This window comes from Kribbella jejuensis (genome assembly GCF_006715085.1).
Classification (GTDB): domain Bacteria; phylum Actinomycetota; class Actinomycetes; order Propionibacteriales; family Kribbellaceae; genus Kribbella; species Kribbella jejuensis.
Genome location: NZ_VFMM01000002.1, coordinates 55,109 through 112,779 on the forward strand (window position 1 = coordinate 55,109; position 57,671 = coordinate 112,779).

Below are 57,671 nucleotides of genomic sequence, written 5' to 3' on the forward strand. Positions count from 1 at the left end.
GGGGTGCTACCGCGGGCAGGAGACGGTCGCGCGGGTGCACAACCTCGGTCGTCCGCCGCGGCGGCTGGTGCGGTTGCACCTGGACGGTTCGGTGGATCGGCTGCCGGCGCACGGGGATGCCGTGCAGGCAGGGGAGAAGCAGGTCGGGTTCATCGGGTCGGCGGCGCGGCACCACGAGTTCGGGCCGATTGCCCTGGCCGTGGTGAAGCGCAGTGTGGACCCGGAGACGGCGCTGGAGATCGTCGCCGAGGACCAGCCGACCGTGACGGCGACGCAGGAAGTTCTGGTCGACCCCGAGGTCGGCCTGCACGTCCGCTCGCGTTTGTAAGGCTCAGACCGGCGAGCGGAGCCGGCGGCCGGTGGCGGGCAGCGATGCCTTGCTGGCCAGGCCGAGGGTGCCGAGGAACTGTTCGAGGCTGAAGGCGGCCATGCCGAGCGCGACCGGGTTGCCGGGGACCTTCGAGGCCTCCACGGTGAGGTCGGGCAGCGAGCCCGGCAGCACGTGATCCGGTAGTTCGGACCGGACGGCCGGGATCAGCCACTCGCTCAGGGCCGCCGTGGTCCAGCCGGTGAGCGTGATGTGCGAGATGTTCAGCAGATTGACCAGGTCCCCGAGCGCCGCGGCCAGGTAGTGCGAGGTACGACGAGCCAGCTCGGCCAGTGCGCTGTCGCCGCGGGTCAGCCCGTCGGCGACCGCGGCGACGAACCCGGGCTGCTGCGCTTCGCGCAGCGCCGGATGATCCGGATCGATCTCGGCCAGCGTGGTCTGCAGGCCGCAAACACCCAGGTACGCCTCGACGCAGCCGCGCCGACCGCACCGGCAGAGCCGGCCGTCGAGCTGGAGCAGGGTGTGTCCCCACTCGCCCGCGTTGTTCGTCTCGCCGCGCAGCAGCGCGCGGTCGATGACGATGCCGGCGCCGACCCCGGTGCCGAGGTTGACCACGGCCATGCTCTTCGTGGTCCGGCCGACGCCGAACCAGAGTTCCGAGAGTGCGATCGCCTTCAACGGGTTGTCCACGTACACCGGCAGGCCGAGACGCTCGGCGAGCAGGGCCTCGATGGTCACGTCGTGCCAGTCCCAGTTCGGGGCGAACACCGAGACGCCGGCGTCCGGCCGGACCTGTCCGGGCATGCTCACGCCGACGCCGGTGATCTGGGCCCGGGTGGTGCCGCCGTCTGCGATGGCCGCGTCGATCGCGCGGACGATGCCGTCGACGACGTACGTCTGGCCGTTCTGGTGCTCATCGAGCATCACCTGGCTCTGGCCGAGCGGCTGCAGCAACACGTCGTACACTGTCGCGTCGACATACGTCTCGGCGACGTCGATGCCGAGGATCCGGCCGCGGCCGGGGTCGATGGTGAGCCGCTCGTACGGACGGCCGACAGTGTTCTGTTCGATCGTCGCGATCCGCAGCACACCCTCGGACAGGAACTGGGTCACGAGGGTGGCGACGGTCGCCGGGCTGAGCCCGGTGTGCTTGGCGATCTCCTGCCGGGTCGAGGGCCCCAGGGTGAACAGTGCGTGCAGCACCTCGAACCGGCTCTCGTTGCGCAGGTCGCGAGATGTCTGCCGCGGCACGCTTCCCCCTTACACGCTCTCGATCCCGACTGCCCGAAGTTCCGGTGTGCCCGGTCCGTCGACGCCCTGGACGAGCAGCGTCAGCCCGGACCAGCCCGGCGGGATCCACAGTACGTCCGGATCGCCGCCGGAGAACGCCGGCCGGTCACCGAGCCAGACCCTGCCGAGGCACTCCCCGGACGCCCAGCCGGTGACCCGGACCTGGGCACCGTCCGGCCGGACCAGCACTCCATTCTCCAACGATGGAAGCTCCAGGTCGAGCCACGCCTCCTCGCCCGGGCGGAGCGTCAGCGGCAGTTGGAGCTCGGTGCCTTGCTCCCGGCGCAGTGCGAACGCGCCGAGTAGCTCGTCGTCCTGGACCGAACACGTCCACCCGAGTACCGGGCTCAGGGTGAGCAGCTCGGCGCGGAGGCCGCCGGCGCTCGGGTCGTGCGGAAGCGTCACCGAGAGCTGCTTGGTCCCCGCCGGCAGCAGCACCCAAGGATCCTCGACGTGAACCGTCCGAGGCTCTCCGTCGTCGATGCCGACCGCGACCGGACCGTGCAGGTCCTGAAGGTGCAGGGCGGCCGCCGACTCGGCTTGGACCCGACGCTTGTAGGTGATCGGAGTACCGACGCGGGTGCTGCTCCACCCGGTCAGGCCTCGCACTGGAGCCGGGGTGCCGGCCCAGTGGCCGTCGACTGTCCAGAGCGCCGAGATGTCGTGCGTCTCGACCACGTTCCACACCGAGCCGAGGCCGCGCAGGGCGCCGAGCCGCAGCGACGGCAGTCGTACGTCGTCGAAGTTCGCGTGACCCCAGATCTCGACCGTCGCCGCGAGCGCACCCTCCAGCCCGCGGACGTCGATCCGCTCCGTGGCGCCGAAGCCGGACAGCGTGTGGACGCGGCCGCCGATCGACAGGTTCACGATGTCGGACGCGCCCGCGACGAGCAGTTCGCCGGTGAGGTCGGTGGTGGTCGTGTATGTACCTCGTCCGCGGTACACGCCGAGCGACTCCAGCGTCGGCGGTTGCTCGTGTGTACCGGCCGGGATCGACGGCGCCACCGACGTACGCCGCCGTACCGTCACGTCAATTGTGCCGGCGGCCGCCGGGTCGTCGACCTCCGGCGGTGGCTCGACCGTGACCACGACGCCTTCGACGATCCGCGACGACCCGACCGGCACCTCTTCCGTACTGTTGCCGACGACAACGGTCACCGGAACCGACGAGCAGAACAACAGACCCTGCCGCGAATCCATCAGATCGGCCGACGCCAGCCGGAGCGTGGTCTCGCCGAGCGGCAGGTCGAGCAGCATCAGCGGACAGGAGTCCGCCGGCACCGCGACCGGCACGCCCTCGACGATCGCTCGCCCGTCCTCACTGCCGAGATTCGGTACGGCGACCAACCGTCCACCGCCGTCCAGGTTCAGCACCGAATGCGACGAGCTCGTCGGGAAGTCCGTGGCGATCTCGAGCGGTTCACCCGGTGTGGCGGACGCCAGCCGCGGGCCGAGCGCCTTCAACACCCAGGACAGCACCTGCGCCTCGGCGTACTCCGGTCGTTCGACACCGGTCGACGACACGTACCCGCCGAAGTCGTATCCGTGGCTCATGAAGTTGCCGGGCCGTCCCCAGTTCCCGCAGGACGGGGTGTATCCGAAGTTCCAGCCCGAGGACTGCAGGTACGGCGCGATCAGCGACGCGCCGCTCGCGAGCAGCCGGCGGAGTGTGCGGTGCCGTCGGTTCGTCTCGGTGACGAGCAACGGCAGCCCGCGTTCGGCGAGCAGTTCGGAGTACCGCCGTACCTCCTCCTCGACGAACGGTGAGTCGTCGTTCGGGTAGAAGTTGCACGCCGGTACGACGCCCTGCACATCTCCGGTGGCGCCGAAGAGATCCCCTTGCCCGGAGCAAGCGATCAGCGGTACGTCGATGCCGTGGGCAACTGCTTGGTCCCGCAACGCCTCGAGATAGCCGGGCCGGTCCGCGCAGTCGAAGAAGTCGAGCTCGTTCTCGAGCTGGACCATGATCACTGCGCCGCCCGCACCGTGCTGACGGTCGGCGAAGATCGGCAGCACCTGGTCGAACCAGTCCGTGACGGCCCCGAGGAAGCGGGGTTCGTTCTGTCGGACCCGCAGCGAGGGGTCGAGCCCGAGCCACGCGGGCAGTGCACCGCCGTCCCATTCCGAGCAGATGTACGGACCCGGCCGGGCGATCACGTACAACCCGACTTCGTACGCGAGATCCAGGAACGCGGCGACGTCCCGCCGGCCCTCGAAGGACCAGCGGCCGGGGGAGAGTTCGTGGAAGTTCCACGGCAGGTACACGTCGACACACGTGTAGCCCGATCGCCGTACCTGCTCGAGGCGCTCCCGCCACTGCTCCCGCGGCAGCCGGAAGTAGAACAGCGACGCGCACAGCACCACCTGCGGCTTGCCGTCGATCGTGATGCCGCGAGCATCCAGAGAAACTGTCACTTGACCCCTGCGCTTCCGCCGCTGATGTCCATCTCGTACAAGTACCGCTGTCCCAGGTAGTACACCAGGATCATCGGCAGCGTGAGCAGGATCGACCCCACCATCACCAGGTTCCAGGGTGGCGCCTGCAGCGCTTGCGACGTACTGGTGATGTACTGCACGCCCAGCGCCAGCGGCATCTTCGACTCGTCGTTCAGGTAGATCAACGGGCCCATGAAGTCACCCCAGGTCGCGGTCAGCGTGAAGATCCCGATCGCGATCAGTACCGGGGCCAGCATCGGCAGCATGATCCGCCGGTAGATGCCGAAGAAGCCCAGGCCGTCGACCATCGCGGCCTCGTCGATCTCGCTCGGCAGCCGGGAGACGAACTGCCGGACCAGGAACACGTTGAACGCGTTCGAGAAGAAGTTCGGCACGATCAGCGGCAGGTACGTGTTCACCCAGCCGAGGTCCTTGAACAGGATGAACTGCGGGATCATCGTGATCTGCGAGGGGATCATCATGGTCGCGATCACCACGATGAAAAGGGCGTTCTTGCCCGGCGCCCGCAAACGCGCGAACGCGTACCCGACCAGCCCGCTGGACAGCACCTGGCCGAGGACCGCCCCGGCCGAGATGATCATCGAGTTCAGCAGGAACCGCTGCATCGGCAGTTCGGTGCCGAACACGCGGGTGAAGTTCTCCCAGTGGAATTCGCGCGGGAGGATCGTGAACGTGTTCGCGTTCACCGTCTGGTCGCTGGACAACGCGATCGAGACCACGAACACCAGCGGTACGCACAGTACGGCGGACACCAGGATCAGTGTCGCGTAGGAGAACGGTGTCGCGCGGAACACGCCGACGACCCGCTCCCGGCTGCGTGTGCGTTCCTGCTGCCCCGGTGCGGCAGCGGAGATGACGGTGGCCATTCACTTCACCTCGGTCTCGTAGAACACCCAGCGGCGGGCGGTACGGAAGGCGAGCAGCGTGAACCCCAGGATGACCAGGAACAGCATCCACGAGATCGCCGAGGCGTACCCCATCTTGTAGAACGAGAACGCCTGGTCGAACAACAGCGGGACCATCGTCTGGCTGGCGTTGTTCGGGCCGCCCTTGGTCAGGATGTAGACCTGGGAGAACACCTGGAACGCACCGATCAACCCCATGATCAGGTTGAAGAAGATGATCGGGGTCAACTGCGGGATCGTGATGCTCCAGAACTGCCGGATCCGGGAGGCGCCGTCCACCTCGGCGGCCTCGTACAGCTCGCGGGGAATGCCTTTCATTGCCGCAAGCAGCAGTACGGTCGCGCCGCCGGCGCCCCAGACGGACAGCAGGATCAGCGCCGGCTTCACCCACACCGCCTCCAGCAACCAGGACGGGCCGGGGATCCCGAAGATGTTGAGTACGTCGTTCAGCGGGCCGGAGGGCGCGAGCACCATCTTGAAGATCATCGCGGTGGCGACCAGCGGTACCAGGGTCGGCAGATAGATCAGCGTCCGGAACACCTTGCGGGCACGAACCTGCTTGTTCAGCAGGTTCGCCAGCCACAGCCCGATCACCAGTCCGAGCGGGACCGAGATCGCGGCGTAGTAGAACGTGTTCCACAACGCCTTCCAGAACACCGGATCGTCGGTGAGCAACCGGGTGTAGTTCTGCAGCCCGACCCACTTCGGCGGCGTGAACGAGTCCCAGTCGGTCAGCGAGATGTAGATCGACGCGATCATCGGCCCGAGCAGGAAGACCAGGAACCCGATGATCCACGGCGAGGCGAACAGGTAGAACCAGAGCGCCTCGCGGCGGCGCAGCCTCGACATCAGGCCGGCTTGACGATGGACTCGAGCTGCTTCTGGATCGCGGTCAGCGCGGTCCGCGCGTCCTGCTTGCCGAGCCAGAAGTCGGCCAGCCCGTCGTCGAACGCCTTCTGCATCTCGTTCCACTGCGGGATGAACGGCGCCCGGTAGACGAACCCGCTCGACTCGCCGAACACGTTCATGTTCACCGGCTTGGTCATCCACGACGGCTTCAGGAACGCGTCGCTCTTCTGTACGTCGAGGTTGGCCGGCACGTCCTGACCGGTCGCGATGATCTGCTGCTGCGCATCCGGCGAGGTGAGGAAGTCGATCGCCTTGAACGCCGCGGCCGGGTTCTTCGCGGTACGGGAGATGGCCAGTCCGCTGCCGAACGCGGTCACCGCCTGCTGCTTGCCCTTCCACAGCGGCGCGATGTCCCAGTCGATCTTCGACTTGGTCAGGCCGCCGATGCCCCAGAAGCCGGTGGTGTTCACCGCGACCTTGCCGTTCGCGAACGCCTGGTCGCCGCCGACGTCGGCGCCCATGTTCGCGTAGTCCTTCTGGGTCGGTACGACGTTGTGCTTGAAGATCAGGTCGCCGGCCCACTGCAGCGCCTCGACCACCTCGTCGCTGGCAACCGCGGGCTTGCCGCTGTCGTCGATGATCTTCCCGCCGTTCTGGTACACGAAGCTCCACCACTGCGCCCACCAGCCGGAGCCTGCGTAGCCCCACTGCTTGCCGGGGATCGTGAGCTCCTTGAACGCACTCAGCGCGTCGTCCCAGGTCCAGTCGGCGCTCGGCGCCTTGAGACCCTTCGCGCTGAACAGCGCCTTGTTGTAGAAGACGATCATCGCGCCGGAGCGGTCCGGGATCGCGTAGACCTTGTCCTGGTACGAGTACAGCTTGCCGATCGAGCCGAACCGCTTCTCCAGGTCGAGGCCGGCCTTGCTCGCCAGGTCGTCCAGCGGCTGGATCTGGTTCTTGCTCGAGTACACGTTGACGCTCTCGGCGACCTGCATGATGTCCGGGCCCTTGCCGCCGGCGATCATCGTCTGCACCTTCTGCGCGTACCCGTCGTTCGGGATCAGCTGCAGGGTGATCTTGAGCTTCGGGTACTTCTGCGTCAGCAGGTCGATCCGCTTCTGGTACGTCGTCTTGTCGTTCTCGCCGCCCCACACCGTCATCACCAGGCCGGCGGCCTCGGCATCGCCCGAGGCGGTGGCGGTCTTGTTGTCGGATCCGCAGGCCGTCAGCGTGATGACGCCGGCCGCCAGTCCCAGTCCGAGAAATCCACGCCGCCCGAGCCGGGTGCTGTCCATCGTCATCGCTGACCCTCCTGCATGTTGAACCCTGAGGGTTTCTGTTCAACCCTGGGGGATTTGGGTGGCGGTTAAACTAACCATTGGGATAACCCCTGACAAGACCTCACGCCCCGAAAACCCAAACCGTGATTCTTTGGCGCGCGGCAAGTGGACAAGATCATTGGCAACTGGATGTTTTGCGCCTGTACAGTTCAGCCGTGACCGAACCTGTGATCGTGGCCGACGTCGTCCGCAGCAACTTCGTCGAAGGACACCACCGCGGCTCCGTGGTCGTGACCGACCCGGACGGCACCGTCGCCTGGTCGGTCGGCGTCGTCGACGAGCCGATGTTCCCGCGCTCGTCCAACAAGCCGATGCAGGCGCTCGGCATGCTCCGTAACGGGCTCCCGCTCGAAGGCAACCTGCTCGCGCTCGCCGGCGCATCCCATTCCGGCGAGCAGTTCCACCTGGACGGCGTACAGGAGATCCTCGCCAAGGCCGGGCTGGACGCGTCGGCGCTGCGTACGCCGCCGGCGTACCCGGTGGACGAGACCGCCCGGGATGCCTGGGTCCGCGCCGGTCGTACGCCGGAACGCATCGCGATGAACTGCTCCGGCAAACACGCCGCGATGATCCTCACCAGCACGCTCAAGGGCTGGCCGATCCACGACCCGGCCACCGAGAACGACCCGCATGCGCAGTGGGGCGCCGACGACTACCGCTCGCCGAACCACCCGCTGCAGCGGGAGATCCGCACCGCGATCGAGGACTCGGCCGGCGAGAAGGTGTCCCACGTCGCGGTCGACGGCTGCGGCGCCCCGATCTTCGCGATCAGCCTCGCCGGGCTGGCCCGCTCCTTCGGGCTGTTCGCAGCGGCGGCACCGGACACGTACGAGGGCCGGGTGGCGCAGGCGTTCCGCGACTTCCCGCAGTACGCCAGCGGAAGCACCCGCGACGAGACCGAACTGATCCGCGGCGTCCCCGGCCTGTTCTGCAAGATCGGCGCGGAAGGCGTCTACGCCGCAGGCCTCGCGGACGGCCGCGGCATCGCCATCAAGATCGAAGACGGCGACAACGCCAAACGAGCCCGCCAGGTAGTCATGGCCGCCACCCTCCGCCACCTAGGCATCGGCGAGCCCGTGATCGACAAGCACATCGAGCTGCCCGTCATCGGCGGCGGTGTCCAGGTCGGCTCCACGCGCCCGAGCGCACTCTTCGCCTGACCTTTCCGGAACCTTTTCGTCGCAGGACGCCGATTGGTTACCGGAGAACGTTCATTTTGCCCGCAGTCGATCGACCACGGGTGAGGGGAACGGGAGCGGCGTGGTGGGGGTCGGGAGGGCGTAGCCGGCGTACAGCCGGCGGCGGATTGCTTCCAGGGGGAAGGTTTGCTGGTAGATCGCCAGTTTGACCGTGATGCCCTCGAGTGTTGCTCTTAGCAACATTTCTTCGAGGGCGGGGTCGGGGGCGCCGCGGGCGGTGAAGATGTCGCGGATGGCGTCTTCTACCTGGGAGAGGCGGTCTGACTTGGCGGTTTCGACGCGGGCGAAGACGTCGTGGGTGCTGGGCTGCATCATCAGGGTGATGGCCAGGCGCTGGATGGGGAGCGAGCCGGCCGCGGCCATCAGGGCGCCGTCGATGATGGCGGCCAGGCGTTCGTCGGGGGTGCCGTCGATGGTCAGGATGGCGGCGATGCCGTCCAGCCAGCGGTCCAGGAGTTCGGCGGCGAGTTCTTCCTTGGTAGCGAAGTAGTACGAGACCAGGCCGCGGGATACGCCGGCCGCGGTGGTGATGTCGGAGATCGACGCGGCCTCATAGCCCTTCGCGGCGAACACCTCGAGCGCCGCGGTCAGGATGCGTTCGCGGGACCGCTCCCGCAGTTCCTGGTTCACGCTTGCCGATCGCGGCACTGACTCCTCGCAAATGGTCAGGCCCGAAGCGCCGGACAACCCCCATACCCCTGTGTGTCCGGCGCCTCCGGGCTGACCCCCCGTGTTACGGCCCCTCCCCAGGCGCCATCTATAGACTGGACGTCCAGTCAACCAAAGTCAAAGGCCGTCCCGTTTTCCGGACACGCGCTGTGAACAGGTAAGATGAGGTCGCTGCGCCCTGTGTCGAGTGGCACGTGAAACCAGCCGTAGCCACCGCCTAACACTTCCGATGACTTTGGAGCGCTCCTTCATGCCTGTCCGTAACGACCTGCGCAACGTCGCGATCGTGGCCCACGTCGACCACGGGAAGACCACCCTCGTGGACGCGATGCTGTGGCAGTCCGGCGCCTTCGGTGCGCACCAGCACGTGGACGAGCGGGCGATGGACTCCGGCGACCTGGAACGTGAGAAGGGCATCACGATCCTCGCCAAGAACACCGCCGTCCGGCACAAGATGGCCAACGGCGAGCAGGTGACGATCAACATCATCGACACCCCCGGTCACGCGGACTTCGGTGGCGAGGTCGAGCGCGGTCTGTCGATGGTGGATGCGATCGTGCTGCTGGTGGACGCCTCCGAGGGCCCGCTGCCGCAGACCCGGTTCGTGCTCCGCAAGGCGCTGGCCCGCAAGATGCCGGTGATCCTCGTGGTGAACAAGGTGGACCGCCCGGACGCCCGGATCTCCGAGGTCGTCGACGAGACGTACGAACTGTTCCTCGATCTGCTCGACCACGACGCCGACCAGAGCGCGCTGGACTTCCCGGTCGTGTACGCGTCGGCCCGGGCCGGCCGCGCCTCGCTGAACCAGCCGGCGGACGGCGGCCTGCCGGACTCCGAGGACCTCGAGCCGTTGTTCGAGACGATCCTCGCCAACGTTCCGGCCCCGGAGTACGTCGAGGACGCGCCGCTGCAGGCCCACGTGACAAACCTGGACGCCTCGCCGTTCCTCGGCCGCCTCGCCCTGGTCCGGGTGCACGAAGGCACGCTGAAGAAGGGCTCGCAGGTCGCGTGGTGCAAGCACGACGGCTCGATCGAGCGGGTGAAGATCACCGAACTGCTCGTCACCGAGGCGCTCGAGCGGGTGCCCGGCGACTCGGCCGGCCCGGGCGACATCGTCGCGATCGCGGGCATCCCGGACATCATGATCGGCGACACCCTCGCCGACCCGGAGAACCCGAAGCCGCTGCCGCTGATCACCGTCGACGAGCCGGCCATCTCGATGACGATCGGTACCAACACCTCCCCGCTGGCCGGCCGCCAGAAGGGCACCAAGGTGACCGCCCGACTGGTCAAGGACCGGCTCGACAAGGAGCTGGTCGGCAACGTGTCGATCCGGGTCCTGCCGACCGAGCGTCCCGACGCCTGGGAGGTGCAGGGCCGGGGTGAGCTCGCGCTGGCGATCCTGGTCGAACAGATGCGCCGTGAGGGCTACGAGCTGACCGTCGGCAAGCCGCAGGTGGTCACCCGGGAGATCGACGGCAAGCGGCACGAGCCGGTCGAGCGGCTGACCATCGACTGCCCCGAGGAGTACCTCGGCACCGTCACGCAGCTGCTCGCGGTCCGCAAGGGCCGGATGGAGCAGATGACCAACCACGGCACCGGCTGGGTGCGGATGGAGTTCCTGGTACCGGCGCGTGGCCTGATCGGGTTCCGTACCGAGTTCCTCACCGACACCCGCGGTACCGGTATCGCGCACCACGTGTTCGAGGGGTACGAGCCCTGGTTCGGCGAGCTGCGCACGCGGCCGAGCGGTTCGCTGGTCGCGGACCGGGCCGGCGCCGCCACGTCGTACGCGATGATCAACCTGCAGGAGCGCGGCACGCTGTTCGTCGAGCCGACCACCGAGGTGTACGAGGGCATGATCGTCGGCGAGAACTCGCGCTCCGACGACATGGACGTCAACATCACCAAGGAAAAGAAGATGACCAACGTCCGGTCGTCGACGGCGGACGAGTTCGAGAAGCTGGTCCCGGCCCGGAAGCTGTCGCTCGAGCAGTCGCTGGAGTTCTGCCGCGAGGACGAGTGCGTCGAGGTCACGCCGGACGCGATCCGGATGCGCAAGGTCGCGCTGACCCAGATCGAGCGCGCCAAACTCGGCCGCAAATCCAAGAGCTGAGACCACCAGGACACGAACCGGAAACGGTCGGTCACGGGATGCGGCGAAGGTACATCAGGGTGTGATACACCATTCCTCGGCCGCCGGTGGGGGCCGCCCGGGGGAAAGAAAGTTTTGATTCGTTACCAACCAGACGTGAGGTAGCGACGTCTGTCTTGTGGAAGCACTCTTTGGGGGAAGGACAAGGGAATCATGAGCATTCTGCGTAAGCTCGGCGCGACGCTGACGGCCGCCGCGTTCGTGGGTGTCGGGGCACTGGCGGGGACCACGGCCGAGGCCGCGCCCCAGGTGGTGAAGTCGGCGCAGAACTCCGTCACCACGCTGCCGCCGTCGGGCAAGGTGCCGACCGCGACCGCGGCGAAGACCACCGCGGCGTCGACCCGGGCGACGATGGCGAAGTACCGGCTGGACAGCCGTTGTATGACGAAGGGCCGGGTGCTGTGCATCAACAAGCACACCCGGAAGTTGGTGTACCTGGTCAACGGCAAGCCGATCCAGGTGATGGACGTCCGCTTCGGTGCGTCGAAGACCCCGACCCGCAACGGCGTCTTCAAGGTCTACCGCAAGTCGAAGAACCACGTCTCGACGCTGTACCACTCGAAGATGCCGTACGCGATGTTCTTCAGCGGCGGCCAGGCGGTGCACTACTCGTCCGACTTCCGCGCGCGCGGCTACAACGGCGCGTCGCACGGCTGCGTGAACGTCCGCGACAAGAAGAAGATCGCCTGGATGTTCGCCCGCGTGCACATCGGCGACAAGGTCGTCGTCTACAACAAGTGAACTGATGCACCAGCACAGCGGCCAGGGAGCTACTCCCCGGCCGCTGTCGCGTTCCGGAACGCCTTGTACAGCCTGGGTTCCACCAAGCAGAACGTCGCCTTGGACACCTTCGCCGCCGTACGACGCAACGTCTGTACGGCGATGTCCGCGGCCGACTGCGCCGGCCATCCGTAGATCCCGGCCGACACCGCGGGGAACGTCATCGTCGCGCAACCGAGCTCGTCCGCGATCCGCAAGGCGTTGCGGTAGCAGGACTCGAGCAGGGCCGGATCCCGTTGGCCCGCGGTGTAGTTCGGCCCGACGACATGGATCACGTACGACGCGGGGAGTGCGCCCGCGGTGGTCCACACCGCCGTACCGGTCGGAGTGCCGTCCGGGTACCGCTCGATCAGTTCCGCGAGGATTTCCGGGCCTCCGGCACGGTGGATCGCTCCGTCCACGCCACCGCCGCCGCGAAGGGCGTGATGGGCGGCGTTCACGATCGCGTCGGTGGGTACCGTCGTGATGTCGGCGGTGCTCAGAACAATTTCCATCAGCGGTTCCTCCGGTACCCTGAGGGGCCAACCGAATCGGTGGTGGGGACGTCCTACGAGTGTAGGAAGGGGATCCGATGCGCGGGCTGATGGTTCGGAAGTTCGTCTCGACGCTGGCGGTGGGTGCTGCGTTCGCGGCGCTGCTGACCGCGGGAACGAGCGCGACCGCGACGACCTCCGATGTTCGCGCGACCCCGTTCGAGGTCAGCGGTGAGCTGCCGATCTACCCGAAGGCCCTGTACAAGAACGGGTCCAGCGGAGGCGGAGTCCGCAAGGTCGAGGCCCGGCTCGTGCAGCTCAAGCTGCTCGAGAAGCGCTACCAGGACGACGACTTCGGGACCATGACCCGGTCCGCGGTGAAGAAGTTCCAGAAGTCGAAGGGCATTCCCCCGCTCGGGTACGTCGACCAGAACACCCTGAACCAGCTGGTCAAGGTGACCCACGAGCCGACCCAGACCGAGCTGTACCCGCCGGCGCCCGTGGTCGACGGCAAGAAGCTCGACCCGCGCTGCGCGACCGGTGTGGCGCTGTGCATCGACAAGACCACCCGCAAGCTGCGGTACGTCGTCGACGGCGTCGTGAAGATGCAGATGGACGTCCGGTTCGGCGCGGTGAAGACCGCGACCCGCGAGGGCAGCTTCACCGTCGGCTGGAAGAGCCGTAACCACGTCTCGACGCTGTACGACTCGAAGATGCCGTACGCGATGTTCTTCAGCGGCGGCCAGGCGGTGCACTACTCGTCCGACTTCGCGGCCCGTGGCTACAACGGCGCATCCCACGGCTGCGTCAACGTCCGCGACCTGACCAAGATCAAGACCCTCTTCAACGAGGTCCACGTAGGCGACAAGGTAATCGTCTACCGCTCGTAAGCCCCGCCCAGAACAGCTGTCAGGTGCTGTGCTGTTCGGGGGAGAGCTGTCAGGTGCTGCGCTACTCGATGAGAGAGCAGTCAGGCACTACTTTGCCCGCCGTACCGCACGAGCAGCTGGCACGGGGTGCTGCGCGTACTTGTCCCATGTCCGGCTGGGCGTCTGACAGTCGACCTTCGCCCAACATCGCGTCGGCGTTCCGGACGCGCGCTGGTGATCACGCACCAGGCTGTTCTTCCGGCCGGGCGGTGCAGCATTTGTTAGCGCTCTGTGCCGGAAGGCGCAGTCAGCTCGTCTCGGTTGGGTGCGGCACTTGTCAGCTCGTCCTCGGGAGGGTGCAGCACCTGTCAGCTCGTTCCTCGGCAGGTGCAGTACCTGGCAGCTTTTGACGTGCTCAGAGGGGGCGGGGGCCCCGGCGGCGGCGGATTGCGCCCCAGCCGCCGCGGCCTCGGCCGGTGGCGGCACGGAGGGCCGGGCGGGCGTCGACCAGGTAGACGGCCGACGCGACGATGCCGATCAGGCCGAAGAAGCTCAGCCAGCCCTGGAACACCTGGCTGAGCGCGAACACGGCCAGGATCAGTACCCAGCCGGGCTTGGTCAGCTTGTCGGCCGCGATGAACACCGCGCGTGGCCGGACCAGTGCATCGGCGAGCGCGATCAGCTTGATGGCCATCAGGACCCACCAGATCACCGACAGCGGATCTGTGAATCCGGGGATCAGGCTTTGCCAGATGCTCATGTTACGAGCCTAACCGACAGCCGGGCGGCCCACCTCTACTCGAGCGCAGCGGGGGACCGCCCGGCGTCAGGATTCACCGCGAAGTGGGTGAATCGTCACACTCAGTCGCCGATCTTGTCGGCGGCGGACTCGGCGGCCTTGGTCGCGGCCTTCGCGGTCTTGCGGGCGCTGGTCGCGGTCGCCTTCACGTTGCGCGATGCGGCCTGCGCGGTCTTCTTGGCGCTGGTGCGCGTGGCCTTCGCCTTGCTCACCGTGGTCTTCGCGGTGGCCACCAGGTCCTCGGTGGCCTGCTGGTGGCGGATCCGCTCGACCAGCTCCTTGCCGCGGCCGGCCAGGTCCTCGTAGGTCTCCTCGGCCTGGCCGAGTACGACGGTCAGACCGGCCTGTGCGGTCTTCGGCAGCTCGCGGAGCTTCGCCGGGGCGGTACGGGCGTCGGCGACGATCGCCTCGAAGCGCTTGGTCAGCTCGGACTGCGCCTTGGTGAGCTCCTTGGTGAGCTCGGCCTGCAGCGTCTTCTGGTCGAGCTTCGCGAACCGGGCGGTCACGTCCACGCCGACGGCGCGGACCTTCTCGACCGCGAGGTCGCCGGCGCCGGCGATCGCGTAGAAGGGGGTAACGGGCGTACGGGTAGCCATCAGGCTGCTCCTCGGGGTGTTGTCAGTCGTCAGCAGGTGGGGTGTTCTCGCGGACGAACGACGCGTACACGTCCAGCAGCACACGCTTCTGCCGCTCGTTCAACGCCGGGTCGAGCAGGACGGCGTCGACCACACCGGAGGGCTGCTTGCCCTCCTGGTTCTCGTCCGGATCGAGAATGCCGGCCCGTACGTACAGGGTCTCCGCGGAGATCCGCAACGCCTTCGCGAGCTGCTGCAGCACATCGGCCGACGGTTTCCGCAGGCCGCGCTCGATCTGGCTGAGGTACGGGTTCGACACTCCGGCCAGGTCGGACAACTGCCGCAGCGACAACTGTGCGTGCCGCCGCTGCTCGGCGAGGTACTCCCCAAGGGAGCCCACCGCCCCAGCTGCCCGATCACTCAACCTGGCCACGCCCCCAGTCTGCTAGCAACTGCTTGCAATTGCAAGCACGCGCCTGGTGACTCGGCTCACGCCTACGGAAATAGTGAGATGATCACCCGACGGAGAACCGCCTGGGGAGGGCTTTGTGAGCGACGGGATCCATCAACTTGCCGGTCTGATCTGGTCCGTCTCGGATATCTTGCGAGGCCACTTCAAGGTCCACCAGATCGGCAGAATCGTGCTGCCATTCACCCTCATCCGCCGGTTGGAGTGTTCCCCGCCGAGTCCAGACGAGGGATTCCACAACAGCAGCGGGCTCAGCCTGAAGACAATCGCGGACGCACCTGAAGACGCGCGGTCGCTGCTGCATTCGTACGTCGGTGCGTTCTTTCCGGAAGCCACCGAGGTGTTCGGACGGTTCGCCTTCGCCCGAACAATCGTGGCTCTTGACGCGGCTGATCTGCTATCACGTGTCGTTCAGAGGTTCGCCGCGTTGGACCTCGGGCCGGGCGTGAGCAACCGCGAGATGCGCCTCCTCTCCGAGGAGCTGTTCCGACGCATCGCCGAGGCCTCGAACGAGACAGCCGGTGAGCACTTCACGCCCCGCGACGTTGTCGGACTGATAGCGACGATGCTCGTCTTCCCCGATGGACAGCGAATCCGCTCGTCGAGCAATCTGTCCGTCTTCGACCCAGTCTGCGGGACCGGCGGCTTGCTCACGGAGACTGAGGAGCAGATCAGGAGCCTCAGGCCGAGTGTCGAGGTCGCTCTGTACGGGCAGGACATTAACCCGGAAACATGGGCCATGTGCAAAGCCGACCTGATGCTGGGCGGCCGGGATGCAACTGGCGTCGCGCTCGGCAATTCACTCATCGCGGACGCGCATCCAGGCGCTCAGTTCGACTACCTGGTAGGAAATCCGCCCATGGGTCTGGAGTGGCGCACTGTGGCGGAGGCTGTCCGGGAAGAGCACGATTCGCTCGGGTTCAACGGCCGCTTCGGCGCTGGACTGCCACGAGTCAACGACGGCTCGTTTCTGTTCCTACAGCACCTGCTGGCAAAGATGAAGCCGACTACAGAATCCGGCTTCGGCGGCAGCAGGATTGCGATGCTGTCGAACAGCTCGCCATTGTTCACGGGTGGGCCCGGATCGGGCGAGTCGAACATCCGACAATGGATCGTTGAGAACGACTGGCTGGAATCGGTTGTGGCGCTTCCCGATCAGCTGTTCTACAACACGGGAATTGGGTCTTATCTCTGGATCCTGACCAATCGCAAGTCTGCAGCACTGAAAAACAGGGTCGCGCTGCTTGACGGGCGTGAACTCTCCGAGCGCATGCGGCGTCCCCTTGGCAGCAAGCGGAAGTACATCGGGGCCAGCCAGCTGAGCGAACTCATGACCTTGTATGCGGAGGCGCTGGGTGCGGGTGAAGGCCCGGAACAATCGACGAGCAAGCGAGTCCGTATCGTTCGCAATGCCGACCTGGCCTATCGGCAGATCACTGTAGAGCTTCCCCGACGGGTGCGGTACGTCGTCTCCGGCGAGAGCCTGCAGCAGCTTGAGAAGGTACATGGCGCGGACGGTCTGCTGGCGGCCCTGCGGCCCCTGGTGGGGTCGTCCTGGGACACCGCCGAGACGGCGGTCGCAGCTCTACGACGCGCGATGAAATCTGTCGGTCAGCGTTGGCCGGCGGGTACCGCCTTCCAAGAGTCCGTTCTGGACGCGATCGAGGTTCGCGACCCCCAAGGCGAGGTTCGCCGGCGTGCCGGGTTGCCGTTGCCGGATCCGGAGTTGCGGTTCGCCCTGAAGATACCGGTCGACGAGGAGCCGGTGCAGTACTTCGACCGTGAAGTTCTGCCGGTCACTCCAGGTGCATGGATTGACCAGGAGAAGTCAAAGCTTGGATACGAGATCCTGCCATCGAGGTTCTACCTCCAGCATCAGCTGAACGGTCAGTTCAAACAGCTCCAGCTGTTCGCGCGCGACGAGGCGCCGCGCGTCGTCGTTCGAGAAGGTGACGATCTCGGTGACCTACCGCGGATGCTGCGGGCTGCTGACCTGCACCGGGCCGACATGGCCGCGGAACTTCCCGAGTCGGAGCCGTCACGGAGCCCGCTACGCATGTGCGTTGGTGGCGACCTGGTCGGACAGCCGGGGAACTGGCGCCTGCTTCCATCAGGATTCGGCGAGGCACTGACCAGCCTCATCGTGCTGCGTCCTACGCGGGGGAGTGGACGTGTTCTGTGCGAGTGGCTTAACTCCCGCGAACAGCAGCTACGCTTGCCGTTGACCTCGGCTCGTGACCTGCGCGATCTCCTTGTTCCTGCGGACCTGATCGAAGATCCTGAGGTCGACGCTCTGCTCGAGCAGATCGAGAACGGTCGCCGCGCTCTCGCCGCTGCGACGGCCGGCGTCTTGCCGAATCCCTTTGTGAACTCAGATGCGGATCTACAGGGCTTGCGGCCTCATATCCGAGCAACGGCGCATGAGGCTGGGCTCTTGGGGGAACTCGTCCGTCCGCTCGAAGACCCCGTGTGGCGCGCCGAGTGGAGCTATCCCTATCACATCGCAGCACTCGCCCGCCGCTACCGCGTCAGTACGCATCCTGCTGAGCGGAAGGATGGTCTGCTCAAGCTCGGCGAAGGAGTCGCCCGAATCCTCGGCATCCTGGCGTTGAGCGAGCTGATTGCTGCGGAGGGCTTCACCGGTCGTCTCCGCAGGCAGTTTGATCGCGGCGCCAGCTTCGGGACCTGGCTGACCTTCCTCAGGTGGTTTGGCGAGGAAATCGGAGCCCCCCGCATCCCTGAGCTCGCGAGCCTGAGTGCCGATGACGGTGCCGGGTCGCTTCTCGCGGATATCAAGGAGTTCAGGAACAACTCACATCACGCGCATGGGATCCGGACGAGCTACGAGCTCGACGATGATGTGGAACTGCTTGAGCCGCGCGTGGTTTCAGCAGTCAGTTCGGTCAGCTGGCTGGCAGGGGCCCCGTGGGAGTGGGTTGACAGATGCGAGTACGTCGACGATGCGTCGTACCTAGTGGTTGGTCAGCGGCTCCGAGGGAGCCATCCGGACTGGGAGCCGTTTGCCCGGGCGAGTTCCACTCCCGTGCGACCGAATCGTATTTACGTCACAGGTCGACCCGCTGAGCCTCCCGTCGACCTCTGGCCATTGGCGACCGTGCAGCTTTGCCCTGAGTGCCGGACGCGAGAGCTGTTCCTGATCAACGAGATCCGCAACGGTGGGCTCATCCTTCGCAGTTTGGACGAGCACTCGCTGGAAATCGCGGATCCTGATGTAACTTGACTTGCGCTGCCTACCGCTCGCGGAAGACCTTGTGTTGGGCGGCTTGGGCTCGGGGGCGGACGGTGATGCGGTCGAGGTTGACGTGTGCGGGGCGGGTGGCGACGTACGCGACGATGTCGGCGATGTCGTCGGCGGTGAGTGGCTCGCGGACGCCGGCGTATACGGCGTCGGCCTTGGACTGGTCGCCGTTGAAGCGGGTCAGTGCGAAGCCCTCGCTCTGGACCATGCCAGGCGCGATCTCGGTGACGCGGACCGGCTGGTCGTACAGCTCCAGGCGGAGCGTGTCGACGACGGCTTTCGCGCCGTGCTTCGCGGCGACGTACCCGCCGCCGCCCTCGTACGCGACCTGGCCGGCGGTCGAGCCCATCACGATGATCGTGCCGCGTCCGGCGATGAGGGCCGGGAGCAACGACTTGGTGACCGCCGCGACCGCGATCACGTTCACCTCGAACATCCGCCGCCAGGCGTCCAGGTCCGCCTCCGCGACCGGCTCGAGGCCGAAGGCGCCGCCGGCGTTGTTCACCAGTACCTGCAACTCCGGACCCACCGCCGCGGTCAGCGCCGCCACATCCGACGCCGACGTCACGTCGCACTGCACCGCGCGGCCGTCGATCTCCTTGGCCAGTGCCTCGATCCGGTCCAGCCGCCGCGCGGCGCAGATCACCTCGAAGCCCTCACGGGCGAGGTACCGCGCCGACGCGGCCCCGATCCCACTGCTAGCACCGGTCACTACCGCAAGAGGACGAGTCATACCCCAAGCTTCTCAAACGCCTTCACGGGCTCGACGGGCTGTCTCATCGGCCGTCGGGCGGCCGCGACGACACCGGCGAGCGCGAGCAGGCTCACGGCCATGAATCCACCGAACATTCCCAGCGTTTGTCCGTCGGGATGGATCAGGGACTGACCACGGAACGCCTGGACCGCGACGGTCGTCATCACACCGGCGTACCCGAACGCGGCCACGCCGACGAGCCGCGCCCGTACCCGCTCCGGCTGCAGCCAGGTCATGCGACGGCCGAGGAGGTGCAGCGCGAGCAGGACGAGCAGCAGGAAGTGGATCGCGTGCAGGCCGACGAAGTGCGGGATCCGCAGGTCGCCGCCGACGGTACTCCAGTGCGTCAACGGCATGCCCGGTCCGCCGGCCTCGACGCCGATGCCGTGCGAGCCGGCCAGCGTCACCGGATGGCCGTACGCGTCCGTGACCTGGGTACGGTGGCCGTTCGCGCCGACCAGGTAGAACGCGATCGCCATCCCGGCGACGGCGAGTCCGAGGCCGACCCGGATCGCCCGGTTCAGCGGTGCGTCGCCGACCCGCTGGAACAGCAGCATGATCGCGACCACGAGGCTCGCGCCGAAGAGTCCGAGTACGCCGGACATGAAGACCTGCTGCCCGACCTGGTTGAACGTGTCGGGGTTCGCGTTGAAGTGGCTGAACGTACCGAGGGCTGCTTGTACGGCGATGAAGCCGACGTCGATCACTCCGGTGATCGCGAACACGGTGCCGGTCCACCAGCCGAAGCGTTTCGCCTTACGCAGCTTGGACAGCAGCCAGGCGAGCGTCGCGCCGTACAGGACGAACGAGATGCCGAACTTGAACGGCTTGAGCCAGACGGACTCGTTGAGGATCTCGCGGTGGTCGACGACCAGACCGACCCCCGAGGTGAGGACCAGACCGGCCATGACGAGCACCATCAGCATCAGCGGGCGATGCCAGGACTTGGCTTCTTGGAGGACTGTACGCATGTCAATCATGCTGTCCGGGCCGGCACGATTGAGCAGTGGTGCGAGTCCGCCAACCGGGGTGGTGGTAGACCCACCTTGCTGCAGACTGCGGAGCATGATCGCGCTGCGCGCGGACCGGATCTTCGACGGTGAACGGATCGTCGACGAGAACCTGGTACTGATCGACGACGGGAAGATTGTCGGCCTGGAACGGGAGGCCGGTGCCAGAGGCGAGGTGCTGGCGGGTTGCACGATTCTTCCGGGGCTGGTCGATGCTCATGTGCATCTGACGGCGGATGCCGGAGCCGGGGCGTTGGATCGGCTCGGGAACCTGCGGATCGCTGCGCAGACCGCGGGGCTTGCTGCGACGCGGCGGGCGTTGGGGGCGACGATCGAGCGGTCGTTGCGGCTGCATCTTGCCGCTGGGGTCACCACGGTCCGGGATCTCGGCGATCCGTACGACGCGGTCCTGAAGTGGCGCCGTGAGGCCCCTCCCGCGCTACCTACCGTGGTGGCCTCCGGTACGCCGTTGACCAGCGTCGGCGGTCACTGCTGGGGTCTCGGCGGCGAGGTCTCCGGGCCGGAAGCCCTGCGAGCCGCTGTCCGCGAACGCGCCGCGAACGGTGCGGACGTCATCCAGGTGATGGCCAGCGGCGGCGTCCTGACGCCCGGCACCGACACGATGAGCCCCCAGTTCACCCCCGAGGAGCTGGCGGCCGCGGTCGACGAGGCGCACGTGCTCGGCCTCCCGATCACCGCCCACGCCCATGCGCTGTCCGCCGTACGGCAGGTGATCGACGCCGGCGTCGACGGCATCGAGCACTGCACCTGCCTGACCGAGGACGGCGTGGTCATCGACGACGAGCTGATCGAGGGGCTCGCGGGCATCGCCGTCTGCGGGACGCTCGGTTCGGACCGGTCGATCGTCGTACCGCCACAGATCCTGGAGATGGTCGCCAAGGCCGGAATCGGCGAGGCAAGGCTCCAGCAAGCGGTCCGCCGGTTGTACGACGGCGGCGTCCGCATCGTCGCCGGCTCCGGCGGCGGGATCGGTCCGGCGAAACCGCATGGTCTGCTGCCGGCCACGCTCGCTGAATACGTCGAGGCCGGGATCCCCGCCACTGCGGCCCTGATCGCCGGTACCTCGGCGGCCGCCGACGCGCTCCGGGTGCCGAAGGGCCGGATCCGTCCCGGCGCCGACGCGGACATCCTCGTCGTAGAAGGGGATCCGACCCAGGACATCGCTGTGTTGGCCAATCCAACGATCGTCTACCTCGCCGGGGTCAGGCTTGGCGGGTCGGCAGGGCAATGATCTGACGCAGGTTCAGCTCGCGGCGGCGGCTGACCGCGAACGTCACCACATCGGCGATGTCCTCTGCGTGCAGCGGCCCGATCTGCTCGTTCATCGACGCGATCAGGTCCTGTCCGGTGTCGTCGAGGTGGCTGGCGAGTTCGGTGTCGGTGAGGCCCGGTTCGACGTTCGTGACGCGGACGTCGTACGGCGAGAGGTCCGCCCGGAGCGCCGCGGACAACTGGGTCAGGGCGGCCTTCGTCGCGCCGTACACGGCGTACCCGGGGAAGATCGCGTGCGCGCCGATCGACGAGATGTTCACCAGGTCGGCCGTACGTCCAACGCCTGCTGCCTTGATCAGATCGGGCGTGAACGCGTGGATCAGCCGCAGTACGCCGGTGACGTTGGTGTCGATCATCCGGGTCCACTCGTCCAGCCGGCCGTCGGCGATCGGCGCCGCCAGCATCACGCCGGCCGCGTTCACGACCAGGTCGACGGTGTCCAGCCGATCGTGGATCTTCGCGACACCGTCGTCCACGGATTCCTGCTGGGTGACGTCGATCCCGACGCCGAACGTGCGGTCGCCGAGCTTGCCGGCGAGGTCGTCGAGGCGGTCCTGCCGCCGGGCGACCAGCGCGACCGCGGCGCCGGCCTCGGCCAGCTGGGTCGCGATCGCGGCGCCGATCCCGCTGGCGGCACCGGTGACTACTGCGTTGCGAATGTTCAAGTTGGTCATGGCACCGATCCTGCGGCGCTCGCGACGGCTTACCCAGGTGTCTGCTGAGCCTGGTTCTGGCAGGACCAGGTTGGCGATCCGGCCGGTCTGGATACTGGAGGGCATGGATCGTCGTGCGGAGCTGAGCGAGTTCCTCAAGTCGCGCCGGGCGCGCGTACAACCCGAAGAGCTCGGCATCAAGGTGTACAGCGGCCGGCGCCGCGTCCCGGGGCTGCGCCGCGAGGAGCTCGCGCAGGCCGCGGGCGTCAGCGCGGACTACTACGTCCGGCTCGAGCAGGGCCGTACGGACAACGTTTCGCAGGAGATCCTCGACGCGGTCGCCGACGTACTCAAGCTGTCCGAGGACGAGCGGAAACACCTCGCTGTGCTGGCGAAACCGGTCCGTCGCAAGAGGCGCCGTACGACGCAACGCATCCGGCCCGGCGTGCAACGGCTGCTCGACTCGATGACCGACGTACCGGCCTTCGTGCTCGGCTACCGGATGGACGTGCTGGCGTGGAACGACCTGGCCGCCGCGCTGAACGGCTTCGGTCAGCAGCACCGGAACGTACCGCGGATGGTGTTCCTCGACCCGGCGATGCGCGACTTTTACCCGGACTGGGAGGCGGTCGCAGAGGAGAGCGTCGACTACCTGCGGATGTACGCCGGCCGCCACCCGGACGACCCGGAGCTGGCCGAGCTCGTGGGGGAGTTGTCGATCCACAGCCCGGAGTTCCGCGAGTACTGGGCGCGACACGACGTGAAGGACAAGACGTTCGGCGCGAAGGTGCTGCACCACCCCGTGGTCGGGGAGATCGCGGTCGACTACGAGACGCTCCAGCTGCCCGGGGACCCGGACCAGCTGCTGGTGACGTACACCGTCGAGCCGGGGTCGCCGTCCGAGCAGGCGCTGCGGTTGCTCGCCAGTTGGACGGCGCCGGAGCGCGATCCGCAGCAACTGGCCCCGGAGATACCCTGACCAGGTGACCGAAACCCCGCTCTCGCAGATCCGGCGGGTCGCGATGATCAGCCTGCACACGTCGCCGCTCGACCAGCCGGGCACCGGGGACGCCGGCGGCATGAACGTGTACGTCGTGGAGCTGTCGAAACAGCTGGCCGGACTGGGGATCGAGGTCGACGTCTTCACCCGCGCGACCGCGTCGGCGCTGCCCGCCCGGGTCGAGCTGGTGCCCGGCGTGACGGTCCGCAACGTTGCCGCCGGCCCGTACGAGGGGCTCACCAAGAACGAACTGCCCGCCCAGCTGTGTACGTTCGCCCGCGCAGTGTTGCGCGCCGAGGCGATCCACGAGCCCGGGTGGTACGACGTGATCCACTCGCACTACTGGTTGTCCGGCCAGGTCGGTCTGCTCGCCCGCGATCGTTGGGCGGTCCCACTGGTTCACACCATGCACACGATGGCCAAGGTGAAGAATGCCAGCCTGGCCGAGGACGACGTACCGGAGCCGCCCGCGCGACTGCTCGGCGAGGAGCAGGTGGTCGAGGCCGCGGACCGGTTGCTCGCGAACACCGACGACGAGGCGCACGAGCTGATCTCGTTGTACGGCGCCCAGCCGGAAAAGGTCGGTGTGGTCAACCCGGGCGTCGACCTGGAGCTGTTCAGCCCCGGCGACCAGGCTGCGGCCCGGCGCGAGGTCGGGTTGCCGGCGGATGCCGTCGTACTGGCGTTCGTCGGCCGTCTGCAGCCGCTGAAGGCTCCTGACCTGCTGATCCGGGCCGCGGCGCGGATGCTCGAGCGTGATCCGGGGCTGCGGTCACGGCTCGTGGTCGCGATCATCGGCGGCCCGTCCGGGAACGGGATGGAGCATCCCGAGTCGCATGTGGAGTTGGCGCGTGCGTTGGGGATCGACGACGTGACTCGCTTCGTGAAGCCGATGGAGCGGGCGCGGCTGGCCTCGTGGTACCGAGCGGCGTCGGTTGTCTGCGTACCGTCGTACTCCGAGTCCTTCGGGCTGGTCGCGCTGGAGGCCCAGGCGTGCGGTACGCCGGTGGTCGCGGCGGCGGTCGGCGGGTTGAGTACGGCGGTGGTCGACGGGCGGACCGGGTACCTGGTGCACGGGCACGGCGTCGACGACTTCGCCGACGCGCTGGCGCGGATCGCGACGGATCCGGCCGTCCGCGAGAGCATGAGCCACGCGGCGGTCGCGCACGCCCAGGGTTTCGGGTGGGAACTGACCGCACGCAGGACGCTGGCGGCGTACCGGACCGCCGGGCAGACGATGGCGGCGGAGATCGCCGCGGAGGTAGCCGGGTGAGAGTTTCTGCGGCGGACGTGATCCGCCAGGTGCTGACCGAGAACGATCTGTCGTTCACCGAGGACGAGCCGGGGGTTTTCGCCGCCGACCTGCCGGGCGAGCGGAAGCTCAAGACGACCGTGATGCTGTCGGTCGGCCCGCAGGCGGTGCACGTCCACGCGTTCGTCGCCCGGCATCCGGACGAGAACCAGGAAGCCGTGTACCGCTGGCTGCTCGAGCGGAACCTGAAGATGTACGGCGTGGCGTTCGCGGTTGACCACCTCGGCGACATCCACCTGGACGGGCGGGTACCGCTGCACGCGATCACACCCAGTGAGGTGGATCGCCTGCTCGGGGCGGTGCTCGAGTACGCCGACTCGTCGTTCAACACGATCCTCGAACTCGGGTTCGCCACCTCGATCCGGCGCGAGTACGAATGGCGGGTGTCCCGCGGTGAGTCGACCCGAAACCTGGACGCGTTCAAGGGCTGGCTGGAGCCTCGATAGCATGCGGGTATGACCTATCGCCTGATCCTGCTCCGCCACGGCCACAGCGACTGGAACGCCAAGAACCTCTTCACCGGCTGGGTCGACGTCGACCTGAACGCGCAGGGCGTCGAGGAGGCGCAGCGCGGTGGGGAACTGCTCCGCGACCGCGACCTGCTGCCCGACGTACTGCACACCTCGGTCCTGCGCCGCGCGATCCGGACCGCGAACATCGCGCTCGAGGTCGCCGACCGCCAGTGGATCGACGTCCGGCGCTCGTGGCGGCTGAACGAGCGGCACTACGGCGGCCTGCAGGGCAAGGACAAGAAGCAGACCCTGGAGGAGCTCGGCGAGGAGCAGTTCATGCTGTTCCGCCGCTCGTACGACACCCCGCCGCCGCCGATCGAACGCGGCTCCGAGTACGACCAGGCCGGCGACCCGCGCTACGCCGGTCTCCCGCCGGAGCTCCTGCCCGCGACCGAATGCCTGAAGGACGTCGTCGAGCGGATGCTCCCGTACTGGTACGACGCGATCGTCCCCGACCTCCGCGCCGGCAAGACCGTCCTCGTCACCGCCCACGGCAACAGCCTCCGCGCCCTCGTCAAACACCTCGACAACCTCGACGAGAAGACAGTCGTCGGCCTCAACATCCCCACCGGCATCCCGCTGTACTACGAGCTCGACGAAAACTTTAAGCCGGTGACTCCCGGCGGCGAATACCTAGACCCCCAAGCCGCCAAGGACGCCATCGAAGCCGTCAAGAACCAGGGCCGCTAACCCACCCCCAGCCGCGCCAAAGGACACGCCTACGGCGCGGCTGTCTGTTGCCGGCTTCGCCGGATGCGCGCGAGGTGCTGCGGGTCTGGGGTAGTGGCGCAGGGCATGGTGGTGCCGCGCGAAGAGGACACGCCTGCGGCGCGGCTGTCTCTTGCCGGCTTCGCCGGGCGCGCGCCAGGTGCTGCCGGGCCGGGGTAGCGGCGCAGGGCATGGTGTGCCGCGCGGAGAGGACACGCCTTCGGCGCGGCTGTTTACTTGCCGGCTTCGCCGGGGGCGCGTCAGGTGTTGCCGGGGTGGGGTGCTGGCGCGGAGCCGGGTGGTGACGTGTGCAGGGTGCCTCGGCGCGGCCGTCTTGTTGCCGCCCGTGCCGGGGAGAGCCGGGCACGCGCAGCCGATGGCCGACGAGACGTCTCGTATCAGCCAGAACGTCGCTGTCGGCGATCTCGCTCGCGGGGGCAACCGCACAACGGTCGGGATACCCGCAGCTGCGGTGCGGACAGTTGGCGTGTGACCCCGTACCGCTCCGATCGAGTCGGTCGCTTCCCGGCAGCCCGCGATTACGGAATGTAGGCGGACGCTGCTACATATTGTTCCCTCTGGTCGACCCAGACGTCTTTTGGAGATAGGTGCGTCCCGGACGAGTGCCCGGTGAAGTTCCAGAAGACGCCAGTGGAAGGAATCGTGTGGGACGCGGGATTGTGCAGTTCGCTGAGTACCGAGCTTTCGAGGTGCAGCGTCAAGAGGCCAGTAACGCGATGATGGGCCTGCTGGCAGGTGCCCAACTGGCTTCGCACCTGTTGCAGCTGACCGCCGGCTCGGACACCCTGCTACCTGAGGTGTTCCCGCGGGTGCCCCACATCCGCCGCTTCAATCTCCGGACTGAGGCTGCACTGTCCATCCTGCAGTCCGCCGACACGCATCTCGGTGCGATGAGCGTTCCGTACGCACTCGCGCTGCACGAGGATTTCCTCAAGACCTGCGTCGGGCTGCTGATCCGCGACGGTAAAGCTCCTTCGAATGCCGCCAACGCGGTCCTGGCGCAGTTGCACGATGTGATCGAAACGGCTACCTGCAAGACGTTCGACCCGGACAGCATCATCCAGATCGACACGCTTCGGTTGATGCGCAACGCGACCATCCACAGCGGTGGCCGGGCGCACCAGCCGCTGGTCGACAGGGTCGCGCTGTGGACCCCGACCGCCGAGAAAGGCTGGATGAGGATTGCGAAGAAGTCCCTCGCTGGAATCGCTGTCGGGGATCGAGTGGAGTTCGGCCACGCCGAGCTCATTCTCACGCTGGCTGTGACCAAGTCCCTGGGACGTCAGACAAACGTAATCCTCCGCGACTCCCTCAGCCGGAGCTTGTGGGCGAACCTCGTCATCGAAGACGTCCTTGCTGAGGAACCTGGGATCCTGAACCGCCATCAGCTCGAGCGGAAAGCCGCAGGAAAGGCCCGCCGGTACTACGCGGGCCTGGGGCTGACCGACTCTGAACTCAGCGCTGCGATGCTCGTCGTACTGGCCAACACATGACGAGAGGCGGACCGCAGAGCGGCCCGCCTCTCACGAAAAAGTGGGGCTCTACCGTTGAGCTACGTCCCTCCGAGGAGGGCGCCGGGACTCGAACCCGGATCGTCCACTTCAGTCGAAGCATCCGGCGATGAACCGCTGGGACTGACTCCCCATGCTTCGTTACTATCTGCTTCCTCAAGCTTCAGTCTACCACCATCGTTTCCGTGGGAATCTCGAGGTGAAGAAAGCGCCCCGGGCAATTACTTGCCGGAGGCGCCTTTTGCGGATTGGTCAGTTGCCGTTTGGGTTGGGGGTTGAGGCGCCGGCGCCGGAGCCGGCGGCGGTGCCGCCGATGGCTACGGGGAGTTCGCCGGTGACCAGGTAGACGACGCGGCGGGCCATGGCGACCGCGTGGTCGGAGATGCGTTCGTAGTAGCGGCTGAGGAGGGCCATGTCGACGGCTACCTCGACGCCGTGCGGCCAGTCGGCGTCCATCATCAGGCGGAACTGGTTGGAGCGGAGCTTGTCCATCTCGTCGTCGGTGGCCTCGAGCTTGCCGGCCGCCTCGACGTCGCGGGTGGAGATCACGTCGCCGGCCGCGTCGACCATCTTGCCGGCCACCGAGCCCATCTCCTCGATGACGTCGTGCAGCTCGGCCGGGATCGCGGGCGCCGGGTAGCGCATCCGGGCGATCTTCGAGACGTGCGCGGCCAGGTCGCCCATCCGCTCCAGGTCGGCGACCATCCGCAGCGCGGCGACCAGCATCCGCAGCTCGTTGGCGACCGGCGACTGGCGGGCCATCAGCTCGAAGACCTTCTCCTCGACACCTTCGCCGGCGGCGTCCAGCTGGATGTCGGACGCGATGACCTCTTCGGCCTTGCGGATGTCCGCCTCCAGCAGGGCCGCGGTGGACCGGCGTACGGCGGTGGACACCGTCCGCGTCATCCGCTCCAGCTCGGCGAGGATGTCGTCGAGCTGCTCGTGGTAACTGTCACGCATGGTGTTCGAATCCGATCTGTGGTGTCCGGTACCGCGGTGGGGCACCCGCACGGTACCCGCCCACCGGTGACCGTACGGCGTCGAGGTTGCCGGACGGCGACGAGTGGTGAACGCCCGATGAACAGTTGAGTCGTGTCCCGGTCATCCGGTGCTCATTCGGTCTTTCCCTGCTGGTTGCCCGCGTAGCATCGTTGCCGTGGACCCCACGCTGGCTGCGGTGCTGGGCGGCGTCATCGGCGCGGCCCTGGCCCTGCTTTCGCTCGGTGCGATGATGCTGTCGGAGCGGGCCCAGCGCAAGATCCCGGAGTCCCCGGAGCCCGCCGTACCGTCCGGCGTCGCCACCGTCCTGTCCGTACTGCGTTCGAGTGCGGTCGTGATGGGCCCGGAGGACCAGGTCCTGCAGGCCAGCGCCCCGGCGCACGTACTCGGCATCGTCCGCGGTGAGCGGCTCGTGGTGGACGACATCCTGCACATGGTCCGCCAGGTCCGCCGGGACGGGGAGATCCGCCAGCAGGACCTGGAGATCGTCCGCGGCCGGCTCGGCGCGACGCAGTACGTGAGCGCCCGGGTGGCGCCGCTGGGCAGCCAGCTCGTGCTCGTACTGGTCGAGGACCGGACCCGGGAGCGCCGCCTGGACGCGATCCGGCGCGACTTCACCGTCAACGTCAGCCACGAGCTGAAGACCCCGGTCGGCGCGCTGATCCTGCTCGCCGACGCGGTGTCGGAGGCCTCCGACGACCCGGAGGCCGTGCAGCGGTTCTCGGACCGGATGCGGATCGAGGCTTCCCGGCTGAGCCGGCTGGTCAAGGAGATCATCGAGCTGTCCCGGCTGCAGGGCGACGACCCGCTGGAGAACCCGGGCCCCGTCGACGTCAATGCGATCATCGAGACCGCGGTGGACCGCTGCCGGATCGACGCCGAGGACCGCGACATCAAGATCGTGGTGAAGACCGAACCCGAGCTCGCGGTGCTGGGCAGCGAGGACCAGCTCGCGATGGCGATCGGCAACCTGGTCGAGAACGCGATCAACTACAGCCCGGACGGCACCCGGGTCGCGGTCGCCGCGCACCCGATCGGCGACCTGGTCGAGGTGACGGTGTCCGACCAGGGCGTGGGCATCCCGAGCAGCGACCTGGAGCGGATCTTCGAACGCTTCTACCGGGTGGACCGGGCCCGCAGCCGGGAGACCGGCGGTACCGGTCTCGGCCTCTCGATCGTCAAGCACATCGCCTCCATCCACGGCGGCGACGTACGGGTCTGGAGCGTCGAGGGCCAGGGCTCCACCTTCACCGTGAGACTCCCGTTGCGGATCGACCCCGCACCGGGCCAGACCGACTCCTCCAGCCAGGAGGAAGCGGCCCTAAACCTGGCGCCTACCCCGCCAGGTCAGATCGCAAAGGAGACAGCTTCGTGACCCGAGTGCTGGTCGTCGAAGACGAAGAGAGCTACAGCGACGCGCTGTCGTACGTGCTGCGCAAGGAAGGGTTCGAGGTCGCCGTCGCGGAGACCGGACCGGACGCGCTGGACGAGTACGACCGCGCCGGTGCGGACATCGTCCTGCTCGACCTGATGCTGCCGGGGCTGTCCGGCACCGAGGTCTGCCGGGCGCTGCGCAGCCGGGGCAACGTCCCGGTGATCATCGTCAGCGCCAAGGACACCGAGGTCGACAAGGTCGTCGGGCTCGAGCTGGGCGCGGACGACTACGTGACCAAGCCGTACAGCCCGCGCGAGCTGCTCGCCCGCGTCCGCGCCGTACTGCGTCGTGGTCAGGACGTCGAGCTGCTGCCGGACACCCTGGAGGCAGGACCGGTACGGATGGACGTCGAGCGGCACGTGGTGACGGTCGGCGGTACCGAGATCCGGCTCCCGCTGAAGGAGTTCGAACTGCTCGAGATGCTGCTCCGGAACACCGGGCGGGTACTCACCCGCGGGCAGCTGATCGACCGGATCTGGGGCGCCGACTACGTGGGCGACACCAAGACGCTCGACGTGCACGTCAAGCGGCTGCGCTCGAAGCTCGAGAAGGACCCGTCGAACCCGCAGCACCTGGTCACCGTGCGTGGCCTGGGCTACAAGTTCGAGTCCTGAGTCACAACTCCCCAGGTCGCGACGGCCTGCGGAGTTAGCTTAGGCTCTCCTTAGTTGAGGCAAGCTAAGGAGAGTCACTCATGTCCTGGTCCCGTACCAAGGTCGTCAGCACGATCAGTGCCGTGCTGCTCGCCACGACCTCGCTGGCCGCGTGCAGCAGCGGCGACGACAAGGCGGCCGTCGGATCGGACGGTACGTCGTCCTCCGGGTTCCCGGTCACGCTGAAGAACACGTTCGGTGAGACGACCATCACCAAGAAGCCGGAGCGGATCGTCACGCTCGGCTGGAACGCCCAGGACGTGGTCTACGCGCTCGGCGAGACCCCGGTCGGGATGCCGAAGGTCACCTACGGCCCGACCGCGGACGGCGTCACCGCGTGGGACCAGCCGAAGTTCGACAAGTCGAAGACGACGCTGCTCGACACCGGGGACAAGTACCCGTTCGAGAAGATCGCGGCGCTCAGGCCGGACGTCATCCTGGCGCCGTACGAGGGCTTCGACGCGGCGACGTACAAGACCCTGAGCGACATCGCGCCGACGGTCGCGTACCCGGGTGCGCCGTGGCAGACCACCTGGCAGGACCAGACGCTGCTGGTCGGTGAGGCGCTCGGCAAGAAGGCCGACGCGGAGAAGCTGATCACGGGTATCCAGGACAAGATCAAGCAGGTCGCGGCCGAGCACCCCGAGTTCAAGGACAAGACGATCGCAGTCGGTTCGTTCGGCGCCGACAACTACATCTACATGCCCGGCGACCCGCGGGTGCAGATCCTGAACGAGATGGGCTTCGAGAACGCGCCGGGCGTGCAGGCGCTGGAGAAGACCAACACGAAGAAGGAGTTCTCGCTGGCGATCAGCAAGGAGAAGGTCGCCGACGTCGACGCCGACGTACTGATCGCGTACGTCGACGGGATCGGGACGCAGAAGTTCCTGTCGGACCCGGTCTACTCGTCATTGAAGGCGGTCAAGAGCGGTGGCGCATACCCGCTGCAGGATCAGCAGGTCATCTCCGGGATGAGCGCGGTCAGCGTGCTGAGCGTCCCGTGGGTGCTCGACAAGGTCATCCCGGGCCTGTCCAAGGCAGCGTCCGCCGCCAAGAACTGACAGAGCTGGTACGGCGGAACCGCGGCCACCGGCCCGTCCTACCGCAGCAGAACGGGCCGTCCCGCGCCGGGGCGGCCCGTCCTGTCGTCGGGTGACTACTGGGCCGCCGGGACCGGGGTCGGGGAGTAGTGGTCGTCGGTGAGGACCGGGACGTACGCCGAGACCGGGGCCGCGGAGCCGAACGTGACCGTGACGTTGACCATCTGACCGGGCTTCGCGCCGGTCACCGTGATCGTCGGGCCGCCGTCCTCGGCGCCCGGCGTCGGAGCCGACGGCGTCTCGGTCGGGCCCGCGGACGGGCTGGACGGGGTCGCGGTCGGGCCCGCGGACGGGCTGGACGGGGTCGCGGACGGGGTCGAAGCCTCGGCGCCGGTGCCGTTGGCGGCGCCCGTGCCGGGCAGCAGGAGTGCACTGTGCGGCGCCAGGTCGACCGGGCTGCTCAGGCCGCCGAACTGAACCGAGCCGGGCTGCGGCTGGTCGCTGCCGGCCTGGCCGTCGGACGTGCCGGCGTCGGCCTGGGCGATCTTGACCAGGGTGTCCGCGGAGTCACCGTCGTTCACCACCACGCCGTGCAACTCGCCCTTGCCGTCCGCGTCGGCGAGCACCAGGAAGTTGCGGAGCTTGATCTGCCCGCTCTCGACGTTCGTCCCCTCGGCGGCCTGGTACGGCTGCAGGGTCGGCGCGGAGAAGCTCGCGCTGCATGCCGCCAGCGCGATACTGAGAGTGGCGGCGGCACCCGCCAGCGCGGTACGCCGGGCGATCCGCGAGGACAAGCTGATCGGCACTGGAATCCCTCTCGTGCAAGCTGTTTCGACACTGGGTGCGACAACTGTGGTGCCGTCAGGCAGCGGCCTCCGGCGCCCCAAAGCGTAGCCCTCGGTTGCCCGGCCCGTGACGGCGGGATGCCTATCCTGGAGTGGGGAAGTGATGGCCGAGGCAACGGTTCACGCGCGCACGAGGCACGAGCCAGACCGTTTGTCAAGGCAGGAAGTGGCCCCTGACCAGCGCAAACGCCCGAACCGGACCATGCGCCACGTGGTAGTATGGATCTTGGAAAGGGGCACTTCACACATGACTTTCACAGTCGGCGAGACGGTTGTTTACCCCAATCACGGAGCGGCCGTCATCGAGGACATCGAGACCCGTCAGATCAAAGGTGAGGACAAGACCTATCTGGTCTTGAGGATCGTCGCTCAGAACGACCTGGTCGTCCGGGTCCCCGCGTGCAACCTCGATCTCGTCGGCGTGCGTGACGTCGTGGATCAGGCCGGCCTGGAGCGCGTCTTCGACGTGCTGCGTGCACCGCACACGGAGGAGCCGACCAACTGGTCGCGTCGGTACAAGGCGAACCTGGAGAAGCTGCACTCCGGTGACGTGCTGAAGGTGGCAGAGGTCGTCCGCGACCTGTGGCGCCGTGAGCGTGACCGCGGTCTGTCGGCCGGTGAGAAGCGGATGCTGGCGAAGGCTCGCCAGATCCTTGTCTCCGAGCTGGCACTGGCCGAGCACACCAACGAGGACAAGGCGGAAGCCATCCTCGACGAGGTCCTCGCCTCCTAACACAGTTCCGATGAGTAGCGCGGTCGTGATTCCCGCGGCCGGGCTCGGGCTGCGGCTTGGTGGTGAGACACCGAAGGCGTTTCGAGAGGTCGGTGGCGATTCGCTGCTGGTCCACGCGGTGCGTGGCCTGAAGGCAGCGACCGCCGCCGACCTCGTTTGTTTCGTGGTCGCGGTACCGGCGGGCGCGGAGGATGCCGTCGGCAAGGAACTCGAGCGGTACGTCGGTGACGCCCGGCTGATCGTCGTTGCCGGTGGGGCCGAGCGGCCCGATTCGGTGCGGGCCGCGCTGGATGTGCTGCCTGTGGACGGCATCGACTGCATTCTCGTGCACGACGCGGCGCGGGCGTTCGTACCCGTCGACGCGATCGAGCGCGTTGTGGCGGCGGTACGGGCCGGCGCCGAGGCCGTCGTACCGGTGGTGCCGGTGACGGACACGATCAAGGTGGTCGGAGCCGGTGGCGAGGTGGTCGACACGCCCGACCGGTCGACGCTGGTGGCCGTCCAGACGCCGCAGGGCTTCGCTCCCGAGGTACTGCGTCGCGCGCATGCCGCGGGCGCCGACGCCGGGGTGACCGACGACGCGATGATGTGCGAGCGGATCGGCATCACGGTCCGGACCGTCGAGGGTTCGCCCGACGCGTTCAAGGTCACGCGTCCCCAGGATCTCCTCCTGGCCGAGGCCCTTCTCGAGGAGAGGCGCACGCGGTGAAACTGCCACGAGTCGGCAGCGGCATCGACGTACACCCGCTGGAAGCCGGGCGTCCGATGTGGCTGGCGGGTCTGCACTGGCCCGAGGAGACGTCGGGGCCGTCGGGGCATTCCGACGGAGACGTTGCCGCGCACGCGATCTGCGACGCGTTGTTGAGCGCGGCCCGGTTGGGCGACCTCGGCTCCAACTTCGGTACGTCGGAACCGCAATGGGCCGGTGCCTCCGGCGCGGCGCTGCTCGCGGAGGCCGCACGCCGGGTCCGGGCGGCGGGGTTCGAGATCGGCAACGTGTCGGTCCAGGTGATCGCCAACCGCCCACGTTTCGCAGCTCGCCGCGAAGAGGCGGAGAAGGCGCTCACCGCCGCCTGCGACGCCGAGGTCTCGGTCAGCGCCACCACCACCGACGGCCTGGGGCTCACCGGCCGAGGCGAAGGCATCGCCGCGATCGCCACCGCCCTCATCTACTGACCCCTCCAGCAACAAGCGCCGGGGTCGGGAGACAAGCAATTGCCTGTCTCCCGACCCCACGGCGTGTCTCCCAGCCCCGCGGCCTGTCTCAGGCCCGCGCCTGTCTCCTCGCCCCGCGGCCTGTCTCGGCCCCGCGGCTCGGGGTCAGATGTGTCCGCCAGGCAGCTCGACGGGAGCATCGGAGAAGCGCGCCGCGCGGGGGTCGAGTTCGTTGCCCATGGGTTTGGTCAGCAGCTCGTACAGTTCTGGCCGGCGGCCGCGGAGCCAGCGGCGGCCGGTTGCCAAGGGCACCAGGTCGAGGTCCAGGTCGGCGAGCACGATCGACTCGGCGGGGACGGGCGTTTCCGCGACGATGCGGCCGTACGGGTCGAGGATCATGCTGTTGCCGGTGCGGAGTTCGTCGTCGTCGCGGCCTACGCCGTTGCTGAACAGCAGGAACAGCCCGTTGTCATGGGCCCGCGACGGCAGCCACCGAAGCAGCCACTCACGGCCGCTCGGCCCGTTGAAGGCGGCCTCGACAGCGGCCGGGTCGGTGCGACGGTTCTCCCAGACCGACAGCGGGATCGGCTTCATCCCGTACGGGCTGCGGGAGTTCGTCCCGCCGGTCTGATGCGGCGCGATCAGGACGGTTGCACCGAGCAACGCCGTGATCCGGACGTTCTCGACCAGGTTGTTGTCCCAGCAGATCAGCACCCCGGCGCGGAACCCCCACGGCGTGTCGAAGACCGTGTACGTCGAGCCGCTCGCGATCGCCTCGTGTTCGAACGCATGCAGCTTCCGGTGCACGTGGACCTGCCCGTCCGGCAGGCAGACGGCGTACGCGTTGAACAACACGCCGTCGGCAACTTCCAGGAACCCGACCCCGATCCCAACCCCCAGCTCAGCGGCCAGCGCAATGACACGGCTGACCAGCGGTCCGTCAGCAGGCTCGGCCAACTCGAGCAGTCGCGCAGTAGTCTGCCGCCGCAGATGCCAGTACCCGAACAGGCACATCTCCGGGAACACCACCAACCCCGCCCCGCCCGCAGCTGCCTCCCGGGCCAACCGCTCCACCGTCGCAAGATTGGCGACCGTGTCGTCAGGAACCGGTTCGAACTGGACCACTGCTGCGCGAAAAGACGTCATACCCCCATCGAAACGCCCATCCATCCATGACGTCCAATGACTGTTTGTTCCGGTTCCATATCCTGAAGTTATGGATCTCCGTCTGCTCCGCGCGTTCGTCACGCTGGCCAGGCTGCGGAACTTCGGGGCCGCGGCCACCGAGCTGTCGACCAGCCAGCCGGCGCTGACCAAACAGATCCAGGTTCTCGAGCGACGAGTCGGTGCGGTGTTGTTCAGCCGCGGCCGGCACGGAGCCCGGCTGACTCCGGAGGGCGAGCTGTTGCTTGCTGACGCTCTGGAGTTGCTGGAGCGGTCCGAGGCGTTCGAACGGCGGGCCGCGCAGGTCGCCTCCGGCGTCGAAGGCTCGCTGGCGATCGGCTTCGGGCTGTCCGGGATCGAGCTCGCGCCGCGGGCGGTGGCACTGTTCCGGAACCGGTGGCCCGGCGTGACGATCTCACTGGAGGACCTTCCGTCGGCCGTCCAGTGCGAGCGGCTGCTGGCCGGCAGCCTGCAGATCGGGTTCGTCCGGCTTCCGGTGCCGGCCGGATTGGAACATCTCCGATTGCGGCGCGACCGGCTCGCCCTCGCTGTACGGGCCGACCAAACACTGCCGCGGGATCTCGTCAGCTGGATCGACAACCGGCCGCTGGTCCGGCTGACCCCGGCGCGTGGGCCCGGGCTGACCGCGCAGATCAACACCCTGTACGCCGAGCTTGGTTGCCACCCGCAAGTACTTCAGGAGTCCGGGGATCTGCAGACCGTTCTCGCGCTGACGGCCGCGGGCGTCGGGCCGGCCGTCGTACCGCAGACCGCCGAACGGATCGCGCCGCCGGAGGTCCGGCTGGTGCCGCTTCCGGGACGCGCGGCGACGTGGTGGACGGGCGCCGCGTGGGCCACCCGGACGCCGCTGACCGAACGGTTCGTGAAAGCAGCCGCGGAGGTGGCGCGAGCTTAAGGGCCGGACGAGAACCCCGGCTTCACGACGTGCTTGACCTGCCCGTGCAGGCGTTTGCGGTTGTACGCCGCGGCGCCGATGATCCCGGCCGCGCCGACGAGCGCGAGACCGCCGAAGACCGCTTCCTCAGGGAGGTTCTCCTCACCGACGTACTGCGGTTGGAGTACGCCGTGCGGGTCGACGACGACCGGTACGTTCCCGCCCGGGAAGTCGTGCAGACCGTGCTTGTGGAAGTCGTAGCTGTGTCCGTCCGGACAGTCCGCGGTGAAATCCGTGACCGAGAACCCGTCCCAACCACGGACCCGGCAGGTGATCGTCTTGCCGACGATGTGCAGCCCGATCGGTGTCGGCAGCATCAGGAACGGTACCGCGGCCATCCCGCAGGCCGCCGCGCCGTAGAAGCTGAAGTTGCCACCGCCGAGCGTCGCGATGCCGATCGCGAAGAACGCCACGCCCAGGATCATCACGAGTGTCGCCAGTACGACGTTGTGCGGCGGCAGCGCGTTCAACGTGCCCGCGGTGATGAACAGCATCAGCCCGAGCAGGATGTACCGCCAGGTCGGCCCGTGCGGTGACCCCGGCCGCCGCAGGTGCCGTCCGGCGATGACGCTGACCACGATGATCAGCGACACGCCGGCGAAGAACTCGAGCGGCAAGTACTTCATCAACGCTTCCGGGGGAGTGGTGGCAGCTCGTACGAATCCAGCCAGGCCGCGAAGAGATGCCGCAGTGCCTCCTCGTCCGGGCTGAACCTGGCCGCGAGCGCGATGAATTCCGCGGTGGTCACCGAGCCGTGCCGGTGCTCCTTCGTCCACGTCCGGAGCAGCTCGAAGAACGCCTCGTCGCCCAGGTGTTTCCGCAGTACGTGCAAGGTGATCGCGCCGCGCTTGTAGAGCCGGTCGTCGAACATCAGCTCGGGCCCGGGGTCCGACAGCATCAGATCCTGCGGCAGGCCCTTCAAGCGCGTATGAGCCTTCGCGACCTGCTGATCGGCCGTCAGACCGCGGGACTCCTCCGACCACAGCCACTCGGCGTAACAGGCGAACCCCTCGTTCAGCCAGATGTGCTGCCAGTTCGAAGGGGTCAGGCTGTTTCCGAACCACTGATGCGCGAGCTCGTGCGCGACCAGCCGCTCCGAGCCGCGCCGTCCGTCCAGGTGGTTGCTGCCGAACACCGAGATGCCCTGCGCCTCCAGCGGAATCTCCAGCGCGTCGTCGGTCACCACGACCGTGTACCCGCCGAACGGGTACGGCCCGAACTGCCGGCAGAACAGCTTCATCATGTCCTGCTGCCGGCCGAAGTCGTGCCGGAACTCGCGGATCCGCCCGCCCGGCAGCACGCCCCGGATCGTCACCGGCGCGGCCGCCAGGTCGACCTCGTCGTACCGTCCGATCTGCACGGTCGCGAGGTACGTCGCCATCGGCGCGGCCTGATCGAACACCCACGTCGTCCGGCTGGCCTTCACCCGCCGGGAAACGAGCCGTCCGTTCGCGACGACCTGGTACGGCGAATCGGTGGTGATCGAGATCCGGTAGTGCGCCTTGTCGCCGGGGTGGTCGTTGCACGGGAACCAGGTCGCCGCGCCGCTCGGCTGACTCGCTACGATCACGCCCTCGGTCAGCTCTTCCCAGCCGAGCTCGCCCCACGGGCTGTCCTCGGGCTTCGGGTTGCCGTTGTACTGGACGTCGACGGTGAACTCGGCGCCGTCCGGGATCGCGGTCGCGGGCGTGATGTGCAGCTTGCCCGCGCGATGGGCGTACCGTTGCGGGCGGCGGCCGTTCACCGCGACCTTCGAGACCCGCAGCCCGGACAGGTCGAGGCTGATCCGGGACAGCGCCTGGGTCGCGAACGCGGTGATAGTCGCCTTGCCGGTCAGGCGGTTGCTGCTGACGCGATAGTCCAGGTCGAGCTCGTACGACTCGACCTGGTAGTCCGTGCTTCCGTGGCTGGGCACATAAGGGTCAACCATCAGCCCTGCCAGGGAGCGATCGGGTTCCCAGCCCAGCGCGTACCGGCCGGCACACCTTCACCACGCATCACGAGAGACACCGGGCCGATGGTAGCGCCTGCACCGACGCCGGCGGCCGGGAGGACGATGCCATGCGGCCCGAGCGTTGCCCCGGGCCCGAAGGTGACTGTGCTCATGGAGAGAACTCGATCATGAAAAAGGTGCGTCTGCAGCACACAACCGCGATTCACCGTGGCGCCGTCGCCCAGCGTGATCAGATCCGCCTCCGGCAACCAGTACGTCTCGCACCAGACGCCCTTGCCGATCTTCGCTCCGAGTGATCGCAGCCAGAGGTTGAGCACCGGCGTACCGGCGGCGGCGTTCGCGAACCAGGGTGCGGCGACCAGTTCCACGAAGCTGTCGACGACCTCGTTGCGCCACACGAACGAGCTCCACAACGGGTACTCGACCGCGCGGGTCCGGCCGACGATCAGCCACTTCGCGACCGTTGCCATCCCGCCCGCGACCGCGCCGGCGGCCAGGATCACTACGCCGGACAGCAGGACGGCGAACCACGGGCCGAGCCAGATGTCCAGCGCCTGCAGGCCGAACAGCACAGCCAGCGCGATCAGCACCGTGCACATCATCGGTACGAACCGGCACAGCTCGACCAGCGCGCGGGCGACTTTCAGCTTGTACGGCGGGTTGTACGTACGGCTCTGGTCGCCCGAGACGGCCTGCCGGCGCAGCTTCACCGGCGGTGAGCCGAGCCACGACGTACCGGCCTTGGATTTCTTCGGGGCCGCGGACAGCACCGCGACCAGGCCGTTCTTCGGCACCGACCGGCCCGGCGCGGTCATCCCGGAGTTGCCGAGGAACGCGCGCTTGCCGACCTTCGCACCGGCCACGTGCAACCAGCCGCCGCCGAGCTCGTACGACGCGATCATCGTGTCGTCGGCCAGGAACGCGCCCTCACCGACCGTGGTCATCTTCGGCAGCAGCAGCACGGTCGACGCCTCGACGTCGCGGCCGATCTTGGCGCCGAGCGCGCGCAGCCACCACGGCGTCAGCAGGCTGGCGTACAGCGGGAAGAGCAGCGTGCGGGCGGAGTCGAGGAGCCGCTCGGTCGCCCAGACCTGCCAGCCGATCCGGCTGCGGACGGGGTAGTGACCGGGCTTGATGCCGATCCCGAGCAGCCGGACACCGATCAGCGTGAGCACCGCGATCGTCGCGAATCCGACCACCGTCATCAGCGGGACCGCGCCGAGTGCGTGCAGCGCCGCCTGCTGCAGGGTTTCGGTGCCGCGCAGCGCGTGACCGAGTACGGCGAACGCCGCCGCGGCTCCGGCCACTGGGATCAGCGACATGATCGCGGACTGTGCGCCGTACGCCGCGACCCACCACGGCGCGCGGTTCGGGCGATGATCCGGCCACGGGTGCCGGGCACGGCCGATCCGGGACGCCGGCGAACCGGACCAGCGCTCGTTGTCCGGGACCTTGCCGGATACGGCCGACCCGGCCATGATCTCCGCGCTCCGCCCGATCTCGGCGCCCGGCAGCAACGTACTGCGGGAGCCGACGACCGCGTCGGCGCCGATGGAGACCGGGCCTACGTGCAGCTGGTCGCCGTCGATCCAGTACCCGGCCAGGTCGACCTCGGGTTCGATCGACGCGCCGCGGCCCATCGTCAGCATGCCGGTGACCGGCGGGAGGGTGTGCAGGTCGACGCCGCGGCCGATCTTCGCGCCGAGTGCGCGGGCGTAGTACGCGATCCAGGGCGCGCCGGCGAGGTTGGCGGCGCCGGCGGCGTCGGCGAGGTTCTCGGCCGCCCACAGCCGGACGTGCACGTTGCCGCCCCGCGGATACGTGCCCGGCTTGAGACCGCGGAGCAGGATCCGGGCGCCGACGACAGCGATGCCCATCCGGCCGGCCGGGCTGATCAGGACCAGCCAGCCGGCCAGGATCCACCACCAGGACACGGTCCGCGCCCACGGCAGCGGCTCGATCAGCGTGGCAAGCAGGTTGTTCAACGTGAACAGGTAGACCAGCCAGCGCACACCGACGACGGTCTGCAGAATCAATGTGAGCGCGGTCTGCAGGAGCTGGGTGCCCCTCGGCGTCGGCCGGATCTCGCGCAGCTCGACCGGCTCCAGCGCGGCGGGTTTGAAGTCGTCGAGGCGCTCGGCCAGCGCGCCGAGCCGCGGGTACTCGTAGATGTCGCCGACCGTGACCTCGGGGTACCTCTCCCGCAGTGCCGATACCAGTTGCGCCGCGGCGAGGCTGCCGCCGCCGTGCAGGAAGAAGTCGTTGTCGACGCTCGTGACCTTCGCGCCGAGGACGCGCGTCCAGCGCTCGGACAGCCACCCGGCCGTACCGCTGAGCTCCGCGGCCGGACCGTCACTGTCCATCCCGGGCAGCGGCCACGGCAGGGCGTTGCGGTCGACCTTGCCGGACGTCCGGGTCGGCAGCGTGTCCACGATCGCGAGCAACGGTACGAGCGCGGCGGGCAGGGCCTCGCGCAGCCGTTCGGTCGCCTTGGCGTTGTCGAAGGCCTCGGCGTCGTCCGGTACGACGTACCCGACGAGGAGCTGGTTGCCGGCGGCGCTGTTCCGGAGCGCGGCCGCGGCGCCGCTGACACCGGGTAGCGCCTGCAGCGCGGCGTCGACCTCGCCGAGCTCGATCCGGCGGCCGCCGAGCTTGACCTGCTCGTCGGCGCGGCCCTGGAACAGCAGGCCCAGCGGGTCGGAGCGCACCAGGTCGCCGCTGCGGTACGCGCGTTCCCAGCCGAGTGTCGGCATCGGCGCGAACTTTTCGGCGTCCTTGACCGGGTCGAGGTACCGCGCGAGGCCGACGCCGCCGATGATCAGCTCACCGATCTCGCCATCGGCGACTTCGTTGCCTGCGGCATCTACTACGGCGAGGTCCCAGCCGTCCAGCGGGAGACCGATCCGGACCGGGCCCTCGCCGGTCAGCTGGGCGGCGCAGGCGACCACAGTGGCCTCGGTCGGGCCGTAGGTGTTCCAGACCTCGCGGCCCTCGATCGCGAGCCGCTCGGCGAGCTCCGGCGGGCAGGCCTCGCCGCCGAAGATCAGCAGCCGGACCTGGTCCAGCGCGTCGGCCGGCCAGAGCGCGGCCAGCGTCGGCACGGTCGAGACCACAGTGATGCCTTGGGCAACCAACCAGGGCCCGAGGTCCATCCCGGTGCGGACCAGGCTGCGCGGTGCCGGAACGAGGCAGGCACCGTGCCGCCAAGCCAGCCACATCTCCTCGCAGGACGCGTCGAACGCGACCGACAGCCCGGCGAGCACCCGGTCGTCGGGCCCGATCGGCTCGTCCTGCAGGAAAAGTCGCGCCTCGGCGTCGACGAACGCGGCCGCCGAACGGTGCGTGACCGCGACACCTTTCGGTACGCCGGTCGAGCCCGACGTGAAGATGATCCACGCGTCGTCGCCGGGCTCCGGGCCGGTGCCCTTGGCTTCGGTCGTACTCGAGGAATCCATTCGCGCGGAGTACGGGTAATCGAACGCACCGTTCGCCGCGTCGTTGTCGATCGGGTCGGGTTGCGGACGCGTGAGGGTGAGGGCGAGCTCGTCACCGACAGTCGCCGCGACGTCGGCCTCGCCGAAGACGAGCTCGGCCCGCTCTTCCGGATCGTCCGCGTCGACCGGGACGTAGGCCGCCCCGGCTTGCAGCGTGCCGAGAATCGCGACGTACAGGTCGTTGTGACCGGACGCGATCCGGATACCGACGCGATCTCCCGGCCCGATCCCGGCCGCCGTCAACCGGCCGGCGAACTCGGTGGTCTGCTCCAGCAGCTCGCGATAACTCAGGCTGACGCTGCCGTCGTCGAGTGCCGGCTCGTCGGCATACCGGGCGGCTGTCTCTTCGAGCACATCCACCAGCGTCCGCGCGGCCGTCGCCATCTCCCCGCGTCGCAACGTCACGGGCGGATACTACGCCGCCGAGTTACCGTTTCGATAACTCGAAGCGAACATGTGGGGGCGGCCATCAACTCCAATCCGCGTTGCGGACAAAGGCTCTGAACGAAGTCGCCGGTCGGTCGAGCGCTTGTTGTACGTCGGTGGTGGGCGCGCCGTCGAACGCCGCGAGAATGCCGGCGAGCAGCTCGGCACCGGATCGCGGAACGCCTTGCGCCACTTGCTCCTCGACGTAGGTGGCCGGGTCGATCGGAACGTATTCGACCGGATGCCCGGCGTCGGTGATGTAGCCGACGGCGTCGGCGAACGTGATGGATTCGGGGCCTGTCAGCTCGTAGGTCCGGCCTTGGTGCCCGTCGGTGGTGAGTGCCGCGACCGCGACGTCGGCGATGTCGTCGGCATCGACGAACGCGGTCCGTCCGTCACCGGCCGGCAGGGCGAGCCTGCCGGCCCGGACCGCGGCCCGCCACGGCCCTTCGCTGAAGTTCTGCGCGAACCAGTTGGGGTGCAGGATGGTCCACTCTTCCGAGCTACGCACAACCTGTTCGGCGGTGTGGAGGGGATGGCTGGGGTCGGAAGCGCGGGACGCCGAGAGCAGGACGAGCCGTCGTACGCCGCGGGCGAGCGCGGCCTCGGCGAACCGGGCGAGCCGGCCGCCGGGACGGATGGTCGGTTCCATCAGGTAGGCGGCCGTGATGCCATCGAGGTCCCAGGTCGTGGGGTCGTCGAGGTCGAGTCGTACGTCGGCTGCGGTGCGGGCCGCCGTACGGACGTCGTGGCCGGTCGCGCGGAGACGCTGGGCGATACGACGCCCGGTGGTACCGGTGCCGCCGAGGATCAGGTATTTGTGCATGACGTCCAGCCAACAGCCGACCGCTCGGACGATACATGGTTGCTCGTCGCCGATGTCTTTGTGATCGTCTGAGTGTGGACGTTCTGAGCGACCTGTTGCAGCGGGCGCAGGCGACCGATGCGCTGGTCCGGCAGATCATCGCCCGCGGGCCGTGGTCCGTGACGTACGCCGACGTACCGTCGCTGTCGGTTGTCGCGACTCTTGGGGGCAGTGCCTGCCTGCGGCTAGACGACGGCGTACCGCGGATGCTGCAGGCCGGGGACATCGCGCTGGTGACGGGTGTGGGCAGCTACATGATTGCCGACAGTCCTGAGACACCACCGTCGTACGTGATCCGTGGCGGGCAGAAGTACACGCTGGACGGGAAACCGGTGGAGTGGCGGGAGTACCTGGCGCCGCGGACGTACGGCGACGGTCTGCCGGGGGCGACCACGATGGTGCGAGGTGCGTACGACCTCTGTGGCGGAGCGGGCGAGCGCCTGCTGGCACTACTACCTCCGCTGGCGGTGGTGCCCGCGACACCGAGCACCACGCCGGCCTTGGATCTCTTGACCACCGAGGTTGCCCGGGAAGAGCCAGGACAGGACGCCGTACTGCGCAGGCTGCTCGACTTCGTGCTGGTACTGGCACTGCGAGCCTGGTGCGCCGAGACCGAGCTTCCGTCGTGGTACCAGGCGCTGTCGGTTCCCGGTATCGGCGACGCACTACGCGTGATGCATGAAGATCCGGCTCACCACTGGACGGTCGCCGAACTCGCAGCAAAGGTAGGCCTCGCCCGTGCGACCTTCGCCGCCCGCTTCACCAAGCTGGTCGGCCAACCACCGCTGACCTACCTGACCGGTTGGCGGATGACGGTGGCGGCCGACCGGCTTCGTGACACCACGGACCCTGTGGCCACCATCGCGCGGCAGGTCGGCTACGAAGATCCGTTCGCCTTCAGTGTTGCCTTCAAACGGATCTACAAGCAGTCCCCGACCAGCTGGCGAGGCGGGGAGTCACTGCACTAGGTTCGCCGGAACCGCGAAGGTGTCGCAGGCCTTGTTCTCGCCGACGTTGAAGCCGTTCTGGATCCAGAAGCCCTGGCTGGTGGCGAGGCCGTGGGTGCGCTCGTCCTGCGGGGTGTCGGGGGACTCGCCGAAGCTGTTGCTCGACTGTTCCTTGAACTCGTCCAGCCGGTTGGTCAGCGGGTACGACTTCGCGACCGCCCGGCTGAACACGCCGCCGAAGCAGGAGGCCTGCAGTTCGTTTCGCCGTGAGCTCTCCAGCTTCTGGTCCGGGTGGTCCTGCAGGTAGACCGCGCGCGCGTAGAACAGCCCGGTCACGCCCTGGACGTGGTGGCCGTACTCGTGCGCGATCGTCATCAGGTACGCCAGGTCCTCCTGCGGCCCGAACGCACGGTCCATCTGTTTCACGTCGACGTACATGATCTGGTTGCCGTAGCAGTAGAACGCGAGCACCCGGCCGGACAGTGGCTCGAAGTTGCCGCACGCGGTCTGCACTGGCTTGTCGAAGACGACGAGGCCCGGGTCGGGCTTGTCCTGCCCGAGCTGGTGGAAGATCGGGCGCCACGCGTCGTTCAGGCACTTGAAGAGTCGCTGGTAGTACACCTTCTGTGCGGCAAGACCGCCTGAGCCCAGGTTGGCCGCAGGACAGTTCTGCTCGGGCAGAGGGCCGGTGTGGTAGACCTCCGCGTTCAGCAGGTAGTCCTCGGCGGAACCCTTCTGCGGGTTGGTGGTCGGAGACGGCACGATCGACGGACCGGTCACCGCGGGCTCGTCAGGGCCGTTCGCCGTCGTGGTCCCACCACTGGTCCACAGAACGACCGCCATGATCGCGGCGGCGATACCGATGAACACGAGCAAAGAGAAACCGAGCAGCACAAGGCGGAACGAGCTGTTCCGCCTCGGTGGCGGCTGGAAGCCGTTGAAGTGACCAGGGCCGCCGTACTGCTGCCACTGCTGTGCGTGGCCCTGCTGTGGGGGCCACTGCGCTGCCTGCGGTGGTGGCAGGACACCAGGCGGCGGGCCTAGCGGCCGGGGCCCTTGCTGCTGGCCCTGCTGCTGGGAACCGTAGCCGTACGGGCTGCTCACAGCTCTGGCCCTCCAAGTGATCGGTCGAGTTCGCTGCACGAACCGGCACGAGACTACCCTCGACCCATGTCACCGAAGCGCCGCCTCGTCCCGGCTGCCCTGCTGATCTGTTTGACTGCCCCGGTCGCAGGCCTGTTCGTTGCCCTCAGCCCGCTGTCCGCGCAGGCGGCCGTCCGTGCCGACGACCAGATCACGGCCTACACGGCGGACGCGACCCTGACCAAGGACGGCAAGCTGCAGGTCAGGGAGTCCGTCGACCTGACCCCTGGCGGTACGACGTTCAGCCGGACGCTGTCGACCCGGGTCCGGTCCGACTCCGAGCGCGACCGCACGTACGACATCACCGACGTGTCCGCCACGGTGAACGGGCAGCCGGCGCAGGGCTTCCAGAACCAGGGCATAGACGACGGCCGCAAGCTGACGCTGAACGTCTCCGGGCAGTCCAAGATCGTCTACAGCTATACGGTGGACAACGTGGTCGCCGACTCGGTCGACGGCCGCGAGGTGAGCTGGCCGGTCGTGCAGGGTTTCGGGGTGGCGATCCCCGCGGCGAAGCTGAACATCAGCGTCCCGTTCGCGACCTGGGTGACCTGCTTCGCCGGCCGTACCGGCTCGAGCATGCCGTGCACGACCTCGCAGCTGGGGGAGTCCGCCGAGCTGGAGATCCAGCAGAACGGCGTACCGGCCGCGGGGCGGGTGACGTTCCTGACCGGGCTCAGTGACCAGGCCAACGTCCAGCCGAACGCGAAGTACTCGACCCGCTGGACGCTCGGACGGGCCTTCACCGCCGACTCGACCACCGTCGGGCTTGCGGTGCTCGTGTTCGGGATCGGGTTGCTCGGCTCGGTCGCTCTGTGGTTCTTCCGCGGCCGGGACGCCGCAAAGGTCGGCCACGGCGCGCCGGAGCGACCGGTCCTCGACGGCAGCGACGGGCCGCAGTTCGCCGCGCCGGATGGCATCCGCCCCGGTCAGGTCGGCACCGTGGTGGACGAATCGGCCGACGTCGTCGACATCACCGCGACCCTGCTGGACCTTGCCGTACGCAACTACCTGACGATCGTCGAGCAGCCGCGGGACTCGCACTTCGGCAAGCTGGACTGGGAGCTGCGGCGGTTGCACCCGGGCGGTCCGGAGCTGCTCGCGTACGAGAAGGCCTTGCTGGACGCAGTGTTCGCGGACGGCGACACGGTCCTCGTCTCCGCGCTCGGCCCGTCGCTGCGGCCGCGGCTCAACCTGGTCCGCGAGCAGCTGTACGCCGACGTCGTGACGCAGGGCTGGTTCAACAACCGGCCCGACGCGGTCCGCAACCGTTGGACGACGGCCGGCGTGGTCCTGCTCGGCGCGGGCGTCGTACTGACGATCGTGCTGGCAATCGTCAGCAAGTTCGGGCTGGTCGGGTTCGCGGTGATGGCGGCTGGTCTGGTGCTCGCGCTCGTCGGTCAGGCGGCGCCGGCTCGCACAGCGCGCGGTGCCGCCGTACTGGGCCGGGTGGCCGGTCTGCAGCACTACCTGGCCAACGAGTCCTCAGCGGATCTGCCGGAAAGCCACCGGCTCGAGTTCGCGTCCCGCTGCTTGCCGTACGCCGCTGTCCTCGGGCTGACCGAGAAGTGGGCACTGGAGATCGCCGCCACCGATGACGACGACGACCCGGACGCCGGCATCGGCTGGTACTCCGGACCGGAGAACTGGCACCTGTCCGACATCGGTGAGTCGCTGAGCAACTTCGTCACGTCCTTCGGCGGGACGCTGACCACCGCGCGCCGGCTGTTCAGCTGAAAGCCCGGCCCATCGGGTGGGCCGGGCCTAGTTCTAGTTGACGCGTACGTCGGCTGCGGTGAACGTGTTGCAGGAGTCGGGCTTCTTGTTGTTGTAGCCCGTGATCGACCACTGGTAGTTGCTCACCCGGTTGCCGTGGTCGTGCACCCGCGGACGCGCGTAGTCGTCGCCCATGTGCGCGATCAGCACCTTCCAGTTCGCCAGCAGCGGGCCGCTCATCGGGATGAACGCCGCGTTCGCGCCCAGATACACCGCGCCGAGGCAGGTCGCCTGTAGCTCACGCCGGCGGCTCTCGGTCAGCTGCTGGTTCGGCGACATCGACTTCTGCCGGGTCAGCGAGGAGGCGAGGATCCCGCTCAGCTTCTGCAGGTGGTGGCCGTACTCGTGCGCGAACGTGTTCAGCATGATCGCCCGCGCGTACACCGGGTTCCGTGTGTAGGCCTTGTTGTCGACCGTGAACGGTAGGTAGATCGTCTCGTTCGCCGGGCAGTACGCCGCGCGGACGCTGCGCTGCATCCCGCACGGGGAGGAGAGCTTGCCGACGTACACAACCGCCTTCGGGTTGCGGAACGGCAGGTTCGCCTTCTTCATCGCCAGCCACCAGGTGCGGTTCAGGCACGGCAGGAGACGGTTGTAGTACTGCTGCGCGGCCGGGACCGTGACGGGCGCGAACGGCGGCTCGGCACACTTCGAGGCCGCTACCGGGCCGATCGTGTACAGGCGGCTGCCCTTCACGACCTCGTCGACCGTCGGGCCGCGCGGGGCCGTCGGGGTCGGCGAGGACGACGGGGTCTCGGACGGGGTCTGCGAAACCGGTGCGGTCGGGCTCTGCTTGGCCTCGGCCTCACCGCCGCCGATGCTGCGGACGATCAGCGTGATGCCGGTGCCGAGGACGAGAACGGCGAGCACGACGATGCCGATCAGGATCGGACGCGTCAGCTTCTTCTTCTTGCGCCGCCGCCCGCCCGGAGGCTGCGGAATCGGGATCGGTGGGTACTGCCAGGTCGGCGCCTGCTGGACAGGCCGGCCCATCGGCCCGATCTGCCCCGACCCACCCTGCGGCGCCGAATGCCGCCCGGCGCTCTGCTGGCCTTGGCCAGGCAGAGCATTACTCCAAGGCGACGCCGACTCCTGGCCGCCGCCTCCTTGAGGACCCCACAGATAAGACCCCTCCGAATGCGGCCCGCTCTGCGCCCGACCCCCCTGCTGCTGCGAACGCGAAGCCAACCAAGCACTCGACTCCGACTGCCCGCCAGCCGACCAGCTCCCCCGCCCCCGCAAAGAATCACCCCCACCCTGCAAAGTCCAGGACTGTTCCCCCCAACCCCCACCCTGCACCCCGGCCCCCGAACCACCTGCCGCGGAGCCGCCTGCCGCGGAACCGCCTGCCGTCGAATCGCCTGCCGCGGAACCACTTGCCGCGGAACCACTTGCCGCGGAACCACTTGCCGGCGAACCACTTGCCGAGGGATGACCTGCCGGCGAACCCCCTGCCGACAGACCACTTGCCGCCGAACCCCCTGCCCACGGGCCACGTACCGGCATACCGCCGTCGGCCTGCGGCCCCCTCACCGACGTGCCGCCGTCGGTGCGCCGCCCGCCTACCGGTGTACCGCCGTCGGTCTGCCCGGTTACCGGCGTACCGGCGTCGGTGTGCGGGCCGGTTGCCGGCGTGCCGGCGAGGCCGCTCGGCTGCCAGCTGCCGGACTGGCTCGGTGCGGACTGCCATGAGCTCGGTCGGTTACCAGCCGGCTGGCCTGGCCCGGATGGTCGGCTCTGGGGAGCTGTCTGACCTGCGCGCGGCTGACCAGAGCCCCGTGAGCTGGGACCCTGCTGGTTCGAACCGGGTGGGTTCGAGCTCGGCTGGTCGGGGCGGGACTGGTTGGGGCCGGCCCAGCCGGGCGTTGGTTGGGTTGAGGCGGGTTGGGTTGAGACAGGTTGATCGGGATGTTCTCGGCGGGTGGGGGCCCAGCCGCCGTCGAACCAGTTGTTGGCGGGGGCTTCGGTGTGCGCCGGGTTCTGGAACTCGCGCTTGGCCTCGGTGTCCCCGGTCCACCAGCTCGCGGACTGCTCGTCCGCAGGACCCTGCTGACCGTCCCCAGGCACCCGCGCCTCAGCCTCGTCGTTCCGACGCCTGAACCACCCACGACCAGCCGCCGCACCCGACCCACTGGAGGCACCCGGCCCACCGGACCGACCGGACCCGCCGGACGCGCCCGGTCCGCCGGAGGCACCCGGCCCACCGGACCGACCCGACCCATCGGACGCACCCGGTCCGTCGGACCGATCCGACCCAGCGGACGCACCCGGTCCGCCGGAGGCACCCGGCCCAGCGGACTGACCGGACCCGCCGGACGCACCCGGCCCACCGGACCGACCGGACCCGCCGGACGTACTCGATCCGCCGGACGCACCCGATCCGCCGGAGGCACCCGGCCCACCGGACCATCCCGGCCCACCGGACAGACCCGACCCATCGGACGCACCAGGCCCGCCGGACGCACCGAGCACGCCGGACGCACCCGGTCCACCGGACAGACCCGACCCATCGGACGCACCAGGCCCGCCGGACGCACCCGGTCCACCGGAGCGGCCCGGGTCGGCCGGGGTGGGGTGGGTGGGTTGGGCGGGACCGGGCTCCTGGGGGCGGTTCGGCTGGGGGGCAGCCGGGTCGCCCGTGGGGGGCTGGTTCCTGTTGTCCGACATCGGTGCTCCTCACGACCTTGCGGGGTGTAGCTCGTTGGTGGGGTGCTCAGCCGTCCCCCCGGGACATACTCTCCGTATCCGGACCCACCAGGCTAGCTACTCCGGCCAGTCGATTTGCAGGAGACCGGTGTGACCTTCTACTGGACCTTCGCCGCGGACGCCGCCCAGGTGTTGCAGACGCGGGGGTCGCGGGCGTTGTAGCCCCGCAGGGCCCAGTACTGGTGGTTGTTGGCGTCGCCGTGGTCGTTGTTCAGGTCGGTGACGTGGCCGATCAGCCACCGCCACTGGTACTGCGCCTGCCCGGTGACGGGGTAGCTGTTCCGGTTCGCCCCGATGAAGATGTCGGAGAAGCACGACGCCTGCAGTTCGAGCCGGCGGCTGTCCTGCAGCTCCATCGCGTAGTTCGGCCGCTCGTACCGGATCCGCGCGTACGCCTGCAAAATCCCCATGTTGTTCTGCACGTGGTGCCCATACTCGTGGGCGAACTGGTGCAGCATCCACATCCGCGCCCAGATCTTCTGGTAGCTCTGCGGGTAGCGGTTGTAGTTCCCCATGTCCTCGGTGAGGTTCATGTAGATCGTGTCGTTGGTACCGCAGAAGAACGGCGGGTTCGAGTCGTAGTGCGTACCACACGGTGACGACACCGACCCGCTGAACACGAGTACGTTCGGCGCCCGGAACCGTCCGCCGGCCTTGGCGACCATCGGCGCCCACGCCCTGTTCAGACAGCCCACCAGGTTCCGGTAGTTCGCCTTCGCCCCGGCAACGGTGCTCGGCCGTGCGCTGGACTCCCTGCAGCGCACCGACCTCATCACCCCGGCCCGGTACAGGCTGTTCTTGAGCACCAGGTCACTGTCGGTCGGCCCCGGATTCGTCGTAGGGCGACTGGTCGTCGTAGACCGGCTGGCCGTCGGCCGTGGCGGCTGTGTAGTCGCCGTGGTCGGCTGCGCGGTCGGTACGTTCGCCGTAGAAGGAGCCTCGGTCGGCTGAGTCGACACGGTCGGGCTGTACGACGACGTGGTGGTCGGCTCGGCGTATGACGAGTCGTGTCCCTTCAGCGCCGACGACACCACCTTCAGCGCAGTGACCCCGACGACAAGGACGAACAGCAGCACGAGTACAGCGATCAGCGGGGCGCGGCTCTTCTTCCTGGGCGGCCGTCCGCCGGGCGGAGGACCCCAGCCGAACTGTTGCCCAGGGAAACCAGGTGGCGGTCCCTGGTACGGCGGGCGCGGGCCAGGCGGCGGCGCGCCGTACCCAGGCCCCTGCTGCCACTGCTGTGGTGGCTGCTGCTGTGGGTATTGCTGTGGATATTGCGGTGGGTACTGCTGACCGGGCGGTGGTCCCCATTGGTTGCCTGACACGCCCGAGACGCTACCGGAGTGCGGGCTCAATTTCGGTGCCGGTCCAGGTGCCCCGTTGGTTGCCTGACACCGGCCAGACGCTAGGGTGCCCGGTGTCAACCTGACCCTCTCTCTACGGTGTGATTGGGCGATGCGTCTACGTCTCCTCGGGCTCTCCCTGTGTGCCCTCGGCCTGCTCGGCCTGACCGCGGTCCCCGCGGGCGCGGCCGGTGCCAGTGCGACCGCCGACCCGGTGGTCACGAACTACGACAGTCAGGTCCGGGTGGAACGCGACGGCCTGCTCCGGGTCGCGGAGACCTGGAAGCTGAGCAACGTGAACGGGACCTTCACCCGGTTCATCGTCACCCGGGACCACCTGCCGGACGACATCGACCACGTGCAGGAGATCGGCGACCTGCAGGTGAAGGCCGGCGGCCAGGACAAGAAGGCCGAGGTGAAGACCGACGGCGACGTCACGTCGATCGCCGTACCGGACGTCACCAGCAGTACGACGCAGCTCGACTTCACCTACACCGTCAAGGGTGCGGTCTCGAAGACCCTGGACGGTACCGAGGTGCAGTTCGCGCCGCTGACCGGGATCAGCATCCCGATCCAGAACGTGAACACGGTCTTCAGCGTCCCGGACGTCTCGCACGTGGCCTGCTTCGCCGGACCGGTGAACAGCAACGTGCCGTGTTCGCTGGCGCAGATCGGTGAGACGGCCGGTCCGACGTTCGAGCAGACCCAGCTGCCGCCGGGCAACACGATCCGGATGATCGTCGGGTTCCCGAAGGACCAGATCGCGGCGAACTCGATCATCGAGTACCGGCACACCTTCAAGCGGGCGTTCTCCACCGACACGGCCCAGCTGATCACCGCGCTGCTGGTGCTGCTGCTCGGCGCGATCGCGCTCGCCGTCCTGTACCGGCTGCGCGGCCGCGACCAGATCGACCCGCGTCGCGTCGTCCCGGCGTCGCTGTTCAGCCTCGGCGCCGACGCGCGGATCGACTTCACGCCGCCGTCGGACCTGCGTCCGGGTGAGGTCGGCACGCTGATCGACGAGCGGATCGATCCGGTCGACGTGACCGCGACGATCATCGACCTCGCGGTCCGCGGGCACATCACGATCACCGAGCTGGAGCACAACACCGAGTTCGCGCGCCCCGACTGGGAGCTGCGCCGGGTCACCAACGCGCCGGCGGAGGAGCTCCAGCGGTACGAGAACGTGCTGATCCGGGCGATCTTCGGCGACGCCGACTCGGTCCTGGTCTCCGAGCTCGGCAAGCAGGTCCGCGAGAACCTCGCCCAGGTCCAGGACGCGCTCTACGACGATGTCGTGAAGCGCGGCTGGTTCACCGAGCGTCCCGACCGGACCCGCTCGCTGTGGGCGACGATCGGCATCGGGACGACAGTGGTCGGCGTGATCGCGACCGTCCTGCTGGCACTGTTCTCGACGTGGGGCCTGCTCGGGATCGCGATCACCCTGGTCGGTGTCGGCCTGCTCGTGGTCGGCCGCTACATGCCGGCCAAGGCCCCGGCCGCCGGTCGGGTCCTCGGGCAGGTCGCCGCGATCCGCGGTGAGCTGCTGGAGATGGACGTCAGCGAGCTGCCGACCGACCAGCACGCGGAGCTGTGCTCCCGTGCCCTTCCGTACGCCGTCGTGCTCGGCGGCTCGGAGCGCTGGATCGACGCACTGGTCGCGACCGACACCACGCCGGACGAGGCGGACGAAGGCTTCCCCTGGTACCACGGCCCGAGCGGCTGGCACCTGCAGTACCTGCCGGACTCGCTCCGCAATCTCACCACGAACCTGACGGGCGCACTGTTCGCCCGCTGAGGCCAGACACACAAGAGCCCGCCACGCCGCCCGGTGTGGCGGGCTCTGTCGTTCTACCAGTTGTGTTGCGGGCCCGAAGGCGCAGGAAGAGCCGTGCCCGCCGGGTGGATGACGTAGACCAGTCCGCCCGAGTGCGGCACCCAGGCGTTCTCGAAGGAGGCCCGGTCGTACGTCGTCCGCACCTGGTCGTTGCTGGCGATCAGATGCGAGGCAGGGTCGTTGACGACCACATTGCCGTTCTGGTCGAACCCGACGATCACCATCAGGTGCCCGTTCGTCCCGTACCCGGCTCCGGGCAGGTCGCCCTTCTTGAACGACAGCGAAGCCACCAGTGGGATCCCGGCCTTGATGAACTGTTCCGCCTCGGTCAGCGACCGCAGCCGCGTCACGAAGGCGTCCACGCCACGAGACCCGGCGTACGCCGTGTTGAACGGCCAGTTGCCCGCGCCGTCGTACGCGTAGTCGAACACCGACCGCGCCGAGTGGTCGACCTGTGGATCGGTGTACGACGGATCGACCCAGGCGGTCTCGGCCGCGGTCGGCCCGGCGCCCCAGTAGTCGAGCACCATCGCGGTCGAGGTCGCGGAGCACCACGCCTCACCGCCGCCGTCCCACTGCGGGTACTGGCCGATGTGGGTCTCCTGCGAGTACGTCGGTACGTCGAGGACCAGGCCTTCCGCGCCACCGAGGGGGCTCGCGGCAACCTTCTTGTCCGACGGCAGCTGGGAGGCCATCGCCCCGACGGAGCGGACCGTCGGCGACTGCGTCGTACCGGTCAGCCGGTACAGCGTCACCTTGAGCTGCCACTGGTCCAGCCACTTGCCGGTGGCGGCCTGAAAGGTGTCGACGGCAACGGATCCGTCGGCGTCGCCCTGGCTCGGTACCGAGGTCCGGTGGATGTCACCTGCGGCGGTGTCGTCGCCGCCGGACCAGCGGCCGAGCACGTACCACTTGGTGGCCGTGCCGAGGTTCGTGGTGCCGGCCAACGACACCTCGACCCAGGTGCCGGGCGGGGTACTGGCGTTCCAGGACGCGACCAGCTCCGTCAGGCCGAAGCCGGTGCTGACGTGCGGCGAGATCCAGCTGGTCTGGTCGTACGACTTCGCGGAGCCGTCGCCGAACGGATCGACGTACGACGTGGTGCCGGTGGAGGTGCCGAACGTGAGGGCGCCGTCGGCAACGGTCGTGCCGTGCTGTTCACCGGCCAGGAAGTCGGCGGACGACGTCCAGGTCCGGTAGGCGATCTGCCGCGACGACGCGACCTTCACGGCTTCGCTCGGCAGCGTGCCGGCGCTGAGCACGACCGCCCCGAGCATCAGGGCGGTGACAGTACGGGCGGAGGTCATGCTTCGACGGTAGACCGCATGGCAGTCGCTGTCACTGCATCGGCGCGCCGCGGTAAAAACTTACGAACGCTTGTTCCATTCATCGAAGAGCATCGCGAACACCAGTTCGTCGGTCCACTCGCCCTTCAGGTACTCGTTCTTCACGAAGTGCGCCTCCTGGCGCAGGCCGAGGCGGTTCAGCAGCTTCACCGATCCGTCGTTGCGCGCGTCCAGCCGGGCGATGATCCGGTGCAGGCCGAGCTCTTCGAAGCCCAGGCGCAGCAGTTCGACCGCGGCCTCAGCGGCGTACCCGTGGCCGTGTGACTCGGGATGGAAGACGTACCCGATCTCACCGGTGCGGTGCTCGGTGCTGTTCAGGAACAGCGTCACCTCACCCAGGTGCCGGCCGGTGTCCCGCAGGATGACGGCGACGGTGAGCGCTTGACCGTCGCTGTCCATGGGGACATCGGCCAGCCTGCCGGTGAGGGCCTCCTGGACCTGCTCGGGCGTCCGTACGTCGTACAGCAGGAAGCGTGTGACGTCCGGGTTCGACTGCAGCTTGAGCAGGTCGTCGTAGTCGTTCTCGACGTAGCGTCGAAGGATCAGGCGGTCGGTCTCGATCGGCAGCGAGTAGGTCACCGATCGAGACTATGCGACCGTCGCAACCCGTTTAGCCGTTGGCGAGTGCCTGCAGGCGGCTGTAGTCGCCGTTGAAGTGGCTCTGGTCGATCGGCGACGACGTCCACTGCCAGAACGTGTAGAACGGCCAGCCGCCCGGCAGCGTGCCCACCGAGGACGAGTAGCGCGCGACCCACAGCGGGTTGGTCGAGTTGAACGCGGTGGTGTTGCCCGTGCAGGTGCTCCACCAGTCCAGGTTCGTGTAGATCACCGCGTCCCGTCCGGTGCGGGACTTATAGGTGTTGAGGAAGTCCCGGATCCAGCTGACCATCGAGGACTGGCTCAGGCCGTAGCAGGTCGCGCCGTACGGGTTGTACTCGATGTCGAGCGCTCCCGGCAGCGTCTTGCCGTCCCGGGACCAGCCGCCACCACTGCTCGCGAAGTAGCCGGCCTGGGTGGCGCCACTGGAGGTGTTCGGCGTGGCGAAGTGGTAGGCGCCGCGGATCATGCCGACGTTGTAGGACCCGTTGTACTGCTGAGCGAAGTACGGGTTCTTGTACGACGTGCCTTCGGTCGCCTTCACGTACGCGAACCGCTTGCCTTGACCCCACCAGTAGGCCCAGTCGACGTTGCCCTGGTAGCTGGCGACGTCGATGCCTTCGACAACAGCTGTGGTGCTCATCGGCGACGCCGTGCCGTTGGCGCCGGCTCCGGTGGTGGTCTTGTTCTGCGTCCAGCCCATGTAGGCCTCGCCGGCCTTGGTGATGCCGTGCTGGCGAGCCTGCGGAGTGGGCTGGGGAGCGGTGCTGGCGTGCTGGCGGTGCTGGCTTGGGCGGAGCCGACCGAGGCCAAGAGCAGGCCGAGGGTCACGGCGACACCCGTGAAAAGGGCGGATTTCACGGTTTCCTCCAGAGCGAGATGAGGGGCGGACAAAGCGCTCGGCAGGGTCTTACCCGGGTTGGGAGGAAATCAACCCTTTACCCCCGGAGTTTGGTGATCATTTACCGAACGTACGTCGGTGAGGCCGTGAACGTGTTGCACGCGCGTGGGCTCCGGGTGCTGAATCCGGCGTTCGCCCAGCGCGGGATGATCGCCCGGCTGCCGTGGTCGCGCTGGGCGCCGTACTCGTCGCCCTGGTGCGAGTGCAGGTAGTCGAGACCTCTCTTCAACGCCCCGGAGATTCCGTAGCTGCTCCTGTTCGCGCCCATGAACACGTTGCCGAAGCAGGTCGCCTGGATCTCCAGCCGGCGGCTCATCTCCAGCGACTTGTCCCCGGAGTACTCGTAGCGCAGGTTGTCGTCGGCCTGCAGGATGCCGACCATGTTCTGCACGTGGTGGCCGAACTCGTGCGCGACCGTGTCGGTCATCTCGGCCCGTACCCAGCCCATCGCCTCGCTGTTGTTGTGCAGCTGCTGGTATAGCTTCACGTCACCGCCCGCGTCCAGGTAGATGGTCCGGTTCGAGCTGCAGTAGAAGGAACTCGGTGCGTTGCCGCTGCAGGGACTCGTCGCACTGCCCGCGAACGCCACCAGCCTGGGCGGTACGAACCGGCCGCCCGACATCGTGACCTGCTTCGGCCAGGCGCGGACCAGGCAGGAGATCAGGTTCGCGTAGTACTTGCGGGCGTTGGTGACCGTGTTGGGGCGGGCGCCGGACTCGCGGCAGCCGACCGAGGCCATCACACCGGATCTGTAGATCTTGTTCTTGGCAACCATGTCGAGGTCCGACGGCTGGGCCGGGGTGGTCCGGGTCGCGGTCGGCTGGGTCGTCGTGGTGGTCTTCGCCGGCCGGGTGGTCGCCGGGGCCGAGGTCGTCGCGGGCCCTGTGGGCTGTTCGGTGGCCTGTTCTGTGGGCTGTTCGGTCGCGGTGGGCTGTGGCTGGGTGTAGGTGTCGTCGCTGTTGTGCTTCAGGACCGCACTCACCAGGAACAGGCCGACAGCACCGAAGACCAGCACGATCGGGACCACGATGAAGACAGCCTTGCTCTTCTTCTTAGGCGGAGGCGGATAGCCGTTGCCGCCGAACCCGAACCCGAAGCCGGGCCCTGGCCCGTAGTAGGGCTGCTGGGGCGGGTACTGCGCCGGGTACTGCGGTGGGTACTGGGCCGGGTACTGCGGCGGCGGGTACTGGCCTGGCGGCGGTCCGTACGGCCCTTGGTTCGACAACTGACCTGTCCTCCTGATGGGGTGCTGTGGATATCTTGTCAAGGACCAGTGCCACTTCCCGTTACCCTTGACCGGTGACACTTCGCTTGTACGACACCGCAACGGCAGCAGTGAGGGATTTCGAACCGGTCCATCCGGGCAAGGTCGGGATCTACCACTGTGGGCTGACGGTGCAGGGTGCCCCGCATGTCGGGCATATCTACAAGGAAGTGGTGTTCGACGTCCTGCGCCGCTGGCTGGAGCGCTCCGGGTTCGAGGTCACCGTGATCGCGAACGTGACCGACATCGAGGACAAGATCCTCGCCAAGTCGGCCGACCGCGGCATCCCGTGGTGGGCGCACGCGTACGAGTTCGAGCGCGAGCTGCACTGGGCGTACGACGTGCTCGGCTGCCGCCCGCCGACGTACGAGCCGCGCGCCACCGGGCACATCCCGGAGATGCTCGAGCTGATCGAGCAGCTGATCGCGGACGGGCACGCGTACGTCGCCCCGGACGGATCCGGTGACGTCTACTTCGACGTGCGGTCCTGGCCGTCGTACGGCGCCTTGTCACACCAGAACATCGCCGACATGGAGGCCGCCGAGGACGCGGATCCGCGCGGCAAGCGGGACCCGCGCGACTTCGCGCTCTGGAAGGGCTGGACCGAGGCTACGCCACGGACCGCTTCCTGGCCGGCGCCGTGGGGCCGCGGCCGACCGGGGTGGCACATCGAGTGCTCCGCGATGGCCGGGAAATACCTGGGCGAGGAGTTCGACATCCACGGCGGCGGGCTGGACCTGCGCTTCCCGCACCACGAGAACGAGCTGGCCCAGTCGACCGCGGTCGGGCAGAAGTTCGCCCGGTTCTGGATGCACAACGCGCTCGTCACCACGGCCGGCGAGAAGATGTCGAAGTCGATGGGCAACAGCGCCGTCGTGCGGAACGTGGTCGAGCGGGTCCGCC

At 68.1% G+C, this 57,671-nt stretch carries 50 protein-coding genes (2 of these 50 running past the window's edge); 23 read left to right on the plus strand and 27 right to left on the minus strand.

What is annotated here, in order from left to right:
- Positions 1 to 328: the 3' end of a CAF17-like 4Fe-4S cluster assembly/insertion protein YgfZ gene (gene ygfZ / locus FB475_RS20175; protein WP_141858137.1), read on the plus strand. 665 nt of this gene lie to the left of the window's left edge; only the last 328 of its 993 coding nucleotides appear in the window; the start codon falls outside the window, past its left edge; the stop codon is at positions 326 to 328.
- A gap of 3 nt (positions 329 to 331) precedes the next feature.
- Here the strand turns inward: ygfZ and FB475_RS20180 are convergent, their stop codons facing one another.
- From FB475_RS20180 to FB475_RS20200, 5 genes are read right to left on the minus strand one after another with little or no spacing between them, the layout of a single operon-like run.
- A complete protein-coding gene (locus tag FB475_RS20180; protein WP_141858138.1) occupies positions 332 to 1,579 on the minus strand; it encodes an ROK family transcriptional regulator in 1,248 nt (415 codons plus the stop codon).
- 9 nt (positions 1,580 to 1,588) lie between these two features.
- Positions 1,589 to 4,033 carry a beta-galactosidase gene (locus FB475_RS20185; protein ID WP_202878449.1) on the minus strand — a complete coding sequence of 815 codons (2,445 nt, stop codon included), beginning with the start codon at positions 4,031 to 4,033 and terminating at the stop codon, positions 1,589 to 1,591.
- A complete protein-coding gene (locus FB475_RS37235) occupies positions 4,030 to 4,941 on the minus strand; it encodes a carbohydrate ABC transporter permease (protein WP_141858140.1) in 912 nt (303 codons plus the stop codon). Before FB475_RS37235 ends, FB475_RS20185 begins: the two co-directional genes overlap by 4 nt.
- Positions 4,942 to 5,829 carry a carbohydrate ABC transporter permease gene (locus tag FB475_RS20195; protein ID WP_141858141.1) on the minus strand — a complete coding sequence of 296 codons (888 nt, stop codon included), beginning with the start codon at positions 5,827 to 5,829 and terminating at the stop codon, positions 4,942 to 4,944.
- Entirely contained in the window at positions 5,829 to 7,130 is a 1,302-nt protein-coding gene (locus FB475_RS20200) for an ABC transporter substrate-binding protein (protein ID WP_141858142.1), read from the minus strand. Before FB475_RS20200 ends, FB475_RS20195 begins: the two co-directional genes overlap by 1 nt.
- 194 nt (positions 7,131 to 7,324) lie before the next feature.
- Here FB475_RS20200 and FB475_RS20205 point away from each other — a divergent pair, with 194 nt between their 5' ends.
- The gene (locus FB475_RS20205; RefSeq protein WP_141858143.1) at positions 7,325 to 8,329 is read left to right on the plus strand and encodes an asparaginase; all 1,005 of its coding nucleotides are present in this window, start codon (positions 7,325 to 7,327) and stop codon (positions 8,327 to 8,329) included.
- A 51-nt stretch (positions 8,330 to 8,380) separates the two neighbouring features.
- On the opposite strand, the gene FB475_RS20210 is transcribed toward FB475_RS20205, so the two are convergent.
- Positions 8,381 to 8,998, minus strand: a complete 618-nt coding sequence (locus FB475_RS20210; RefSeq protein ID WP_238332304.1) for a TetR/AcrR family transcriptional regulator — start codon at positions 8,996 to 8,998, stop codon at positions 8,381 to 8,383.
- A 289-nt stretch (positions 8,999 to 9,287) separates the two neighbouring features.
- On the opposite strand from FB475_RS20210, the gene typA reads away from it, so the two are divergent.
- Complete coding sequence (gene typA, locus FB475_RS20215) at positions 9,288 to 11,153, plus strand: translational GTPase TypA (protein WP_141858145.1); 1,866 nt, start codon at positions 9,288 to 9,290, stop codon at positions 11,151 to 11,153.
- A 192-nt stretch (positions 11,154 to 11,345) separates the two neighbouring features.
- A complete protein-coding gene (locus FB475_RS20220; protein WP_141858146.1) occupies positions 11,346 to 11,933 on the plus strand; it encodes a L,D-transpeptidase in 588 nt (195 codons plus the stop codon).
- Positions 11,934 to 11,962: 29 nt separating this feature from the next.
- On the opposite strand, the gene FB475_RS20225 is transcribed toward FB475_RS20220, so the two are convergent.
- On the minus strand, positions 11,963 to 12,466 hold the full coding sequence (locus FB475_RS20225; RefSeq protein WP_141858147.1) for an O-acetyl-ADP-ribose deacetylase: 504 nt from the start codon (positions 12,464 to 12,466) through the stop codon (positions 11,963 to 11,965).
- A 77-nt stretch (positions 12,467 to 12,543) separates the two neighbouring features.
- Here FB475_RS20225 and FB475_RS20230 point away from each other — a divergent pair, with 77 nt between their 5' ends.
- A complete protein-coding gene (locus FB475_RS20230) occupies positions 12,544 to 13,335 on the plus strand; it encodes a L,D-transpeptidase family protein (RefSeq protein ID WP_202878450.1) in 792 nt (263 codons plus the stop codon).
- A gap of 394 nt (positions 13,336 to 13,729) precedes the next feature.
- On the opposite strand, the gene FB475_RS20235 is transcribed toward FB475_RS20230, so the two are convergent.
- The 3 genes from FB475_RS20235 to FB475_RS20245 form a co-directional block, all read right to left on the minus strand.
- The gene (locus FB475_RS20235) at positions 13,730 to 14,074 is read right to left on the minus strand and encodes a DUF2516 family protein (protein WP_141858148.1); all 345 of its coding nucleotides are present in this window, start codon (positions 14,072 to 14,074) and stop codon (positions 13,730 to 13,732) included.
- A gap of 101 nt (positions 14,075 to 14,175) precedes the next feature.
- Positions 14,176 to 14,709 (minus strand): hypothetical protein, encoded by a 534-nt coding sequence (locus tag FB475_RS20240; RefSeq protein WP_141858149.1) that lies wholly within the window; start codon positions 14,707 to 14,709, stop codon positions 14,176 to 14,178.
- A 22-nt stretch (positions 14,710 to 14,731) separates the two neighbouring features.
- Complete coding sequence (locus FB475_RS20245; RefSeq protein ID WP_141858150.1) at positions 14,732 to 15,088, minus strand: helix-turn-helix domain-containing protein; 357 nt, start codon at positions 15,086 to 15,088, stop codon at positions 14,732 to 14,734.
- A gap of 148 nt (positions 15,089 to 15,236) precedes the next feature.
- Between FB475_RS20245 and FB475_RS20250 the strand changes: the two genes are divergently transcribed.
- Complete coding sequence (locus FB475_RS20250; RefSeq protein WP_141858151.1) at positions 15,237 to 18,398, plus strand: type I restriction-modification system subunit M; 3,162 nt, start codon at positions 15,237 to 15,239, stop codon at positions 18,396 to 18,398.
- A gap of 10 nt (positions 18,399 to 18,408) precedes the next feature.
- Here FB475_RS20250 and FB475_RS20255 read toward each other — a convergent pair whose 3' ends face one another.
- Positions 18,409 to 19,149 (minus strand): SDR family NAD(P)-dependent oxidoreductase, encoded by a 741-nt coding sequence (locus FB475_RS20255; RefSeq protein ID WP_141858152.1) that lies wholly within the window; start codon positions 19,147 to 19,149, stop codon positions 18,409 to 18,411.
- A complete protein-coding gene (locus FB475_RS20260) occupies positions 19,146 to 20,141 on the minus strand; it encodes a hypothetical protein (RefSeq protein ID WP_141858153.1) in 996 nt (331 codons plus the stop codon). The genes FB475_RS20255 and FB475_RS20260 overlap by 4 nt, the downstream gene beginning before the upstream one ends.
- 94 nt (positions 20,142 to 20,235) lie before the next feature.
- Between FB475_RS20260 and FB475_RS20265 the strand changes: the two genes are divergently transcribed.
- Complete coding sequence (locus FB475_RS20265; RefSeq protein WP_141858154.1) at positions 20,236 to 21,432, plus strand: metal-dependent hydrolase family protein; 1,197 nt, start codon at positions 20,236 to 20,238, stop codon at positions 21,430 to 21,432.
- On the opposite strand, the gene FB475_RS20270 is transcribed toward FB475_RS20265, so the two are convergent.
- Complete coding sequence (locus tag FB475_RS20270) at positions 21,404 to 22,147, minus strand: SDR family oxidoreductase (RefSeq protein ID WP_141858155.1); 744 nt, start codon at positions 22,145 to 22,147, stop codon at positions 21,404 to 21,406. The two genes, FB475_RS20265 and FB475_RS20270, sit on opposite strands and share 29 nt — an antisense overlap.
- Before the next feature lie 103 nt (positions 22,148 to 22,250).
- Here FB475_RS20270 and FB475_RS20275 point away from each other — a divergent pair, with 103 nt between their 5' ends.
- From FB475_RS20275 to FB475_RS20295, 5 genes are all read left to right on the plus strand, one after another.
- Entirely contained in the window at positions 22,251 to 23,105 is an 855-nt protein-coding gene (locus tag FB475_RS20275) for a helix-turn-helix transcriptional regulator (RefSeq protein WP_185759370.1), read from the plus strand.
- Positions 23,106 to 23,148: 43 nt separating this feature from the next.
- Positions 23,149 to 24,399, plus strand: coding sequence for a D-inositol-3-phosphate glycosyltransferase (gene mshA, locus FB475_RS20280; RefSeq protein WP_141859587.1), 1,251 nt, complete (start codon positions 23,149 to 23,151; stop codon positions 24,397 to 24,399).
- Positions 24,396 to 24,884, plus strand: a complete 489-nt coding sequence (locus tag FB475_RS20285) for a type III secretion system chaperone family protein (RefSeq protein WP_141858156.1) — start codon at positions 24,396 to 24,398, stop codon at positions 24,882 to 24,884. The genes mshA and FB475_RS20285 overlap by 4 nt, the downstream gene beginning before the upstream one ends.
- Positions 24,885 to 24,893: 9 nt before the next feature.
- Positions 24,894 to 25,640 (plus strand): phosphoglyceromutase, encoded by a 747-nt coding sequence (locus tag FB475_RS20290; protein WP_141858157.1) that lies wholly within the window; start codon positions 24,894 to 24,896, stop codon positions 25,638 to 25,640.
- Positions 25,641 to 26,338: 698 nt separating this feature from the next.
- Positions 26,339 to 27,172 carry a hypothetical protein gene (locus FB475_RS20295; RefSeq protein ID WP_141858158.1) on the plus strand — a complete coding sequence of 278 codons (834 nt, stop codon included), beginning with the start codon at positions 26,339 to 26,341 and terminating at the stop codon, positions 27,170 to 27,172.
- 270 nt (positions 27,173 to 27,442) lie between these two features.
- On the opposite strand, the gene phoU is transcribed toward FB475_RS20295, so the two are convergent.
- Positions 27,443 to 28,150: a phosphate signaling complex protein PhoU gene (phoU, locus tag FB475_RS20300; RefSeq protein WP_141858159.1), complete on the minus strand. Its 708-nt coding sequence runs from the start codon at positions 28,148 to 28,150 to the stop codon at positions 27,443 to 27,445.
- Positions 28,151 to 28,346: 196 nt separating this feature from the next.
- Between phoU and FB475_RS20305 the strand changes: the two genes are divergently transcribed.
- The 3 genes from FB475_RS20305 (at position 28,347) to FB475_RS20315 (ending at position 31,338) form a co-directional block, all read left to right on the plus strand.
- On the plus strand, positions 28,347 to 29,564 hold the full coding sequence (locus tag FB475_RS20305; RefSeq protein ID WP_141858160.1) for a sensor histidine kinase: 1,218 nt from the start codon (positions 28,347 to 28,349) through the stop codon (positions 29,562 to 29,564).
- Positions 29,561 to 30,238 (plus strand): response regulator transcription factor, encoded by a 678-nt coding sequence (locus FB475_RS20310; RefSeq protein ID WP_141858161.1) that lies wholly within the window; start codon positions 29,561 to 29,563, stop codon positions 30,236 to 30,238. Before FB475_RS20305 ends, FB475_RS20310 begins: the two co-directional genes overlap by 4 nt.
- Before the next feature lie 80 nt (positions 30,239 to 30,318).
- Positions 30,319 to 31,338, plus strand: coding sequence for an iron-siderophore ABC transporter substrate-binding protein (locus FB475_RS20315; protein WP_141858162.1), 1,020 nt, complete (start codon positions 30,319 to 30,321; stop codon positions 31,336 to 31,338).
- Between the two features lie 95 nt (positions 31,339 to 31,433).
- Here FB475_RS20315 and FB475_RS36865 read toward each other — a convergent pair whose 3' ends face one another.
- A complete protein-coding gene (locus tag FB475_RS36865; protein WP_185759371.1) occupies positions 31,434 to 32,123 on the minus strand; it encodes a hypothetical protein in 690 nt (229 codons plus the stop codon).
- Positions 32,124 to 32,409: 286 nt separating this feature from the next.
- On the opposite strand from FB475_RS36865, the gene FB475_RS20325 reads away from it, so the two are divergent.
- From FB475_RS20325 to ispF, 3 genes are read left to right on the plus strand one after another with little or no spacing between them, the layout of a single operon-like run.
- Positions 32,410 to 32,895: a CarD family transcriptional regulator gene (locus tag FB475_RS20325; protein ID WP_130446326.1), complete on the plus strand. Its 486-nt coding sequence runs from the start codon at positions 32,410 to 32,412 to the stop codon at positions 32,893 to 32,895.
- Between the two features lie 10 nt (positions 32,896 to 32,905).
- Positions 32,906 to 33,604, plus strand: coding sequence for a 2-C-methyl-D-erythritol 4-phosphate cytidylyltransferase (gene ispD / locus FB475_RS20330; RefSeq protein WP_141858163.1), 699 nt, complete (start codon positions 32,906 to 32,908; stop codon positions 33,602 to 33,604).
- Positions 33,601 to 34,071 carry a 2-C-methyl-D-erythritol 2,4-cyclodiphosphate synthase gene (ispF, locus tag FB475_RS20335; RefSeq protein ID WP_141858164.1) on the plus strand — a complete coding sequence of 157 codons (471 nt, stop codon included), beginning with the start codon at positions 33,601 to 33,603 and terminating at the stop codon, positions 34,069 to 34,071. The genes ispD and ispF overlap by 4 nt, the downstream gene beginning before the upstream one ends.
- A 144-nt stretch (positions 34,072 to 34,215) precedes the next feature.
- Here the strand turns inward: ispF and FB475_RS20340 are convergent, their stop codons facing one another.
- Positions 34,216 to 35,196, minus strand: a complete 981-nt coding sequence (locus tag FB475_RS20340) for a nitrilase family protein (protein ID WP_141858165.1) — start codon at positions 35,194 to 35,196, stop codon at positions 34,216 to 34,218.
- A 70-nt stretch (positions 35,197 to 35,266) separates the two neighbouring features.
- Between FB475_RS20340 and FB475_RS20345 the strand changes: the two genes are divergently transcribed.
- Positions 35,267 to 36,130, plus strand: a complete 864-nt coding sequence (locus FB475_RS20345) for a LysR family transcriptional regulator (protein ID WP_141858166.1) — start codon at positions 35,267 to 35,269, stop codon at positions 36,128 to 36,130.
- Here the strand turns inward: FB475_RS20345 and FB475_RS20350 are convergent.
- The 4 genes from FB475_RS20350 to FB475_RS20365 form a co-directional block, all read right to left on the minus strand.
- The gene (locus FB475_RS20350; protein ID WP_141858167.1) at positions 36,127 to 36,795 is read right to left on the minus strand and encodes a hypothetical protein; all 669 of its coding nucleotides are present in this window, start codon (positions 36,793 to 36,795) and stop codon (positions 36,127 to 36,129) included. The two genes, FB475_RS20345 and FB475_RS20350, sit on opposite strands and share 4 nt — an antisense overlap.
- Complete coding sequence (locus FB475_RS20355; RefSeq protein ID WP_141858168.1) at positions 36,795 to 38,099, minus strand: M1 family metallopeptidase; 1,305 nt, start codon at positions 38,097 to 38,099, stop codon at positions 36,795 to 36,797. Before FB475_RS20355 ends, FB475_RS20350 begins: the two co-directional genes overlap by 1 nt.
- Positions 38,099 to 42,022, minus strand: a complete 3,924-nt coding sequence (locus FB475_RS20360; RefSeq protein ID WP_202878451.1) for a Pls/PosA family non-ribosomal peptide synthetase — start codon at positions 42,020 to 42,022, stop codon at positions 38,099 to 38,101. Before FB475_RS20360 ends, FB475_RS20355 begins: the two co-directional genes overlap by 1 nt.
- Positions 42,023 to 42,086: 64 nt before the next feature.
- Positions 42,087 to 42,869 (minus strand): Rossmann-fold NAD(P)-binding domain-containing protein, encoded by a 783-nt coding sequence (locus tag FB475_RS20365; RefSeq protein WP_141858169.1) that lies wholly within the window; start codon positions 42,867 to 42,869, stop codon positions 42,087 to 42,089.
- Positions 42,870 to 42,943: 74 nt separating this feature from the next.
- Here FB475_RS20365 and FB475_RS20370 point away from each other — a divergent pair, with 74 nt between their 5' ends.
- On the plus strand, positions 42,944 to 43,876 hold the full coding sequence (locus tag FB475_RS20370; RefSeq protein ID WP_141858170.1) for an AraC family transcriptional regulator: 933 nt from the start codon (positions 42,944 to 42,946) through the stop codon (positions 43,874 to 43,876).
- On the opposite strand, the gene FB475_RS20375 is transcribed toward FB475_RS20370, so the two are convergent.
- Entirely contained in the window at positions 43,865 to 44,959 is a 1,095-nt protein-coding gene (locus FB475_RS20375; RefSeq protein WP_141858171.1) for a neutral zinc metallopeptidase, read from the minus strand. The genes FB475_RS20370 and FB475_RS20375 overlap by 12 nt on opposite strands.
- 66 nt (positions 44,960 to 45,025) lie before the next feature.
- Here FB475_RS20375 and FB475_RS20380 point away from each other — a divergent pair, with 66 nt between their 5' ends.
- Positions 45,026 to 46,735: a DUF2207 domain-containing protein gene (locus FB475_RS20380; RefSeq protein ID WP_141858172.1), complete on the plus strand. Its 1,710-nt coding sequence runs from the start codon at positions 45,026 to 45,028 to the stop codon at positions 46,733 to 46,735.
- Between the two features lie 33 nt (positions 46,736 to 46,768).
- On the opposite strand, the gene FB475_RS20385 is transcribed toward FB475_RS20380, so the two are convergent.
- Entirely contained in the window at positions 46,769 to 47,767 is a 999-nt protein-coding gene (locus tag FB475_RS20385) for a neutral zinc metallopeptidase (protein WP_141858173.1), read from the minus strand.
- Between the two features lie 1,811 nt (positions 47,768 to 49,578).
- Complete coding sequence (locus tag FB475_RS20395; protein WP_238332305.1) at positions 49,579 to 50,556, minus strand: neutral zinc metallopeptidase; 978 nt, start codon at positions 50,554 to 50,556, stop codon at positions 49,579 to 49,581.
- A gap of 379 nt (positions 50,557 to 50,935) precedes the next feature.
- On the opposite strand from FB475_RS20395, the gene FB475_RS20400 reads away from it, so the two are divergent.
- Positions 50,936 to 52,621, plus strand: coding sequence for a DUF2207 domain-containing protein (locus FB475_RS20400; RefSeq protein WP_141858174.1), 1,686 nt, complete (start codon positions 50,936 to 50,938; stop codon positions 52,619 to 52,621).
- 53 nt (positions 52,622 to 52,674) lie between these two features.
- On the opposite strand, the gene FB475_RS20405 is transcribed toward FB475_RS20400, so the two are convergent.
- From FB475_RS20405 to FB475_RS20420, 4 genes are all read right to left on the minus strand, one after another.
- Complete coding sequence (locus tag FB475_RS20405) at positions 52,675 to 53,967, minus strand: peptidase C39 family protein (RefSeq protein ID WP_141858175.1); 1,293 nt, start codon at positions 53,965 to 53,967, stop codon at positions 52,675 to 52,677.
- Positions 53,968 to 54,027: 60 nt separating this feature from the next.
- Positions 54,028 to 54,585, minus strand: a complete 558-nt coding sequence (locus FB475_RS20410) for a GNAT family N-acetyltransferase (RefSeq protein WP_141858176.1) — start codon at positions 54,583 to 54,585, stop codon at positions 54,028 to 54,030.
- A 31-nt stretch (positions 54,586 to 54,616) separates the two neighbouring features.
- A complete protein-coding gene (locus tag FB475_RS20415) occupies positions 54,617 to 55,306 on the minus strand; it encodes a lysozyme (protein WP_141858177.1) in 690 nt (229 codons plus the stop codon).
- Positions 55,307 to 55,565: 259 nt separating this feature from the next.
- A complete protein-coding gene (locus tag FB475_RS20420) occupies positions 55,566 to 56,729 on the minus strand; it encodes a neutral zinc metallopeptidase (protein WP_141858178.1) in 1,164 nt (387 codons plus the stop codon).
- Positions 56,730 to 56,803: 74 nt separating this feature from the next.
- Here FB475_RS20420 and cysS point away from each other — a divergent pair, with 74 nt between their 5' ends.
- Positions 56,804 to 57,671, plus strand: partial view of a cysteine--tRNA ligase gene (gene cysS / locus FB475_RS20425; protein WP_141858179.1) — the 5' portion only. Its footprint extends 557 nt past the window's final position; 868 of the gene's 1,425 nt are visible here — the first part of the coding sequence; the start codon lies at positions 56,804 to 56,806; its stop codon lies off the right edge, out of view.

Excerpts from the sequence above, each read along its gene's own strand:
- FB475_RS20200 (WP_141858142.1), bottom strand. The coding sequence starts at position 7,130 with ATGACGATGGACAGCACCCGGCTCGGGCGGCGTGGATTTCTCGGACTG.
- FB475_RS20345 (WP_141858166.1), top strand. The coding sequence starts at position 35,267 with ATGGATCTCCGTCTGCTCCGCGCGTTCGTCACGCTGGCCAGGCTGCGG.
- FB475_RS20275 (WP_185759370.1), top strand. The coding sequence starts at position 22,251 with ATGGATCGTCGTGCGGAGCTGAGCGAGTTCCTCAAGTCGCGCCGGGCG.
- phoU (WP_141858159.1), bottom strand. The coding sequence starts at position 28,150 with ATGCGTGACAGTTACCACGAGCAGCTCGACGACATCCTCGCCGAGCTG.
- FB475_RS20415 (WP_141858177.1), bottom strand. The coding sequence starts at position 55,306 with ATGGGCTGGACGCAGAACAAGACCACCACCGGAGCCGGCGCCAACGGC.
- FB475_RS20220 (WP_141858146.1), top strand. The coding sequence starts at position 11,346 with ATGAGCATTCTGCGTAAGCTCGGCGCGACGCTGACGGCCGCCGCGTTC.
- FB475_RS20235 (WP_141858148.1), bottom strand. The coding sequence starts at position 14,074 with ATGAGCATCTGGCAAAGCCTGATCCCCGGATTCACAGATCCGCTGTCG.
- ispD (WP_141858163.1), top strand. The coding sequence starts at position 32,906 with ATGAGTAGCGCGGTCGTGATTCCCGCGGCCGGGCTCGGGCTGCGGCTT.
- FB475_RS20290 (WP_141858157.1), top strand. The coding sequence starts at position 24,894 with ATGACCTATCGCCTGATCCTGCTCCGCCACGGCCACAGCGACTGGAAC.
- FB475_RS20350 (WP_141858167.1), bottom strand. The coding sequence starts at position 36,795 with ATGAAGTACTTGCCGCTCGAGTTCTTCGCCGGCGTGTCGCTGATCATC.
- FB475_RS20385 (WP_141858173.1), bottom strand. The coding sequence starts at position 47,767 with ATGGGCCGGCCTGTCCAGCAGGCGCCGACCTGGCAGTACCCACCGATC.
- FB475_RS20355 (WP_141858168.1), bottom strand. The coding sequence starts at position 38,099 with ATGGTTGACCCTTATGTGCCCAGCCACGGAAGCACGGACTACCAGGTC.
- FB475_RS20260 (WP_141858153.1), bottom strand. The coding sequence starts at position 20,141 with ATGCGTACAGTCCTCCAAGAAGCCAAGTCCTGGCATCGCCCGCTGATG.
- FB475_RS20400 (WP_141858174.1), top strand. The coding sequence starts at position 50,936 with ATGCGTCTACGTCTCCTCGGGCTCTCCCTGTGTGCCCTCGGCCTGCTC.
- FB475_RS20380 (WP_141858172.1), top strand. The coding sequence starts at position 45,026 with ATGTCACCGAAGCGCCGCCTCGTCCCGGCTGCCCTGCTGATCTGTTTG.
- FB475_RS20340 (WP_141858165.1), bottom strand. The coding sequence starts at position 35,196 with ATGACGTCTTTTCGCGCAGCAGTGGTCCAGTTCGAACCGGTTCCTGAC.
- FB475_RS20195 (WP_141858141.1), bottom strand. The coding sequence starts at position 5,829 with ATGTCGAGGCTGCGCCGCCGCGAGGCGCTCTGGTTCTACCTGTTCGCC.
- FB475_RS20270 (WP_141858155.1), bottom strand. The coding sequence starts at position 22,147 with ATGACCAACTTGAACATTCGCAACGCAGTAGTCACCGGTGCCGCCAGC.
- typA (WP_141858145.1), top strand. The coding sequence starts at position 9,288 with ATGCCTGTCCGTAACGACCTGCGCAACGTCGCGATCGTGGCCCACGTC.
- FB475_RS20365 (WP_141858169.1), bottom strand. The coding sequence starts at position 42,869 with ATGCACAAATACCTGATCCTCGGCGGCACCGGTACCACCGGGCGTCGT.
- FB475_RS20230 (WP_202878450.1), top strand. The coding sequence starts at position 12,544 with ATGCGCGGGCTGATGGTTCGGAAGTTCGTCTCGACGCTGGCGGTGGGT.
- FB475_RS20255 (WP_141858152.1), bottom strand. The coding sequence starts at position 19,149 with ATGACTCGTCCTCTTGCGGTAGTGACCGGTGCTAGCAGTGGGATCGGG.
- mshA (WP_141859587.1), top strand. The coding sequence starts at position 23,149 with ATGATCAGCCTGCACACGTCGCCGCTCGACCAGCCGGGCACCGGGGAC.
- FB475_RS20240 (WP_141858149.1), bottom strand. The coding sequence starts at position 14,709 with ATGGCTACCCGTACGCCCGTTACCCCCTTCTACGCGATCGCCGGCGCC.
- FB475_RS20405 (WP_141858175.1), bottom strand. The coding sequence starts at position 53,967 with ATGACCTCCGCCCGTACTGTCACCGCCCTGATGCTCGGGGCGGTCGTG.
- FB475_RS20325 (WP_130446326.1), top strand. The coding sequence starts at position 32,410 with ATGACTTTCACAGTCGGCGAGACGGTTGTTTACCCCAATCACGGAGCG.
- FB475_RS20315 (WP_141858162.1), top strand. The coding sequence starts at position 30,319 with ATGTCCTGGTCCCGTACCAAGGTCGTCAGCACGATCAGTGCCGTGCTG.
- FB475_RS37235 (WP_141858140.1), bottom strand. The coding sequence starts at position 4,941 with ATGGCCACCGTCATCTCCGCTGCCGCACCGGGGCAGCAGGAACGCACA.
- FB475_RS20265 (WP_141858154.1), top strand. The coding sequence starts at position 20,236 with ATGATCGCGCTGCGCGCGGACCGGATCTTCGACGGTGAACGGATCGTC.
- FB475_RS20225 (WP_141858147.1), bottom strand. The coding sequence starts at position 12,466 with ATGGAAATTGTTCTGAGCACCGCCGACATCACGACGGTACCCACCGAC.